Genomic DNA, 56,771 nt, shown 5'->3' with positions numbered 1-56,771 from the left:
GCGCGATTCACGATCGTCCGGGTAAGTTTGAGCTGGCGGACAAAGGGACTTTATTTCTGGATGAGATTGGCGAACTGTCGCTTTCGCTGCAGGCCAAACTGCTACGCGTGCTTCAGTACGGCGACCTGCAACGGGTCGGCGAGGATAAAGCGCTGACCGTTGATGTACGCATTATTGCTGCTACCAACATGGATATGCGTAAAGCGGTGACCGAGGGCCGATTCCGGGCGGACCTGTTCCACCGCTTAAGCGTGTTCCCGCTGTTTGTGCCGTCGCTGAATGAGCGCCGCGACGACATCGTGCTGCTGGCCGGTTACTTCTGTGAGCAGTGCCGGATGAAGTTCGGACTGATGAGCGTGGCCCTGAGTCCGGCGGCCAGCAGCCTGCTTGAAGCGGCGGACTGGCCAGGCAACGTTCGCGAGCTGGAGCATGCGATCTATCGGGCGGTGGTTATCGCTCAGGCCGAATCGCCGACCGGTGAAGTGATCCTGTTTCCCCAGCATTTCAGCTTCGAGAATCAGGCGCCGCCTGAGTTACGATTGAGCGAATCGGTTAATAGCCTGCCAATGATGAGCCTCAACGACGCCACCCGTAAATTCCAGCATGACTACATCCGTCACGTCTATGAAAGTAATGGCAAAGTCTGGGCCAGAGTGGCGCGCCAGCTGGAGCTTGATCCCGGTAACCTGCATCGTCTGGCCCGCAAGCTGGGCCTGAAATAGCGATAACGGCGGCTGAGGGAGTGCGGTTTTCCTACTCCGGTGCCTGCCAGCGCGCCTTGCCGGGACGGCGCGCTGTCACAGCCATAGCCGCTGCTGCTGCTGTTGTCGTTGCCACTTTTGCCGCGGTTGCAACACAGCCCCCCGCCTCGCCCTGAAAGATTTGCTCCGCATGCAACACGTTATCGCTGTTGCTGTTAAAGCAAAACGCGTCATCCGCCTTTGGCCGCAACCGTACAGATGATTTATCGCTGAATATCGCACCGATCAGACTGCCGGCTTTGTCGTAGCCGGCTTTATCTCTCCCGCTGAAGCGGCCTCTTTTTACAACCGCTCGGCCGGCTGACTCAGTGGTTATCCGCCGCTTCAGGTACCCGTGCAATCACTTTGATTTCAAAATCAAAGCCCGCCAGCCAGTTGACGCCGACCGCCGTCCAGTTCGGGTAAGGCGCCTGCCGCCATATTTCATTTTTAATCGCCAGCACCGTGGCGAACTGGTTTTCCGGATCGGTATGAAAGGTGGTGACGTCTATCAGATCATCCAGCGTACAGCCCGCTGCGGCCAGCGTGGCTTGCAGGTTACGAAACGCCAGTCGGACCTGCTCAGCCAGTTCAGGTTCAACCGAACCGTCGGCGCGACTGCCAACCTGTCCGGAAACAAACAGCAAATCACCGGATTTAATCGCCGCAGAATAGCCATGCTTTTCGTATAGCGCATGACGCCCTGCCGGGAAAATCACTTCACGCTGCATCATAAAATCGCCTTATTGTGGATTGACGTGACGGCGCATGAAAACCACGCCCCCGATTCAGATACGAACCGTATATGAATAAATCATGCATACGCCCCGTATGTCAATTAATATACGCAGCGTATCAACGAGGGAGGAAATATGGCTGCAGGTCGTCGTGCTGAAACCATGAAACAGAATCGCAGTAAACTGATCTTTGCTGGCCGCAAGGCCTTTGCCGAGCGGGGATTCGCCGAGGCATCAATGGATGACCTGACGGCCAGCGTCGGGCTTACCCGGGGCGCGCTGTACCACAATTTTGGCGATAAAAAAGGCTTACTGGCTGCGGTAGTGGCGCAGGTGGACAGCGAGATAGCGCTGCGTGCCAGAGACGTTGCCGCCGCCGCTGATACCGCATGGGAAAAGCTGATGCTGGAGGGGGCCGCGTACATTGAAATGGCGCTCGACCCGGAAGTGCAGCGTATCGTATTGCTTGATGGGCCGGCCTTTCTTGGCGATCCCACCCGCTGGCCCAGCCAGAATGCCTGCCTGGAAGCCACCCGCAGCGCCTTAGCGCAAATGGCGGCGAGCGGCACGCTCAGGCCGGTCGATGTGGAAGCTGCGGCACGCCTGCTCAACGGCAGCGCATTTAATGCTGCGCTCTGGGTGGCAGCCAGCGATAACCCCAGACAAACGCTGCCCAAAGCAATTGAGGCGTTCAGGCTGCTGGCAGGTGGATTGCTGTCGGCAGGTTAAGGCCGGTTCCGCAATAGACCGGCGACCTGAGCCGCCGGGTTTAACTGTTTTCCCGATGATCCGGCGGAGTGGATAGCGCCTCGCCAGCGTAACCGATCGATCCTTGCCGTTACACCACGGGCAAACCCAGGTTCTCGCGTAGCGTGGCAAACGGGTAATCGTCACGGAACAGCCCACGGCGGCGCAGTTCCGGGATCACCCGTTCGACAAACAGGTCGAGCTGTTCCGGCATGATGGCGGGCATGATGTTAAAGCCATCCGCGCCGCCCTGTTCCAGCCACAGCTGGAAATCATCAGCAATATCCTGCGCGGTACCGACAATCACCCGGTGCCCGCGTGAACCCGCCGCAATGGCTGCCAGCTCACGCAGCGTCAGGTTTTCACGTTTTGCCATTTCGGTCATCAGCTTAACGCGACTCTGATTCCCTTCACCCGGCGGCACCTCCGGCACCGGACCATCCAGCGGATACTGGCTGAGATCCATGCTGAATCGCAGCGAAAGCTGACGCAGCCCATTATCAATATCCACCAGCGTATTCAGCTCCTTCCACAGCGCCTGCGCCTCTTCGCGCGTGCGGCCGACAATCGGCATCACGCCAGGCATGATCACCACATGATCCGGATTACGTCCGGCAGCAACCACCTGCTCTTTCTGGCTGCGGTAGAAGGTTTGCGCTTCCTCAAGGCTGGCGGCGGCGGTGAAGATCACCTCTGCGGTCTCAGCCGCCAGCTTCTGACCATCGGCAGAGGAACCGGCCTCAATAATCACCGGACGCCCCTGCGGAGAACGGGTGATGTTAAGCGGGCCCTGTACCTGGAAATGCTCGCCCTGATGGTTGATCGGCTTGATTTTGTCATCGACAAAATATTCACCGGTCTGCTTGTTGGGCTGAACCGCGCCCTCTTCCCATCCTTGCCATAACTTGTTGGTGACCTCGAGGAACTCGCGCGCCCGGGCATAGCGTGCGGCGTGGTCGGGCATATCGCTGCGGCTGAAGTTACGGGCAACATCGTCTGAAAACGAGGTCACGACGTTCCAGGCTGCGCGCCCCCGGCTGATGTGATCCAGCGATGAGAAGCTGCGCGCCAGGGTAAAGGGATCGCTAAAGGTGGTAGAGGCGGTCGCCGCCAGGCCAATGCGACGGGTATTGACCGCCAGCGCGGAGAGCATCGTCAGCGGTTCCAGTCGGGCCATGGTCGACGGCAGTCGGTACATGCTGGTTGCCAGCGCATCGCCGACAAAAAACAGGTCGAACTTACCCGCTTCCGCTTTTTTGGCGAGGGTGATCAGCCAGTCGATGTCCGTGGGATCGCCGAGCTGCTGGGTCAGACGCCAGCCGCTGACGTGTTGTCCCACCGGCTGAACGAAAAGACCGAGTCGCAGGCGACGTGATGATGTTGGCTGTTGCATAAAAGATTCCTGGTCGGTAAAGGTGAAAAGTCGGGCCGCAGCCCGGCTTAAACAAGGTGGTCAGTCGCCAGCAGTGCCTGCTCCAGCGTCGCCGCGGTCAGGGTAAACGGCAGGCGTTCTGCACTGGCTTGGGGAAACTTAATCTGCTGCGCGAGAGTGTGCAGACGTGCAGCGCGATCGCCACTCAGGGCCGGCAGCGTTAGCGGCATCGCATATTGACGTAACAGTGCCAGCAGCCCGGCATCAGGCTCACCGTGATGTTCAATCAGCGACTGCACCAGCAGGCTGTACCCGACTTTCTCGCCGTGCAGCCAGTGGTGCAGCTCCGGCTGGTGGGTCAGTTGATTATGAATGGCATGGGCAACGCCCGGCGTAGGCAGCACGTCACGCACGCTGTTCGCCAGTCCGGCCAGCACGATACTGGCATCAATCACCCTGACCAGTGCCGGCGTGACCTGCTGCTGCTGGTTGGCTGCCACCGCCGCGTCACCCCACTGCTGAAAGGTCTCCAGCGCCCGCCGTGCGGTCATCACTTTAAGCTCCAGCGCCAGGTCGTCCGGGTTGTGACGCTGATACGGCTGGAATTCGTAATATTTTGCCAGCGCATCAACAATGCCCGCTTTCAGGTAACGCACGTCGCTGCGCGCGATCACTTCGCTGTCTACCAGCACCAGCTCGGGCATTTTCCCCAGCGGCTGACTGCGCAGATGCTCTCCCCGATCGCTGTAGATGATGGCAAGCGGCGACCAGGCGGCGCAGGTGGCGGCCAGGGTGGCGAAGTTAACCAGCGTGACGGCCGGGAGCTGGCTGGCTGCGGCTTTGGCGGCATCCAGTACCCGTCCACCGCCAATCGCCAGCAGCAGCTCAGCCCCCTGCTGTTCGGTATTGTGTTTTAAGTGGGCGATCGCCTGTTCAGTACATTCACCGGGTAAATACTCCAGCTGCCAGCTAATTCCGCTAGCCTCAAGACTCTGGCTTAATTCCGGATTAACCGCATGCCAGGCGTGCGGCGAGGTAAATATACGAATATGCGTGGCGTAAGGTTTAATAAATTCACCGGCACGGGCGCGTAGGCCAGCCTCATGCGCGTAGGCGCGCGGAGATTTAATCGCTAACACGTTTCTATCCTGTTTATAGGTAAGGCCGGTTACAGGTAACGCCGGTTTATAAGGGAGGCTATAACCGATAAAGTTAATTTATTACATGGAGTTAATGGCGTTTTGTTATAGCGGCATTTGTTTTTTTCATACTACGGCAACCACCGATTTAAGCAATCAAAAACCGGCCAATTCAATTTCACAAATAGGCATTAGGATAGTTATTTTTCAGATATAGCCACCGGGTTTTAACTGTTAATCTCATTTACCTTAAACGCTGACTTAATTATCCGCCCGCCGGGTGGCTATTCCGGGAAATATTATGCAACTCGACTTTCGTCAGGTGAGGGCAGATGAAATCACTCTCTATCTGGCGCTGATGCACGCCGCTTATGCGCCGGTAAAAGCACTCGGCATCCATTTCGATGCCGCCACGGCCGATCGGGATAAGGCGCTGCGCCATCTGCAAAGTCACGGAGTTTATGCGCTGTATGCCGACGGTGTAATGGTCTCCTCAGTGACCCTGCGTTATCCCTGGGGGCCGCTGCCCGGTCCGTTTGGCCTGCCGCACATCGGCTGGTTTGGCGCGCATCCGGACTATGCTGGCCAGCATTTCGGCCGGCAGATTCTCCATCGGCTGGAGCAGGAGATCCTGATTGGTCAGCTGCGCGCACCGGCCGTCTCTCTCGGTACCGCCCTCAGCCATCCGTGGCTGCAACAGCTCTACCTCAAGCGTGGCTTCCAGCCGATGCATACCACTGACCTCGGTAAAGGCCACATCACCCTCTATATGAAGAAAGTGCTGGATGAAGCGGCACACCATGCCTGGCTGAGCCGTCAGGTACCACCACAAGGGAACATCGCATGAGCACCTTAGATCAGGCGGCGCTGGGCGAACGGTTGATCGCGTTGCGCCATGAACTGCATCGTTTTCCGGAACTGTCGAACCAGGAATTTGAAACCACCGCCCGCTTGCGGCAGCAGCTGGAGCAGCATCAGATCCGCATCCTCGATCTACCGCTGAAAACCGGCCTGGTGGCGGAGATAGGATCGTCATCGGGACCGCTGGTGGTGCTGCGATCTGATATTGATGCGTTGCCGATTGAGGAGCAGTCCGGCGTCAGCTTTCGATCGGAACGTGCTGGAGTCATGCACGCCTGCGGCCATGATTTCCACTGCACCGCGGCGCTCGGTGCGGCAATCCTGTTAAAGCAGCAGGAAGCCAGCCTGTCCGGCCGGGTGCGCATTTTTTTCCAGCCGGCGGAAGAGACGGGCCAGGGCGCGCCAGCGGTGATCGCTACCGGTGCCCTCGCCGATGCGCGGGTGATTTTTGGTCTCCATAACGATCCCTCGCTGCCGGCGGGAGTGATCGGCAGTAAAGCGGGTCCGCTTACCGCCGCAGTAGATCGCTTTGATATCAGCATTACCGGCATCGGCAGTCATGCGGCCAAACCCCATCAGGGTAACGATCCGATTGTTATTGCGGCGCAGATTGTCGCCGCTGCCCAGACGCTGATCAGCCGTAACGCCCCGTCCGCCGATAACGCGGTGGTCTCGATTACGCAGATTCACAGTGGCAGCACCTGGAACGTCATTCCGGAAGGTGCCTGGCTGGAGGGGACGGTGCGATCGTTTTCGCAGCCTACCCGCGAACGGCTTGAGCAGCGCTTCCGTACCCTGGTGGCGGGCATCGGCGCGGCGTTTGATGCGCAAATCAGCTTTAACTGGCAGGCCGGACCGCCGTCCGTGGTGAATGATGCCTACTGGACAGAGGTTGCACTGCAGCAGGCCAGCGCCAGCGGATTTGAAGCCCGGGTGGTGGAAGCCAGCCCGATTGGCGAAGACTTTGCCTTTTACCAGCAACAGCTGCCCGGCGCTTTTATGATGATCGGTACCGGTGAACCCTATGCGCTGCATCATCCGGCATTTCGTATTAATGATGCCGTGCTGCTGCCCACCGCACGCTATCTGGCCGATCTGGCGCGGACAGCTCTCACACTGCCGGAGCCGTCCTGATGAGCGGGACCGCCGCGCTGGCTGAGCGCATCGTCCACAGTCAACCGGATGCGCGGGCACGCGACCACGCGCGACAAGGGATAGCCGATTTTCTGGCGGTGAGCTGGCCGGTGTTACAGGGTCAGGTGCCTGATAGCGGCTTACCGGCGCTGCGTACCGTCTACGGTGATGGCGGCATCCGTTCGCAGGCATTGCTGCTCGGCTACGCCGGTCATGCGCTCGATTATGATGATTTCCATGCCGATTTCCGCGGTCACCCCAGCGTGGTGATCCTGCCGGCGCTGTTTGCCTGGCTGTCAGGCCAGCCCGCCGCCAGCGTGGAACAGTTCTGTGATGCCTATGTGGTGGGGGTGGAAACGGCCGGCCGGCTGGGACTGGCGGCCAGCCAGCAGCACTATGCGCTGGGCTATCACAACACCGCGACGCTGGGCACCCTTGCCGCCGCCGCGGCGCTGGCTCGTTTCCTCGGCCTGTCCGCTGCCGCCACCGCCAGCCTGCTGGGGATCGCGGCTACCCAGGCCAGCGGTTTACGCGCTCAGTTTGGCTCGGCGGTAAAACCGCTGCATGCCGGCCTGGCGGCGGAACGTGCGGTGACCTCGGCCCAGCTGACGCTGGCTGGCATGACGGGCCGACCAGAAAATGTGATTGAGTCCTTTCTGGCCGCCAGCAGTGATGGCCAGGCGCAGCCGGAAAAGTTGACGCAGAACTGGGGTCAGCCCTGGCGTATCAGCGCCCCCGGGCTGGAGTTTAAGCCGTTCCCGACCTGCGCCGGTACCCACAGCGCGGCGGAAGCGGCGGGTCTGCTACGCCAGCAGTGGCTGTCCAGCGGCCAGCCGCTTGATGCACTGCTGCGCCAGATCGTGGCTATCACCGTCGCCTTTCCGCCCGGCGGTGACATTGCCGCCCCGGTCACGGTACCAGTCAACGGTATCGAAGCGCGCTTTAGCCTCGAATATGTGATTGCCGCGATGTTGATTTACGGCGATCTGCGGTTGTCAGATTTTGCCGAAGGCGATGTTAATCCGGAGATTATGCCGCTGGCCGCCCGCGTTCGCCGTATGCCGGATCCTTCTGCGCCGCCGGATGCCCTCAATCCGGCACAGCGCTTTCACCGCGTGACGCTGTCGCTGGCGGATGGCAGCACACGGCATCAGCAGCGCACGCGGCAGGAATCGCTGGCGGAGGGCGTTGATGTCGGGCGTAAACTGCGACTGGCACTGGGTGACAGCTCACCGGAACTGCTGGCGCACAGCGCGCTGCGCTCAACCGCCGATTTGCAGGCAGTGACAGACGCACTGCTGCAAAGTCTGCGGCCATAGCGGCTTAGTGTGGCGGAATAAAAGCCCGCACCGGCGGCCGTTCGCCCCTGAATTTCCGCACCTGCACCACCGTAATCTGTCCGCTGCAGCCCTGGGTCAGGGAGGAGGTGCCGATGTCCAGCGTCAACACGTTCGGATTACCGTGACGGCATAACGGGCGGGCGGCGGCAGGATCGACCGGATCGTACCAGGCACCGGTAGGCAACTGCAGCACGCCAGCCATGATGCTGTCGGTGACGCGGGCACTGGCAAGCACGTGGCCGCGATCGTTGTACAGCTCAATCAGATCGCCCTCGGCGATAGCCAGCCGGGCCGCATCCTGCGGATTGAGGCTGCACACTTCCCGTCCGTCGCGCTTACCGCTCAGGCTAAAGTCGCCAAAATCGAGCTGGCTATGCAGGCGCGTCGCTGGCTGGTTGGCAATCAACCAGAAGGGATGATCAGCCGTCGGCTTTTGCTGCGGCTCACGCCACACCGGATGACCCGGACAGTTTTGATAGTTAAAGCTGGCGATGGTGGCGGAGAAGATCTCAATTTTTCCGCTTGGTGTCGGCAGCGGTGCGGCATCAGGATCGGCACGAAACGCGTTGATCATCCGGCCACCATCCTTTAACTGCGGCAACGTCAGCACGCCCTGCTGCCAGAACGTGTCGAAATCCGGAATCGATACCTGATGGGCCGCCAGTTTTTGCTGTAGCTGATGGTAATGATGTTGCAGCCAGCCACGCGCATCACGCCCTTCGGTAAATGCCTCTTCCCTGCCGAGCCGCCGCGCCAGTTCACTGAAAATCGTGTAGTCATCGCGCGCTTCAGCATAGGGCGCAGCCACCGGCTGCATCGCGATTAAATGCCGATCGGTTGGCGCACCGCCGATATCTTCCCGCTCCAGCGTCATGGTGGCGGGCAACACAATATCGGCGTGGCGAGCGGTGGCGGTCCAGGCGCTCTCATGCACGATAAAAGTATCAAGCTGACAAAAAGCCTGACGCAGGCGCGCCAGATCCTGATGATGATGAAAAGGATTGCCGCCCGCCCAGTAAGCCAGACGGATATGGGGATAGCGCAGCTGACGGCCGTTGTAATCAAATCGGGTGCCCGGATTCAGCAGCATATCGGCAATCCGCGCCACCGGAATAAAGCGGTCGATGCCATTTTTACCCTGCGGTAAGGCCGGAAAGCTGACCAGATTATGGTGTTTGCCATAATGGCCCAGCGCGCCAAGCGCATAGGTGTAGCCGCCGCCGGGCAGGCCGGGTTGGCCGAGTGCCGCCGCCAGCACCAGGCCGAGCCACACCGGTTGTTCGCCGTGCTCGGCGCGCTGTAACGCATGCGCCACCGTCACCAGCACCCGTTTGCCGTGCAGCTGACGGGCGAACTGTCTGATAACGTCGTGGCTGACGCCACAGATGCTGGCCGCCCAGTGCGCATCGCGCACTACGCCATCCTCTTCACCGCGCAGATAAGCCACCATCTCTGGCCAGCCGACGCAATAACGGGCCAGAAACGCCTCATCGGTTAACGCCTCTTCGATCAGCACTGCCAGCAGACCGAGCATAAACGCCGCATCGGTGCCGGGTCGCAGTGCCAGCCACTCGCCCCGCGCGTCGTCCGGCAGATCGCTTTTCAGCGGACTGACCGAGATAAAGCGGGTTCCGCGCCGCGCCGCCTGCTGCATAAAATCACGTTCGGTATGCTCACTCAAACCGCCACTGGCGACCTGGGAATTTTTCAGCGCCAGTCCGCCAAAGGCCAGCACGATCTCGCTGTGGCTGGCGATCTCTTCCCAGCTCACGCCACGGCGGGCAATTTCGTTCATCTCACCGACGATGTGCGGCAGCAGCACCGAGGCCGCGCCGGAACTGTAACTGTTGACTGACCGGACATAACCGCCGAGCGTGGTGTTAAGAAAGCGATGCACCTGACTTTGTGCATGATGGAAGCGACCGGCGCTGGACCAGCCATATGAGCCGCCAAAAATTCCGGCCGGCCCCCAGGTCTGCCCGACCCGCGAGAGTTCCTGCGCCACCCGTTGCAGGGCGTCTTCCCAGTCGATGGCGATATAGTCATCGACCCCGCGACGCGAGTCGGGACCCGGCCCATTCTCCAGCCAGCCACGCCGCACCATCGGACGGGCAACCCGCGCCGGATGATTGAGTGCCTGCTGAAAGTTTTGCAATAAAGGACTGGGATGGGGATCGCCCTCGAACGGATCGATAATCAGGCGATCGCCTTCGCGCCGGGCATGAAAAGCCCCCCAATGCGCGCTGTGCATTACCGGTTTCTGCGTCATCACGTTTCCTGGCTTACGGGCAACAAAAAACGCTGCTTACAGCACCGTTGCAATAAAGTTTCTGACCCGTCCGTTGGCCGGATCGTCGAGCACCTGTTGTGTCGGACCCGCGGCGATAATTTTGCCGCTTTCCATAAACACAATGTTGTCCGCCACTTCGCGAGCAAAGCCAATTTCGTGGGTCACCACCACCATGGTGATCCCGGAGTGCGCCAGCTGCTTTATCACCTGGAGCACTTCGCCGACCAGCTCAGGATCGAGCGCGGACGTCGGCTCATCAAACAGCAGCACGCCGGGGTCCATCGCCAGCGCACGGGCAATCGCCACACGCTGCTGCTGACCGCCGGAAAGATTTTGCGGCCACTCCTGCTCGCGTCCGCCCAGACCCACCTGTTTCAGCAACGCCAGCGCTTTGCTGGTCGCCTGCTGGCGGTTCTGTTTTTTCACCCGCATCGGTGCATCAATGATGTTCTGCAAGACGGTGCGGTGCGGGAACAGATTGAACTGCTGGAACACCATGCCGATTTCAGCGCGCTGGCGGGCAATCGCCCGGCTGCTGAGTTCATGCAGCGCCTGGCCCTTTTGCTGATATCCCACCCTCTCTCCGCCAATGCGGATGGTGCCGCCATCGAGCTTTTCGAGGTGGTTGATACAGCGCAGCAGAGTCGATTTACCCGAACCGGACGGACCGAGGATAACGGTCACCGAGCCGGCGGGAATATCGAGGTTAACTTCATCGAGGATGGTCACGCCGGAGAAGCGCTTGGTGACCTTGCGCAGTGCGATCGCTTCAGCCATTACTGGTGCTCCTTGCGGTTTTCAAGCCAGAAAAGCGCGCCAGTGACGGCCATAAACGGCGCGTTTCACGGCGGGTGACGCCGCGGCCAAAATAACGTTCGACGTAATATTGTCCCACCGACAACACCGAGGTCATCAGCAGATACCACAGCGTCGCGACCAGCAGCAGCGGGATCACTTCATAGGTGCGCTGATAAATAATCTGCGCCGAGAACAGCACGTCCTGCAGTGAGATCACCGATACCACCGCGGTGGTTTTTAACTGGCCGATAATTTCATTACCGGCGGGCGGCAGAATGGCACGCATTGCCTGCGGTAACACGGTATAGCGGAAAATCTGCGCCGGGCGATAACCGAGGGCGCGTGCGGCTTCAACCTGCCCATTACCCACGCTCTGGATGCCGGCACGCACAATCTCTGCGGCATAAGCAGACTGATGCATCACCAGCGCGATCACCGCGGCGCTGAACGGGCTGACCAGCGCATTGGACTGGGCGCTCCAGATCTCGCCATAGCCGGGGATCGACAGCGCGATTTTGGGATAAAGGGCCGCGATGTTGTACCAGAGAAACAGCTGCACCAGCATCGGCACGCCGCGGAAAAACCAGGTATAGGCCCAGCTTACCGCGACCAGCACCGGGTTGGCGGAGAGGCGCATCAGCGCCAGCACCGTGCCGAAAGCAAACCCCAGCACCACCGAAATCGCCGTCAGTTGCAGCGTCATTAACACACCCTGCAGAATGGAGGGCGCGGTAAAGTTCGCCGCAATCACGTCCCACTCAAAGCGTGGATTGTTAATCATCGAGTTCGCCATCGCCACCACGCACAACAGCACGACCAGCGCACTCAGCCAGCGTCCATAGTAGCGTTTACCGACAATTCTCAGATCCTCGGTGTGGTCATCAGGCGCACTCATTTGAAAATGTCCTGATTACGTCTGGCTTCGGTCACCGCACCAAAGCCAATTCCCCAGTTATCGAGGATTTTCTGGTAGCTGCCATCTTTGATCAGTGAATTCAGCGCCGCCTGAACTGCCGGCTCCAGCGCAGAGTCTTTCGGGAAAGCCACCGAGACCGGCGCATCATTAACGCTGATCTCACCGCTCATGGTCAGCGGTTTAATCACCTTCACCTGCCACAGCAGCCCTTCATACGGCCCGAGGAACATTGGCACCCGACCGCTGACCACCGCCTGCACGCCGGACGGACGATCCGGGAAGACAGAAACCTTGATCGGCTGTTTGCCCGCCGCCTCACAGGCTTTGCTGGCCTCCTCCAGCCGGGTCACCTGAGTAGTGCCCGAACCGGCCCCCACCTCTTTGCCACACACGTCGCTGAGTGAGGTGAACGGGGCGATCGCCGCGTCTTTCTTTGAAATGATGCCGAGCCGGCTGGCATTGTAATAGCCGACAAAATCGATCTGTTTCAGGCGGGTTGGCGTGGCGTTGATATTTGACAGCGCCACGTCGTAACGGCCAGTTTTCAGGCCCGGAATGATATTGTCGAAGCCGCCGGTGTCGCGCCACTGTACTGCAATCCCCAGACGTTCACCGACGGCATTCATGATGTCGATTTCACGGCCAGCCAGCGTTTTATTATCGTCTTTATAGAAGGTGGTTGGCGGCGTGTTGGGATTGGTTCCGGCCACAATAAAGCCTCGCTGCGCAATATCGGCCGGTATCAGACTTTTCAACGCCGGATCGGCTTTCACATGCACTGAGCTGTCAGTCGGCACCGATTGTTCGGCAGCGACCGCGCTGTGCGCACTCAGCGCAAGGGCAATAAAGGTCATTCCGGTTATAAATTTCACTGGCATCTTTCTCCTGATATTTAAAAACTTTCCCGGAGGAAAAAAGTATTGAGGTGGCGATGTTTTGTTAACCTCAGAAAGCCAGATAAATCACGCGCTTTAAGGGTGTTATCATCCTCGTGATGGTGTGAACTCATTCTCAGTGAATATATGTAGCGATCACAAATGCTTAAAACAGGAATATTTTGCCGGAATATGGCAATAGTCATTTCGGTGGGCGTGAAACAAAGTATTCGTCCGCAAAGCTCGGACAGTGCTACAGCGGATTAAAAGCCAAAGGCGGCTTTTCCCGTTATGGCACGCCTTTTTCTTAACGCAGATTGAGCAACAGTTAATCAGATTTTGTCTCACCAGGCGGGCGTGAGCGCCTGTCGGTTAGTGAGGCGGATCGGCTGGACGTAGTTGCAGAAAAGGTACGGCCTGGGTTCACTTTATGGCCAGCGCGCAGGCAAGGTATGCCGTTAGCTGCCGCTGTCGATCCGGTGGTTAATGGTGTCGCTGCGGAAAGCGTAGCGTAAATCGGGTGATGCCGTGCGCGCTGCTCACCTCACAGCTCCCGTGGTGTAAGCGCATAATGCTGCGCACAATAGACAGCCCTAACCCGCTGCTGCCCTGATGCCGTGACGCCTCAGCACGCCAGAAACGATCAAAAACGCGCGTCTGCTGTTCGGCGCTCAGCGTCGGGCCGTGATTTTCCACCACCAGTTCGATAGCCGTCGGCTGGACCCTGCTGCAGACGCTCACCGGCGTGCCCGCATCGCCGTAGCGCAGCGCGTTGGCCATCAGGTTGGCCAGCGCGCGTTGCACTAACGGCGGATCGGCCCGCAGTTCGCCCTGCAGTTGCATCTCCAGCCGCATCGCCTTTTCCTCTGCCATATCGTCAAAATAGCTCTGCAGTTTGCCGCCAAGCTGCGCCAGATCGAGAAGTTGTTCATTCAGTGCCTGACTGGCATCTTCGGCTTTGGCAAGAAACAGCATGTTGTCGATCATCTTCGCCAGCCGTTCCAGCTCTTCATAATTAGATCCGAGCAACGTTTGGTAATCGCTCTGACTGCGCGTCTGGCTCAGCGCGACTTCGGTCTGGCCTAACAGCGTGCCGATCGGCGTGCGCAGTTCGTGCGCCATATCGGCAGAAACCTGACTCAACTGCTGATAACCGCTTTCGAGGCGGCTCAGCATCTGATTAAAGGCGGCCACCAGCGGCTGCAATTCAGCCTGAGACTGTTCGGGCATGCGGCGGGATAAATGACGCACATCGATCGCTTCTGCTTCTGCTGCAAGGCGGCGCAGCGGTGACAAACCGCGTCGCACCAGCCAGATGCTGATCGCCGCCACCAGCAACGCCGCCAGCGCAGTTGCCAGCAGGATCTGCTGACGATAATGGTTCAGGGTGTGTGTCCGGTCACGCATCAGGCGGCCGGTGACGATTTCTATCTGCCCGCTGCCATCCCGGGTTGGCGTCAGTGCCGCCGCCGAGATAAACGGCGTACCGTTGGCGCTGACCAGATGATGCACCGACGACAGCGTCAGCGGCTGGTCAGCGGCAACCGGCGTAATTGCCGGCAGAGGACGCTGGCCGGGATTCACTACAATCAGCGGCGGCTGGCCGGGGAAACGCAGCACCAGCAACGACTCGGTATTGCCGAGCATGTTGGCGAACAGGCGCGGTTTCTGCTGAATCAGCGTAATCGCATCTTCATCGCGCAGCAGGGTGCGGATCTGCTCGATACGCGTCAGCAGTGCGGCATCATCCCGCACGCCAATCTGCTGAGCCAGTGAGTGATAAAGCGCAAAACCACAGAGTGAAAAAATGGCGATCACCGTGACGCTGAGCATCAGCGACAGACGCAGCGCCAGGGAACGTCGCTTCATGTTTCTGCTTCGCAGCGGTAACCCACACCGTGGACCGTGTGGATCAGCGGCTGGGCAAACGGGCCATCAATTTTCTGCCGCAGACGTTTAACCGCCACATCGACCACGTTGGTGTCGCTATCAAAATTCATGTCCCAGACGCGTGAAGCGATTACGGTGCGGGTCAGCACTTCGCCAGGATGCAGCAGGAACAGATGCAGCAGATTGAACTCTTTGTTGGTGAGATCGATGCGCTGCCCGCCACGCTCGACGCGCCGTTTAAAAACGTCGAGCTGCAAATCAGCCAGCCTCAGAATATCCGGCAGCTTCTGCTGGCTGCCGCGCCGCAGTTGCGTACGGACGCGCGCCAGCAGTTCGGCAAACGAGAACGGTTTGACCAGGTAATCATCCGCGCCCAGCTCCAGCCCTTTGATGCGGTCTTCCAGCGTGCCTTTGGCGGTCAGGAAGATGACCGGTGTGTGGATCTGCTTATCCATCGCCGCCATCACCTGCCAGCCATCAAGGCCGGGCATCATCACGTCGAGTAAGATCAGATCATAATGATGCTCGCGGGCATAGAACAGGCCATCAACGCCATTTTCCGCCACGTCGACGATAAAGCCCGCTTCGGTCAATCCTTTGCGCATGTAATCACGAGCTTTGGCCTCATCTTCAATCACCAGAATTTTCATGCGCCTCTTCCTGCCGGTTGTTTTCAGGGCTGCGCCTGGTGCGCGGCTTGCTCGATCAATTTTACGACATCATCAGGATGGGACTGATACACCGAATGGCTGGCACCGGCAATTTCTACCGTATGGCTGTGGGCGCGTCGGGCATACATCCGCTCCAGATCGGGACTGATAATTTTGTCAGCTTTCGCCACCATGTACCAGCTGGGTCGGGTTTTCCACGCCGGATCGGCAATGTTAGCGGTGAACACCGCGGCGTTGGTTGGCATCTGCGCATGCGCTTCAAAGTCGGCCTGCGCGGCGGGCAGGTCGGCAGCGAAATCGCTGTGATAATACTGTGGCGCAATGGTCAGATAGCCATCGGCCGAGCGGGCAAACGGATGTGCGCTGTTGGGAAATTTTTTACCGTTGCTGGCCTCGGTTTCACCGTTATCCGGCGCATGGGCGGCAATGTAGACCAGCCCCGCCACTTTACTGTCGTTACCGGCTTCACTGATGATCGCCCCGCCGTAGCTGTGACCGACCAGGATCACCGGGCCATTCTGCTGATCGATAATCCGTCGCGTCGCCGTTACATCTTCTGCAAAGCTGGTCAGCGGCTGTTGTACCAGCGTCACCTGATATCCATCATGGGTCAGCCGGTCATAGACCGGACGCCAGCCCGCGCCGCCAACAAAAGCGCCGTGTACCAGCACAATATTTTTTACCGGCTGCGCCTGCGCCTCACCACCGACGATAGCCAGCAACATGCCCACGGCCAGAGTAATGCTGTTCAGTTTCATCTTCGTGCTCCTGATTAGAAAGGTTCGCCTACAGGATAGGAAACCCACTCTGACATCAGGGTGAGCGAGTTATGACAAAACAATGACAGCGGCTGGCGCGGGGCTTATTCGGGCCGCTTTCTGCAATAGTCTTTATGATCAATCCTGCTGCTTCAATACCCCGTGACCTTTGAACAACATCATTATATTCACAGGAAATTTGATGCTGAAACGTTATTGCAAAATTCATCTGCTATTCATTTCGTTCATAATGCAAAAATATAGCTTTAGCTGTCGTCAGATAAATTCTTTCATCGCACCATCGGAATTACGCCGCTGTTCTGCCTGAAACCGGCGTAATTGTGCCGTCGCTGAAATAACAGGATGGCATAGCGGAAATTTATGCGCGCCAGCTATTTCTGAATGCGTCAGGTCCACTTATTTCTGTGTTTTTTAATAATGAGTCCTGAACAATAGCGACACGAGCAAAATGAGGAAATTCTCAAAAAGATAAGATGACGCCTAAACGCGGGTGAAAAATGGAAAGAGTGCCGATTCGCTTACCCTTTAAATTAACCATTAAAATCAACAACATAAAAAACAATCCAGGCGGCATGAATTTCTCATTATTTGACACTCCTCAAAATTACCGAACAAAACCTTCAATTTCACTTAACTTAAACTTGTGAATTATCAAGAAATTGCTAACGTTAAAACAAATGTTAGCAATTATTGCTATTCCTTAACGCCCGATGCCTGCACCTGATGCCGGGCGCTGTAAGCACGTTATTAGTTTCGCTGTAGCGAATGCAGTTTTCATTCGTCTGATAATCCCGAGGAATCCATGAAATTAACACCTCTAGCCCGCAGTCTGGCCCTGGCCGGTTTACTCTCTACCGCTTCGCTTAGCGTATTTGCTGATGAGGCACAGAAGGACGCCGCACCTGCTACCAAACAGGCCAATGATGCCCTATATCAGCAACTCCCCTTCGATAATAAAAGTGATTTTGCCGATGCCCATAAAGGATTTATTGCCGCCCTGCCTGATGCCGTCATAAAAGGTGAGTCAGGTAATGTTATCTGGGACCCCAAACAGTACGCCTTTATCAAAGAGGGTGAAAAAGCACCGGATACGGTCAACCCGAGCCTGTGGCGTCAGTCTCAGTTGATTAACATCAGTGGTTTGTTTGAGGTTACCGACGGGATTTACCAGATACGCAACCTCGACCTCTCCAATATGACCATTATTGAGGGCAAAGAAGGCGTCACCGTGGTTGATCCGCTGGTTTCAGCTGAAACCGCCAAAGTTGGCATGGATCTTTATTTCAAAAATCGCGGTAAGAAACCGGTGGTGGCAGTGATCTATACCCACAGTCACGTTGACCACTATGGCGGCGTGCGTGGCGTTGTCGATGAAGCTGACGTCAAATCGGGCAAGGTGAAAATCTATGCACCGGCCGGCTTTATGGAATCTGCCGTTTCTGAAAATATCATGGCAGGCAACGTCATGAGCCGTCGCGCCAGCTACATGTACGGTAACCTGCTGAAAGCCGATGCGAAAGGCCAGGTCGGGGCAGGTCTCGGCACCACCACCTCAGCCGGTACGGTGACGCTGATCGCCCCGACCGATTACGTCACCAAAACCGGTGAGAAACGCGTCATCGATGGTCTGACCTACGATTTTATGATGGCCCCTGGTTCTGAAGCCCCGGCTGAGATGCTGTGGTTTATCGAAGAGAAAAAGGTCATCCAGACAGCCGAAGACGTCACCCATACCCTGCATAACACCTATTCGCTGCGCGGTGCCAAAATTCGTGAGCCGCTTCCCTGGTCCAAGTACATCAATGATGCGATTAACCGCTGGGGCGACAAGGCAGACATCCTGATGGCGCAGCACCACTGGCCAACCTGGGGCAATGACAATGTTAACAAGCTGCTAAAAAGTCAGCGCGATCTGTATCGTTACATTAACGACCAGACGCTGCGGATGGCCAACGAAGGCCTGACGCGTGATGAGATTGCCGCACAGTTCAAGCTTCCGCCGTCACTGGCCACCATGTGGGCTAACCGCGGTTACTACGGCTCGGTCAGCCACGACGTAAAAGCAACCTACGTGCTGTACCTCGGCTGGTTTGACGGCAACCCGGCAACGCTTGACGAACTGCCGCCGGAAGATGCCGCGAAGAAATACGTTGAGTACATGGGCGGTGCCGACAGCATTCTGCAGAAGGCCAAATCGGATTACGACAAAGGGGATTACCGCTGGGTCGCCCAGGTGGTCAGTAAGGTGGTATTTGCCGATCCGGATAATAAAGCCGCGCGTAACCTGGAAGCCGATGCGCTGGAGCAGTTGGGCTATCAGGCTGAATCTGGCCCGTGGCGTAACTTCTACCTGACCGGCGCGCAGGAACTGCGTAACGGCGTGAAACAGCTGCCGACGCCGAATACCGCCAGTCCGGACACGGTCCGTGCCATGACGCCGGAAATGTTCTTCGATTACCTGGCGCTGCACATTAACGGTGAAAAAGCCGCCAATGCCAAAGCGGTGCTGAATGTGGACTTTGGCGGCGACGGCGGCAAGTACAAGCTGGAGCTGGAAAATGGCGTGCTTAACCACACGGCAAATTCGTCAGCACAGAATGCGGATGCAACCCTGACGCTTTCCCGCGAAACCCTGAATAAAGTGATCCTGAAAGAGGAGACGCTGAAACAGGCACAGGATAAAGGCGAAGTGAAAATCACCGGCAACGCCGACAAGGTTAACGAGCTGCTGGGCTACATGGATAAGTTCGACTTCTGGTTCAACATGGTCACGCCGTAAAAACTCAGCCGGTAGCGTAATGCTACCGGCTTTGTATTTAGCGAGTGACGTTCCGGGATGATTTTCAATGAAAACTGCAAAGATGAGCGCCGCGTGCCTGCTTTTTTCTTCGCTTGCTGGCAACGCGTACTCAGCCGATCCGCCGGCAGACGCCGCCCAGGCTAATAACCCGCTGGCAAACATGACTGCATTTAACATGCAGAATTATTACATCGGTGACGTCAGCGAAAGTGACAAAGACGCCAACCAGTTCTGGTTCCGCTACGCACAGCCTTTCTCGCTGGGCGAAAGCAAGTGGCTGCTGCGCGCCTCGCTGCCGATCAATACCTACCCTTCTCCGCCCACCGGCGGACATCAGACCGGGCTGGGCGACCTGAACCTGTTTACCGCTTATCTGATCGATACCGGCAATCCGGCCGTCAGCTTTGGTTTTGGCCCGCAGATCACCGCGCCCACCGCGACCGAAAATTCACTCGGCAGCGAGAAATGGTCCGCCGGGCTGGTCAACGTGCTGTTTGATGCCAGCTCACCGAAAATTCAGTATGGCTATCTGGCCTCCTGGCAGCACAGCTTTGCCGGTGAGAGTGACCGCAGCGACGTTAACCTCGGCGCTTTCCAGCCGTTCGTTTTTTATCAGCTGGGCGGCGGCACCTATCTGCGTGCCGCGCCTATCTGGAATTATAACTTCCAGAACGACAGCTATGGCGTGCCGCTGGGACTGGGGGTCGGACAGGTCATCAAACAGGGTAAAACGGTTTATAACTTTTTTGTTGAGCCGCAGGCATCGGTCGCCGACGACGGGCCGGGACAGCCTCGCTGGCAGATTTTTGCCGGCCTTAACCTGCAGTTCCTTAACTGATAGCCGGGGAAACCCCGGCATTTTTACCGGCGCAGAAAGCAGAATATTTCGCGCCAGCGGCCGGATGCTTTCAGCAAATCTGGCAAATTTTACCGTTTAGCGGAGCCCGAAAATGAACCTTGCCACAGCCGCTATTGGCTCACTGTTACTGTTATCAGCGCTGCCGGCGGCATCATCGCCGTATCAGAATCTGGAATACGCGCTAAAGGAACAGAAGATTATTGCTGACCTGCGGACACACTGCGCCCTGGGGAAAAATATCCCGGATGAAAAAATCCGCTCAGCATTTCTCAGTAATGAAAACAGCCATCAGCTGATCCTTACTGCAGCCGACGCGCTCTCTGCGGGTAACCAGCAGGTTTACGCAGAATCTGTAGAACAGATCAGGTGTCCTGACATCAGATAAGCCGGCCACAGTCATCATCTTCCGGAGACGCTATGCGGCGAATCACAGGATTGTTTGCACTGCTTTTAGTTTCCGCTTCATCACAGGCCAGCGGGCTGTACCTTTATGAAATTGCCACGGAAGACACCGGTCTGGCCGGAGCTGGCCAGGCCGCCCGGGCACAGGATGCCTCCACGCTGGTCACTAACCCGGCGGGCCTGACACGTCTGCCGGATCAGATGCTGACGGGTGGTCTGCAGGCACTCTACGGTGACACGCCTTACACCCTTGATGACAATTCTGCGCTCAGTGGAGAGAGTCCCGGCAATACTATCGGCTGGTTTCCTGGCGCCAGCGTCTTCTATCATCAACGCCTGAATGAAGCTGTTTCGGCTGGCATCGGCCTGTACGGCAATTACGGGCTGGGGCTGGACTTTGGCGACTGGGCGGGCGAGCGCTTAATCAAAAAGAGTACGCTGGTTGGCCTGACGCTGAGCCCGGCCGTGGCCTGGCAGATAAACGACCGTCTTTCATGGGGGGCGGGCGTCGGGATTAACTATGGTTTTTTATCACTTACCCGGAATGTGGACGGGCAGGATGAAAAAGCGAGCGATCATGACTGGGCACTGAACTTCCGCACCGGATTGCTGTTTGACCTGACCGAGGCAACCCGCATCGGCCTTGCTTATACCAGCAAGACCGAATACCACTTCAATATTGATGCCACGGCACGGTTCCCTCAGCTCGGTAACACCGAATTTACTCTCCCTCTCTCATCACAGATTAATACACCCGCGCAGCTGATGCTGAGCGTGGTGCACGACCTGAATAACCGCTGGTCGGTCATGGGCGATCTGGGCTGGCAGGACTGGAGTGTGTACGGCGGTAATCAGATTTATGTTGCCGGACAGCAGGTTGAGCGCACCAGCCGGCTGCGGGACACCTGGCACACGGCTCTGGGGCTGCAGTTCCGGCCGGATGAACGCTGGCGTCTGAATGCCGGTATCGCCTATGACAGCAGCTTTTATAAAAACCAGGATGACACTGCCATGACGATGCCTTCCGGCGACGCATGGCGGTTTGGCACCGGAGCACAGTACCAGCTGACGCCTTCCAGCAGCGTCGGCGCAGCGTTTGAGTATCTGAACATGTCTTCGTCCGCCGTTTCCTCGCCGCTGCTGCGGGGAGAATACCGCGATCCGGATCTGTACTTCTTTAGCATGAATTACAGTCACACCTTCTGATAACGCCTTCCCGGGAGGGCAGATGAAAAGAATGGGATGCAGAACTGCCGTCGTGATGCTTTTTGCTCTGACTGGCAACGCCTGCGCAGCGTCTGTGAGCGAGTCGCGCGACAAGCTGGATGACGATCCAACAAAGGTAACAACCAAGGCAGGGGTTTCATGGTCAGATACCTACGACATGGACGACAGCAATCTCTCGTTTTCCGGCTCGGTGGCGCTGGATAAGGCGAAGAAGCTGAATGCGCGGGTCAACAGCGATGCCAGTGAATGGCGGATTGGCGGTTCCTGGCTGTTTCCGGTGGGGATTATCAACTTTAACTTTGGCAAAAACGAGTACACCAACGGTGCAACCCAGACCAACTATTCTGTCGGCACCTTCGTTCCTCTCAGCTATTTCGGCATAGAACCGGCAGGCTTCCAGATCTTCCCGATGGCTGGCTATACCTATAACACCGGGGAGATAACCGGCTGCAGTACCGGTAATCCGGCTGACTGCAAAGCGCCTCAGTTCGCCGACGCGATTCCCTCAGAGTATGGTTTCAGCACCATCACCACCTCCGGCAGCAGCGGCTATCTGGGCGCGTTCACGCTGCGGCCCCTGACGCCGGACATCACGATACTCGGCTTTGCGGCAGGATCGTATGGCTCGAAAAATGATGAGGGTGAGAATTACCGTGGGTACTTCGGTGGGCTGGGGATGGGATACCGGTTTGACGCCCACAGTTCCGTTAATCTGCTGACTTTTGTTATGGACAACAATACCTATCTGGACGATCCGGACTCGCGCTTTCTGGTCTCTTATACCTGGCAGTTTGAGTAGCTGATGAAGAGTGGCTGCCAGGCTGAAGCTCAGCCCGGCCGGCAATGAAACCGTTGCGGAGGCGAAATGTTCAAACCTTTGGTGTATTTAGCCTGCTGGCTGATATTTTTCACCTCGCAGGGGGCAACCGGCGCGGAACCGCGGCAGGCGCCATCGCCGCAGGAGCAGGCACGCACCCTGTACCTGCTCAATCAGCCGGTGGTGATGTTACAGGCAACATTTGGCCTCACCACTCCCGAAGAGCGGGTACAGCGGATCGTGACGCTGCTGCGAACGCTCAATGATGATGACCTGACGCAGCCGGTAGAAACGCATAACGTGACGCGCTACCGGCAGCCGGCTGTGCTTTTTTCAATTAACGGCAAACCCTTTATGCTGCTGGCGCAGGGCGATCTGGATGAAGGCGATGACCTGTCACTCGCGCAGGCGGCGGAACGCATCCGGCTGCGGCTGGATGCCCTGCGCCTCTCACTGGGAGAACAGTACTCTTCCGGTTATCTTCTGCTTTCTGCGGTGAAGAGCCTGGCGGGCGCGATGCTGCTGGCGTTGTTTATGCTGTTTGCCATCCGCTCCTATGGCTGGCTGAAGCGGCGCTATGCCGCCCGACGCACCCAGCGGAAAAGCATTATCCCCGGCGCACTGCGCGCCTTCCTCGGTCCGATTGAGGTACGGCTGTATGCCACGCTGCTGACCGCGGCTTTCTTCGTGGCCTTTTACCTTTGGGTGAGCTGGGTATTGCGGCTGTTTCCCTGGACAAGGATCTGGGGCATGGAGCTGGGCGGGTATGCAACAGGCCTGCTGCAGCGTCTGGGGCTGGCAATATTTTCTGCGCTGCCAGGCCTGCTGATTGTCGTCATCATCGTCCTGATTACGGCGCTGGTGACGCGCTTAATCAGGCTGGTACTAAGGCGGGTTGAGACCGGACAGTTACGTCTGCCGGGCCTGCATCCGGACACGGTGGGGGTGACACGTAAACTGATCGGCGTGGTCATCTGGTTATTCGCGCTGTCAGCGGCGTATCCCTTCCTGCCGGGCGCCAATTCGCTGGCCTTCAAAGGGATCAGCGTGTTCTTCGGCCTGATGCTGACGCTGGGCTCGGCTGGCGTGATGAACCATGCCATGAGCGGGCTGGTGCTGACCTACTCGCGGGCACTGCGCAAAGGGGAAGTGATCAGGATTGCCGATCATGAGGGCGTGGTCAGTGAAGTGGGCATGCTGGCCACCAAAATTCTGACCCGCGAGAATTATGAAGTCACGGTGCCCAATGCGGTGGTGGTCAGCGGCAGGATAGTCAATCTGAGCGCCACGCTAAAAGGCGAAGGGGTCAATATGACCACCAGCGTCACCATTGGCTACGACACGCCGTGGCGACAGGTTGAGGCGATGCTGGAACTGGCTGCCAGCCGCACCGCCGGTATTAATCACGACATCGCGCCGCTGGTGCGCCAGCTGGCACTTCAGGACTGGTATGTGGCGTATGAGCTTCAGGTCCGGCTCCGACCGGGAGAGTCGCTGGCCGGCGTCAGGAGTCTGCTCCACGGCCATATACAGGATGTGTTCAGTGAATTTGGCGTACAGATTATGTCACCGAATTTTATCAGCCAGCCTGAGCAACCGGTTACCGTGACAACCTCGGACTGGTTTGCGCCGCCGGCGCATAAAGATATCACGAACCCTTCACCACCAGGTTAAGTCGGGTTTACGTTAGCCACCGGTTACGGCCCTGCTGTTTTGCCCGATAAAGCGCCTCATCCGCTCTGGCAATCACACTGGCTACGCTATCCCGACTGGCTGACAGCGCGATGCCCATGCTGACGGTAACCGTTTCGCTCACTGCTGAGGCAGTATGTGGCAGTGCCGCTTCACCCAGGCCTGCCTGAATACGATCAGCAACCCGCGCAGCTTCATCCACAGAGGCTGCGGGCAGCACAACCACAAACTCTTCGCCCCCGTAACGCGCCACCAGATCCGCTGGCGTCCGAACGGATGATTTCAAAACATCGGCCACTTGCGCCAGGCATGCATCTCCCGCCTGATGACCGTAGTGATCGTTATAACGTTTGAAATAGTCCACATCGAGCATGATCAGCGCAAACGGCACGGCCTGGCGCAGAGCATCATCAAGAAAGCGTTCCATCAGCCGTCGGTTCGCGGTGCCGGTCAGTGCATCCTGATGCGCCATAACATCGAGCCGGGCAATCAGCATCCGGTTCTCCTGATAACGTAACCAGGCTTCATCAAACCAGCGCTGCAGGATAACGCGACCATAAATAAGAATGGCGGTGAGCGTTAGCCAGACCAGTAAAAAGCGGATATTCAGCCGCTGGTTAAGCAGCACGCTGGCTAACAGCGCGGTCAGCCATACAGGGACGATAAAAAGTAATAAGGCGGGAGGATGATAATACAGCGCGGCCAGCGCGGTGAGCATGAGAATGACGCTGAGCGGCCAGGCAAAAGGCAGCTGCCACCAGACAATAAAGCAGTAGCTACAATAACTCCACATCGCACCGAGAATCAGCAATAACACCGCGCTTAACGCTATTAAGCGCGCAGGTCGACGGTAAACGATAAGAAGTAACAGCAGCGACAGCGCGATAATCGCACCCGCAGTGAGATCTATTAACGGCAATATGTCAGCGTGCGCGCCGATCGACCGGTCAAAGTCACGAATAAGAACATGGCGAAACAAAATGATCAGAGCAAAGCTGACATTCACAAAGGCAAACCACGGAATGCTCACCGATAGCGCCTGTCTGACCATATCCTGATGGTCCTGCCACACTCTGGCTGTATTTACGCTGCGGCGCCTGTTACCCGAATTCTGCACCATCCCTGATAGCCTCAAAAATAATGAATTATTACTTTCCAGTGTAATTCACAGCTGGCCCGGCGGCGGAAAATGTCCGGGCTGGCGGGCTACGCCTTATCAAGGGAGGGAGGATGTCGGATACCGACAGCACTCAGCGGAGGTTCAGCATGCGTTTTTCCACAGTGACGGGTAATACCGGGTTAAGCATCGGTAAGCAGGCTGTTAGTTCTCCTGCCCTGGCCGCGCCTCACTTTATCGGCAATGCATAACGGTTATGCCTTCATCATTGCCTGAGGCCATCCCGTGGTTTTAGAGCCTGGTCAGCCAGCGACTGAAGTCTGACTGGAATCAGTCGCGGCTGACCAGGGTTAATTCAAACAGCCCGGTGATAGCGGTTGAAGGATGTTATTTCTGGCTTTGTTGCTGATTATCTGCTTCTTTTTGTTTTTTCTTAGCCATGTGATGGCCGACAGCGCAGCCGGCAGCAGCACCTGCAACACCGTGATGCGCAACATGGCCAGCGACACCTCCAACAGCAGCGCCTTTCAGGCATCCCTTCGCCTCAGCCTGCATGCTCATGCTGAAAAGCAGGCCAGCGGCCATGATGCCAAACGTTAACTTCTTCATATTTTTTTCTCCATGTAATGACTGGCGTGTTCCAGCTACTTACCAGCATAGCCAGTTAAAACCAGACGCCTTGCCAGAATGGATAAAACTAAAACCTGGTTACCCATCGTTACATTTAACCCTGACCCACCGGGATAATCAGGCGCTTTGCGGGTGATCACATCAGGCAGTTTCCCTGCCCGGTAAACACGTCACGTGGCTGAAGGCACCGCGCCCTCCCCTGCCGGCTTTTCTGAGGATCGCACCTCAGTCCAGGACGCTCTGATCATTCAGCGTTGCCCCCATAACGTGACTAATAATGATCTGCAATTTTGTTTTTAAATCGCATGCCCGTTCTTCAGGTCTTAGTGCCCCTGAACGGTCAATCCTACCAGCCGGATAGAACTCGCCTCGCAGGCTGCGGCCAATGAAACCAAACCGCAGGGACCACGGTGTATTGCTACCACAGCCGCGTTTGGTCGGTATGTTCTGGCCACCCTTATGCCCGCTATCAAAGCATCCTTCCCCGATATAGATATCGAACTGAGCGCTACCGATCGCAACGTCGATCATCGGCTGGAAGGCGTCGACGTCAGTATCCGCATTGAGGCGCAGCTGAATGATCAACTGATCGCCAGGAAAATCGCGTCATTGCCGTTTATATTCTGCGCAGCTCCCGCTTACCTTGACCGTGCGGGCACGCCTCAGACACCCGCAGAACTTAGCCAGCACGCCTGCCTGGTTTTCCGCTATCCAACCGACAGACGGTTTCTGCCATGGACTTTTATGGTCAACGGGCAACCTGTCAATGCGAAACCCAACCCCAGCTTCATCAGGGATGATCTTGATATTATTGAAAAAATAGCAGTGAACGGCGGAGGCATTGCTCGTCTGGCAAGCTTCGTTGCTCAGCCGTTGATAGACAGCGGCCAGCTAAGACCGTGGTACCGGGCAGGGCACAATGGCGAGAGCAGCGTTGAGTCGCTGCCGATGAATATCTATGCCTGCGTTACTGAACGTTCGGCACTTAATGCGAAAGTTCGGGCATTTATTGAGTTTTTAGAAGGTACAATTTGAGACAAGGCCGCTTTAACGGGCAAAAGGTAGCGTAAAAATTGCCTGGTGATGGCTTTTCTACCGGTCTCACCCTGCGCATTGCGGCTCTTACCGACTGCCAGATTGCCAGAGACTTATCACTCAGGTCTGGCACGGCAATTATGTCCGGATCACACTCATCAGCCGCACGGCCTGCGAACGGATCTCTTCCCTTTTCATCCGTGAATAGATTTACCGGCTGCAGGTCATGCGCACGGCACTTTGGCTCCCCGCTATCATTCATCCGGGTACTGGTGAAAAGACGATTTGATCGCCCTCACGCTTCACCTTAAGTTCTGCGCCCAGCGCTGCCCGGAATTAGCGTGAACATTAATCTCCTTAAGCCTCGTTTTTTCCTGAATGGTGAGCCACCAGCTGCCTGCACAGCTGGCGCTTTTTGTTTGTTACTGTTTCCCCTGTCCGCTATGAGCGAAATAGGAATTTTCGAAGGCATACTTATATTGAGATGTATTAAGTGATGCAGATCAGTTCTGCACAATAAATTTCTCCCTGACAATGAATAACATCATTCAAGGTTTATTCTTACCACGACTTTACCCGGATAATCATGCTCACCAGCGGCTACTCTCATCACAAGATCAGCGAAATCATCAAACTCAATAACAGTGGAAACCAGACTCTCTAATGGAAATTGCTGTGGATAGGTGGCATGAAGGCGAAAACTTTCTTCATAATCTTCCTTGTAACAACCATATGCGCCGCAAATCCGTAAAGCTTGCCCCTGATATTCGGTTTCCCGAATGAGCTCTTTTCTGCGGATAACATCTATATCAACCCCGGTGGTCAGGAATTTATCACCTTCACGTGTTCCTCCGTAGATCAACACAGTACCATTACTGGCAGTCAGATCAGCGGCCATTTCCAGTATATCTTGTGAGACAATAGTCGATACAACCATGACAATATCAAATTCGCCTGCATGATCCTTTGCGTTATCTAGTGCAAAAATTTCATCTTCACACAGCAGTTGTTTTTCATGCGCGAAATCACGTCTCATTTTACCCCGGTTAAAAATGGCAACTGACGCACCTAAATGTTTCGCATACATTGCAAACATGGTCCCGGAACAACCGGCCCCTATTATACCGACCTTTTTCCCCTGCAGATCTGTGGCTTCAGTGAGCGTTAACAATTTCTGAGTTGCATGAACGATGCATGCCATGGGCTCTGGCATCCAGATGTGATGGATAATATCTTGCTGAGGAACTCTGATGACGGCCTGGTCCAGTTGCTCTGCAGAGCCATTAATAAACACGTATTCCGCAAAACCTGTGGTTCGGTCTGGTGTAATGTTGGGATTGAAAGTCACCAATTCACCTTCCTGAAATCCGCTACTCGTGCCGCCAAATACTACTGTTCCTACCAACTCATGACCAAAAAGAGGCCCCCTGTCTGAGGGAACGTCCCGTGAACCTATGATTTCTTTGACGTCTGCACGGCAAATACCCATATAGTCCGGCCGTATAACGACACTATTTTCATTGAGGGTATGTCGTGGAAATTTTTTAGTGGCGTTTCTGACAATGCCATTCGCGAGTTCAGCTGTTTTATACGTCGTAGGTAAATAAGACATGTTCATTCCTGAAAGCAAAATTCAATAAGATTGTTGCCTCTCTAACGTTAACCACGGGTAGAAAGGCAAACATTATTTTTATTTACCGGTTACGATTCAAGCGCCGGCGTAAGAGATTGACGACTGAGACGCCATGCAAACAAAGTGATAACCAGACTAATTGCCGCAAGCAGGGCTGCGGCCAGGGGGACTGCGCGAATACCGAAACCAAAATCAAGTACAGTGCCACCCATCCAGGCACCTAATCCGTTACCAAGATTAAAGGCTGAGACATTTACTGACAGCGCGAGCGTCGGAGCTGCAACTGCCAGTGACTGAATGCGCGCCTGCAGGGAAGGAATAATTGAAAATCCAATTGCGCCGAACAGGAAAAGAGTGATCGCTGAAAGCACCGGCACCACGCTGGTCATCCAGAAAATAACCAGCACAATGACCAGGCTGCTCAGTACTGTCGTCACACCGCGCATCACGTGTTTATCCGCCAGTCTGCCGCCCGCGAAGTTACCCATGATCGCACCGATACCGAAGACGACTAAAAGCGCGGACACGGCAGAAGGTGAGAAATGGCTGATGTCCATTAACAGTGGCACAACGTAGGTCGAAGCTGTAAATACGGCCCCTTGTGCCAGCACCGTTGTAATCACCGCAAAGATAAACGTCGGATTGCCCAGCGAGCTCAATTCACGACGCATTGCCCCGGGTTTAGACTGTTCAGCCTGCGGTAATTTTGCTGGCATAAATACTGCAATCAATGCCATTGAAATCATGGCAACAATCACGATAGCCACAAAAGTCGCACGCCAGCCAAGGTTTTGGCCAATGAACGTACCCAATGGCCCGCCTAACGCGTTTGCAAGATTAAAGCCAAGCGCAATTTTTGCCATGGCTGAGCCCTGTTTACCGGGGGGAGATAGCGTAGCGGCGAGGCTGAAGGCAACAGCCACAAATGTCCCGTGGCTTACTGACGTGAGAATGCGCGCCGCCATCAGCATTTCATAATCAGATGCCAGTACCGCCCATACATTGCCAATGATAAATGGCACCATTAAGCCCACAACCAGTGTCTTACGAGGAACACGGGAAGTGAGGAGTGTAACAAACGGGCCAATTATCGTTACGCCTAATGCGTATCCCGTTACCAGCAGGCCGGCATCTGGGAGAGTAACCGCCAGATCTGATGACACCACAGGTAACAGCCCTGAAATAATAATTTCCGCTGTTCCCAGACAAAAGACTCCTAACATCAGCGCAAATAGCGTGATAGGCATAAATAAACTCCTCGAAAATTTTTATGTCGAAACCCAATTATTAACCTGACAGTAACGACATTATTAAAATGCAGAAAAAAAACCTCATTTAAATGAGAATCAGCCAAATAACATTTACAATTAAGAAAATTCGCTGACGTTCAATCTCTCAACGGAATCACCCATCATACTTCTGCATCAACTCAGAACTCCCGCACCTGTTTTGGGTAACCGAGGGTCTTATCGCGTATTTTTTCAACCAACAGATATCACTTTTAAGACGTGAAATAACGCCATCCCGATAGTCATTTTCCAGGACTAACGTACTGACGAAACTTTCTTTGTTATTGAGCGAGTTAATAACGTCAAGAATAATCTGGTCGCTGCACGTTAGTGGCGAATTTTCATCCATAACTTTAATGTGTATTTGCGGAGCAATTAAATTTGCAGCCACTTTTACTACACCCAGAGGAGATTGCCCTACTTTTAAAGGGTTACCTGTATCAAGAACCACGCGAAAGTTGGCTGAATTAACCATTCGGATAAGTTTCAGCAAATTGTCAGGGTTAAGCACATTTTCTGTTGCCAGTAAAAGTCCTCGTTGCAGTGCCTGGCTACACGCCCAGTGTAATACCTCTGCCGTTCTGACTAATTCAGTCTGATTAGTGATCTCACTGCGGCGAAAACTGGGAAAAAACACCAGCCCTGCTCCCAACGTATCAGCGGTATCAATAGCTCTGGAGATAATATTTCTTACCTCCCGCGACGCAGAACTGGCTGGCTCAGCACACAGACCAATATCATTAAGTACATTTGCCGACACAGCCAGTAAATGAACCTGGGTTTCAGTAAGTGCTTCACTTATGGCTTTCAATGTTTGCGGATTGTCCAGCCATGGCGACCTGCCCGGTCCGCCCAGGTCCAGCTGAATCCCTTCAACGCCAACCTCAGCAGCGAGGTAAATGGCATCCCGGCCACTCACAGGCAGTCGCCAGTCTGCTAAACCAATGTTCATCGGCGTCACAGCCTGCTCCGATCGCTCTGTGATGCTGGTTTCGTTTCCTGGACAGGCTGCCAGTGGCCATTGGCCTGAACCATTAAGCTTGCACCATTGATGAACTGATTCTGATTTGTGATCAGCTCCACCGCGATTCGGTCAAAACTCTCCGGTCGCATGTAACCTGAGTAATCGAAATCAGATGGACGGCGACGGCGAATGCCCGCAGAATCAACCATTCCTGCTGGAAGCGCAGAAATAAAGCGGACCTTTGCTGGATCTTCTTCCTGGCTCAGCGAGTCAATCAGTGAAGCGCAAGCCGCTTTCGTTGCGGCGTAACCTGAACGCCCGGGCCCACCGTTATATACCACCTCAGAAGAGACATTCAGAAACAGACCCGGCAACGATTGACGTAGCGAAGGTAACGTTGCCTGCAGCGTCAACCATAGCCCGTTTAAATTGACCTCAAGTTGCTGGCGCCATTCGGTTAACGCGGTCTCTGAAAATAAAGAGCAACGATCACCATAGTACACAGCCGCATAACACACGGCCTGCAAAGGACCGGTGGCAGCCTCGGCCAGCGCTGCTTGTACAGCCTGATGGTCCATAAGATCTACTGACATCCAGCGAATTTTCCCCTGGTTTGATGGCGGATTCCGACTGAGAACTGTGACTTCCAGACCGGCCCTGGACCAGGCTTCTGCTATCGCTCTGCCAATCCCGGTTGAACCTCCAACCACTAGCGCCTGACGACCCGTTATAGACATAATTTAATTGCTCCTTCTTATTAAGTTTCCGTGCTGAATTGCACCGCAAGTTTTATTAACCTGCGACCATCGAATTGTCGCTCCGTTGATGATGCAAGGTGCGTCATCACATCAGCGGCCTTTTCCAGAGAAAGAGTATGCGTAATGAGAGAACTGTAGCGTTCAGGCTGTTTCATTAGTTCCTCTGCAGCGCTTCTCAAATGACGGTTAGCTACGCCACGCTGACCAACTAGCTGGACGGTTTTGGCATGATTGGTTTGATGTGTCTGAACCACACCGGGCATGGGCTTACCGCCACAATTCGCTGCTCTGATTTGACTTAAGAGGACACCAGGTAACAAAGGCGTAGCAGCATCTGCTGGTAACCCCCCCAGTAAATTTATCCTGACTTCTCCACGAATGTAGCGGAGTGCAGTTTCGAGACACGCCAGAGTCGCATTACGTGGCGTAGCGATCAGCACCGCAACACGTGCACCTTCCGAAAGTGAAGAGAGTAATGCCGTACCTGCTGCATTATTCAAAACGCATTGTGCAGCACCCGCTTCATAACGCCTGCTCCATGCCATGCCTTGTTCAGTATGGTGCAGATGCTGGATGCGAATTCCAGCCACCAGTTTGTCAGGCGCAGCCCGAACTGCCAGATGGCCTATTACACCATCACCAAATACCACCAGCGTGTCTGGGTTGTGGTCTGACAATAATTCAAAGGCATAATGTACCGCCGCAAGCGGTTCCAGCAGGGTCGCCGTCGCGGAATGGTGAACGGTGCTCAGCGGCATAACCAAGCCATCGCGTACTGCGATCGCAGGAATCAGTACATTTTCCTGGAGCAGGCCTTCGACATTGTGACCCAACAGAAATGCAGGATCGCTGCGATGCGTTGGATTGATGCAAACCAGCGTTCCAGGTGCCAGATTGGCCGGGACATCTTTGCCTACCTCAGTCACACGTGCGATACCTTCATGCCCGAGGATCAGGCTAGGATCATCACGAAGTCCGCGTAACATCTGGATATCTGTTCCGCATAAACCTGCGTATATAGGGCTGACTGTAAGTTCATAACCCTCTGGTTTGCGGGTTGACCTGTCCATCACCACGACTTTACCGTCATGGCGAACTAACGCTCTGTGCCACTGACTCATTGCCAGGCTCCAAAGGTAGCGGCAACCCCCGCGCCAGCAAGACAGTCTGCTGGCGCTACCACAATACGTGTTGCTATCCAGTCAAAATCCAGATGGCTGGTCAGGTACAAACCCGCAGTGCGCAAATGTTCTAGAATCGCAGATCTGTAGTGTTCACCCAGCGAAACTGCAACGCCTCCGGTGATGACAATTTTATCTAAATCCGGGTCAAGACAGAGTGCAGTGCGAAGAACATCAGCAACAGGTAATGTCACCGCCCTGAGCAGCGCTTTCGCTACCGGGTCATTTGTATGCAGTGCCTTGATGAAGGCCTGTTCAAAATTGTTACCTTCTTCAATTGTTCGCCCAAGCATCGAACCAGCCCATTGCTGCGGTTGCCGAACTTTAAAGAGATCCGCCATTCTTGCTATACCGCGCCCCGACGAAAACGAAGAGAGGTGATTTAATTCACCGCAGTCGCACAGCAAATGCACCGCCTCGCCATCCAGGTTCGTGGTTGCCGGAAGATGACCGATTTCTCCTTGCAGGCCACAGGAGTCAAAAGGAATATGCCTTGTCGTTCTGTCTATAGTGCGCGCAGCAATCCCGGTGCTAATTGTCACCAACATGACTTTGCGGTCCTGAGCACACAGTGGCGTGGTAATAACGTGCAGCAAGGCGGCTGTGACATCATTAACGACATGCCATTTGACATCAGGCCGCAGGCGAATCAACTCGCTTTGAAGATCAAAGGGTACGTTGTGCGCTCCCCAAAGCGGCGCTGAGGCATAAACCGTTGCATTTCGATGATTCATCGCCGCCCCAAAAGAAATGCCCACTGTTTTATCCTGATCGCAGGCAGGAATTTCAGTTATTGTTTTCACCAGCCGCTGTTGCAATTGTTGAACTGACATATCAGGGTGCTGATGAAAGCTCGGTGTGGTTATGGATTTGCGAGTACCCACACCTTTATCCGCTGACCACTTAGCCCATCGCATGTGAGTCCCGCCAATATCGATCACAGTGGCTGTTTGGGTCATGCTGCTACTTCCCCGCTTAATAACTTTTCGCGACTTTCGAGGAACGCCAGCGCAACAGCAAGCTCATCGCGTGTGATGTCATTGACAAAAGCGACGTTGCCGATACCGTCAGAAAGCGGAATACGCTGTAATCCATCACGATGTTTGATCGTGTCAACGAGGGCTTCTTCCAACAGGGCGAGATTAAAAACAGGATTTGAAATTGGCAGCCCGCTTTTTTGTATCAGCGATATGGCACGTTCTGTCTCTTCTGCCGTCAGCAGTCCGCGCCCATGAGCAAGCGCAACGCACAGCGCCATATCAACGGCAACCGCTTCGCCGTGCAGCAGCACCGGATTAGCGAGAAGTTCCAGCGACGGGCTGAAGGTATGCCCGAAATCTACGCAACGGGCTAATTCTGCTTCCCAGAGATTTGGTTCAAGTTCTGCCAGCATGCCAGCAATTGAGCGCGTGATAATTTCCTTCATTGCGCAATCTTCTGAGGAAAAAGCTTCCGGAGTCAGATGCAGTGACATCATTTCAAGCAATTCAAACAGAGGCTTATCTTTAATAAGCGCCATTTTAATAATTTCCGCAACACCATTAGAAATATGACGTTGGTTGAGACTTTTAAGAAACGACGGATCGATTAAAGCTGACGTCGGGGCAAAATAGGTTCCCAGACGATTTTTATGATCTCCATGATTGATACCAGTTTTAATGCCTATACCTGCATCAATCTGACCCATTAACGTGGTTGGAATGCGAAGGTAGGGTATACCGCGACGATAAAGACTAGAGGCAAATCCCACGACATCAAGTAAGACACCCCCACCGATACCGATGACAACCTCACCGCGACGCAATAAACCGGCGTCTGCCATCGCCTCAGCTACCAGAATAGTTGATTCGACATTTTTGTTAATCTCATCTCCTGAGATAACTTTCCAACGGATGTCAAAATTCCAATGTGAGAAGTAAGCTTTGAATTTTTCGCCATAGATTTCATCAACTTTTTTATCTATAATAACCAGACGTTTGATGCTTGCCTTTAAGTTTTTATCGACATGCTTTGCACAGGCCCGCGCTAAAGATGGATTTTTAAGATTTAATATATCTCTGACAATTGAAACCTGATACTCCACTTCCTGTGTCGCATGCATATGCCATGTTAAATCAGTACTTTTGGCTAGCGGTGCGCGCCGAAAACTTAAAGTATTAGATAGCTGTTGATTTTCGTTCATATTATTCCTTTTGATTTTAGCCAACTATTATTTGCACAACGAGCGATAACATCACTTCGCATTATTAGATTGCTGTCCTACACTTTTCGCTTCCGTGTATAGGCTATTTTTTAACTCGGGGTGTGATATCAATTAACACCACAATGACTTTACATTAACTTACGTTCTGGAATAACCTACCTGCAGTTCCGGACTATGCTGCCAGATTTGGCCGCAATCCAACTTGAGGTACAAAAAATGATCGATTCACTTTCCGCGATTTCGGTGTTCGTGAAGGTGGCGCAAGTGGGGAGCTTTGTATCAGCGGGCCGTGCGCTGGGATTGAGCGCTTCAGCTGTAGGCAAACGGGTGACCAGCCTGGAGAGCAGCGTGGGAGCACAGCTCCTTCAACGCAATACCCGTAGAATTTCTTTGACCTATGAAGGTGAGTGTTTTTTGAACCATGCATTGCGCATTCTTGAGGAAGTCGATCAGATACAAAATGCCATGCTGGTTTCAACCGAGAGCGCCGTCGGAAGATTAAAAATCAGCGTAGCCCCCATCCCGAATCTGTTTAGTGAAAGATTTAATGCTTTTCTTGAAGAACACAGAGAGATAGACGTCGAGTTTGATTTCTCCGACAGGTTTGTCGATCTGGTCGGTGAAAATTTCGACGCAGCCTTACGTGTCGGAAATGATCCTGATGGAAATTTACGCTCTTACTACATTGGTGATATTCAAAGCGTCCTTGTTGCCTCTCCGGATTATCTTTCCATGCATGGTCAGCCAGAAAGTGCAGAAGAACTCATCACTCATACTTTAATTCACTATCGGTCAAGAAATACTGGCATGATTCAAACATGGCCATTACCTGGAATAAAATCTTTACATCTTCCTCAATCGATTATTTGTAACGATATTGAGACTCGCATTAAGCTGGCGCTTAATGGTAATGGCATAGCATATTTACCTTACGTTTCAATAAAAGAACATCTGGAGTCAGGCTCCCTTTGTACGCTGCTGGAGGATAAAATCAGTGATACCAGCACACCGATTTATGTTGTCTGGCCATATGCCCACAGGTATTCGTTACGGCAAAGGTTATTAATTGACTATCTTAAACGATTCAAAATTTGAGCAGGACAAATCTCAAGGGGTTTAACAGACATCTTATTATGATAGTTCAATATCGCAATGCATATCTGGCACCCTTCTGGATAATTAACACACCATTATCATAATGCATAGTAATAATATATTTTTTATTTCCTGTTTTGCGAGGTAATTTTATTTGTTTTTCTTCTTAGAGAAAATCCATATAAATATTTTCACATATTTGATGCATTACTGTTTATGGCGTAAACCAATTTAGATCTCCATGCAAACGCCCTGAATGAAACCGGATGACCTGCCCCTCGTTGATTAATACGGTCTGATATTAAAAAGGTCCGCTACTGGCACAGAGCGGACTGCCCGGGCGCAAGGTCCACTATGAGCAAAAAATGGACCTGAAGGCGCATTAGTACACAAAAGACGGTTACAGCGAAGCTGGAGATAATGGGTTTTTACGAACAGAAAATTTTAGTCAGGTCGAAAAGAGACTGTCGTGAAAACCTTATACCCCCTTTTTATCCTGCATCTTCTTCAACATTGTATTTTCGTTGCTCAATATCCCACGGAAGCGCAGGTTGTTTGCGAACAAGTTTTGTTTTTCCTTTTGAGAAGAAATAAGTTCTGAGTTCTAAAAAATGGCGGCTTTTTTTCGGTTGAGGTTCATAAGTGATAAGAAAAAAAATTAAAGGCCTGCTAGCTTCACTCCATATTCTGGTTGCTTTTTCAATAACAATATTGATGTTTTCATGCTGACAATACGAGATGAACGTGGCGAAATAGCACTTGTCGTTTTTTTCAAGCAGTTTGTCTAATTCGTTAACACTGTCTCTATCTGCCTGATTATACTCCCACTCAACATAGGTTAAAATTTGATTATCTGGGTATCGTAAAACCGCATCGGTACGCCCGCACTGTTCAAAAAACGTTCTCGCGCCCATCAACTTTGCACACTCTCGCATGACCAGGCCAACATGAATGGTCCAGTTAGATCGGTTGATATATTCACCTTTGAACACAGGAAAATCTTGATACCACACACAATTAAACAGACAGATGAAATCGCGCTCTACTCGCTTCAACGCAAGCCTCTTTTTCAATAAATGATTTGTAAACTGATAAGTAATATCTGATATCGGCTATTCATAACTACACTTTAGGATTTTAATGTCCGGGTCCTGATTTATGTGCTCTTTAGCTGTCAAATCGAATTTATTTCACTCTTATTACTTATTCAGAGTTGATCAACCTGCCACGAAGTGAATCAAGTCCGCTTATGGCACAGAGCGGATGTCCGGCATGAGCTTTCCAGACTAGCAGATAACATCAGCCTAAGAATCAAGCACAATACTGGCAGTATCCTGTCCTTGTTGCACCACCCTTTTTCGGCAACTGATCATTGTTATGTCTTAATTGTTGATTGATACCAATCGGTGGCTTACAAGCCTGACCAGTCAGCGACGACAGTTTTTGCTGACAGCTATGCTGTATGGCCTTCATATCACCCTATAGCAATGTTTCGTTAAGTGTTTTGTTTTAAGGGATTTAGTGGACTTCAGAAGAGGATAACAGGAGAGAAAATCGGCCCCTACAGGATTGAATAGTAAATCATATGTGCATGTTATTTAGTTATTTTTCCTTGTTATGTAATTACACATACCCCCAAATGTTTTTGTGACCTCAAAGTCATTAGCTCTTCCAGTGGCGATAAAATCGCATGGCTTGTCGATGCCATCCGACACAAACTGAACCGTCCAGAGAATAACCCTAATGCTCGCTTAATGTCATTGGTGGAGCGGATGGAAGTAGCTGCCGCTGCTCTTATCGTCGGTAAGCAGGGTGTACCGGGTTCGCCATATGACGAACAGGAGGTGATCCGCATCATTGCTGAGACTATCAATCAGGGCTTTGACAATGCTCGCATCATCGCAGAGCGGCTTAACGATGCAGGCTATCAGACGAAAGCTGGTAAGGCGTGGACTAAAGATATATAGCGCATGGAAACGTCAGGCAGACCATAAAGCTAAAGTCGATGCGGCCATGCCCGGAAATGAGTAACCTGAACGGGTAGGCTTGTTGATGTTGCATGGATGAAAAATGAAAAGACGCTTTTGGCTAGTTCCAGGTATTGTGTTTGTTACTGTGTTTTTTGGAATGAAAGCTTTATTGGGAGGTGGGTGTTCAGATGGCTGGCAGTCACCTTCAATTGGTATACAGGGAGCTTGCTCACACCATGGCGGCGTAGGAAGCGGAGGGGGAATATCGCTTATTTGTGCCTTAGCCTTGGCTGGCTATAGCTTTTACAGATTAGACAAAGAGGAAGCCGAGAAAAACCGCAGGAACTATCAATTATCAAAGCAGAATGAATGGCTTAGGCTTGATCTAACCTCAGCACCATTCAATCCACAGGAACACTATTCAATTACGGGAAATGCCCTTTCATATACCTACATAAGGCGCATTGGTTCTGAGCCTGAATCTTTAACGGTTACCATTAGCGATGCGGATTCAAGCAAAATAGAGAAGTTAGCCCTCACTTTAGCTTCACAGAGCCATGCCACGTCTATGCTGGTTCTCGATGGTCTTGATGTTTCCCTAACCATGAATATCGGTAAGTTAACAACCTTCCAGGTACACCAGATTTCAGATATTGGTTCTTTGGGGAACGCAGCTGTCTTTCTGATTGAGACGCTCGATAAGCATTTACACTCTAACGCTTAATATTTCTTCTTTCAGCTGGCTTATGCAATTTGAACCCAGACCCGGTAACTCTTTTACGGTGTCTGTAGTGGCACACTGAACATGCTGCTGGGATCGGCCCAGGCCGCGACCTCATTGGGCGTGAAAATTTATGAATCTTCGCCCGTAGTGGAGGTGGAGTACGGCAAACAGGTACGTGTCCGCACGGCGATGGGTAGCGTACGCGCCGCTAAACTGCTCTGGGCGTGCGATAGCTTCCTCAATAATCTTGAATTGGAAATTCATAACAAAACGCTGGTGACGTACTCTGATCAGATTGCTACCGAGCAGCTTTCAGATGAGCTGGTGGAACGCCTTAGCCCTATCCGCGACGCATTCAGCGATATTCGTCACGTAATCAATTATTACCGTCTGACCCGCGAAAACCGCCTGCTGTTTGGCAGTGCCACACGCTTCGTTGAGTACACGCCGCGCGATTTTTCAGCCTGGAATAGCACGTTAATGGTGGAGATTTTCCCTTATCTTCGCGACGTAAAGATCGATTTCGCCTGGGGCGGTCCGATGGCGTGCAGCGCCAACCTGTTCCCACAAATCGGCACCCTGAATCAGCATAACAATGTGTTCTATGTGCAGGGCTACTCCGGTTTTGGTGTTACGCCGTCGCATATCGTTTGCAAAGTGCTTGCGGAGGGCATTAACGGTGGTTCTGCACGCTATGACCTGATGAGCAAAATTCCGCACGCCCGTATTCACGGCCGCGACAGCATGCGTCTGATGCTGGTGACGCCCGACAAGTTATTACATCAAACCGCTGGCTACTGGAAAGGCCGTAGCTAACCGACTGGAGAAAAAATGAAATCGATAAAGTTAAGCGATCCCATTCCTGACCTGTATCCGATTGGCAGCGTCACCCTGCCTGGTGCCACACCGATAGAGGGCGATCCGCAGGTGGCGGGCCTGATGATTTATGGCGAACCGCAGGATGCCTTCTCCTGTGGCCTGTTCTCGTCAACGCAAGGCAGTTTCAGCATGACCTATCCATTCACTGAACAGCCACTGTGCTTGAGGGAGAAGTAGAGCTAACGGTCGAAGCCACCAGAGAAAGCACGCGCTACCAGAAAGGCGATATCTGCGCTGCAAGAAATGGGCGGCTGGGAAAGCATTGAAATGGTACAGCGATATGCGCACCTTGCACCTAATCACTTAACGGAGCATGCACGGCAAATTGATGCCATTTTTGGCAGTCGTGTCCCAAATCTGTCCCATGTGGAAAATCTGGTAGTCGGAGGGAAGGGGTAAGTCGATGATTTTATTTGGCACGCCCTACAGGATTCGAACCTGTGACCTACGGCTTAGAAGGCCGGTGCTCTATCCAGCTGAGCTAAGGGCGCATGGAGATGGCACGGATTATACGTCGGGAAGCGGGTACGTCAACGTTTTTGCCGTTCCTCCGCAGCGAAGTGCTGCGGTAATGACCAATTGGCGTCAGTGACGCCTGCGCCATTCGCTGAGCGACACGAGTTTACTGTTGTCGGTAAATTCTCCTTCCAGCTCAATCGCTTGTGATGTGAAACGCGCATTGTATTGCTCACGAAGTGCATGTAGCGCCGGGATGTCCGGCTCCAGCTGGCGCAGAAAGCCCAGCGCGAGCAGCAGCTGCTGGCGGCTAATAAGCGGTGGAAAACCGGCACGACTGAGAATCGCATGCCAGCGCTGGCTGTTCTCCTCGCTGCCGTCAACAATCATCACCTGCCAGATCAGCAGTACCGCTGCGCCATTATGCAGATGCGTTTCATTATCGTTGCTGAGATAGTCGGTAAACTCTTTCGCCGCCTCTTTCCCCATCATAGAGAGCATTGATTCCACCTGTACCGGTGGCAGCTGCAGCCGTTTGCTGAGCCGCTGAGCGGCGTGACGTGAGCCAGCGGTGAGCAGCTGAAATCCAGCGACAAACACCACCGCCAGAGTAACAAGCATTATCCAAATCATTACATCGTCCCCTGATTGTCCTGCAGATATCATACGCATGCAGGCCGGCACTCGTCGCGACGAAAAAGCCGGAAAGCGCGTACGCGTCTGAAACTGTAACTGACAGCGCGCCACGCTTCTGACAAAATAGCCCCCTTCCCCCGATTCAACACAACACAGTGGATTTCCTCTCTGATGGCAGCAAAAATTATTGACGGTAAAACGATTGCGCAGCAGGTGCGCCTTGAGGTTGCGGAAAAAGTGAAGCAGCGTCTGGCAGCCGGCAAACGTGCGCCAGGTCTGGCCGTGGTTCTGGTAGGTGAAAACCCGGCATCGCAGATTTATGTGACCAGCAAACGCCGCGCCTGTGAAGAGGTCGGTTTCCTCTCCCGCTCCTACGATCTGCCCGCCACCACGCGCGAAGCTGAGCTGCTGGAGCTGATCGACCAGCTCAATCAGGATAACGACATTGATGGCATTCTGGTGCAGTTACCGCTGCCAGCTGGCATCGACAACGTCAAAGTGCTGGAGCGCATCACGCCGGATAAAGATGTCGATGGCTTCCACCCGTATAACGTCGGTCGCCTGTGCCAGCGTGCGCCTAAACTGCGCCCCTGCACCCCGCGCGGCATCGTGACGCTGCTGGAGCGCTACAATATCGATACCTACGGCCTGAATGCGGTGGTGGTTGGCGCGTCCAACATCGTCGGTCGTCCAATGAGTATGGAACTGCTGCTGGCGGGCTGCACCACCACTGTCACCCACCGTTTCACCAAAGATCTGCGCCATCACGTTGAACATGCCGATCTGCTGGTGGTGGCGGTCGGTAAACCGGGCTTTATTCCGGGCGACTGGATTAAACCAGGCGCTATCGTGATTGATGTGGGCATTAACCGGCTGGAAAGCGGCAAAGTGGTTGGCGACGTTGACTTTGATTCCGCATCACAGCGCGCGGCCTATATCACGCCGGTGCCGGGCGGTGTCGGACCGATGACGGTCGCAACCCTGATTCAAAACACGCTGCAGGCGTGTGAAGAGTTTCACGATGGAGAGGTAGAATAAATGGCAACTTTTTCGCTGGGAAAATTCCCGCACGTCGATCTGTGCGATCTGCTGAAACTGGAAGGCTGGGTTCAGAGTGGCGCACAGGCTAAAGTCGTGATTGCCGAGGGTGAAGTGAAGGTCGATGGCGCGGTTGAGACCCGTAAACGCTGCAAAATTGTTGCCGGTCAGACGGTGGAATTTTCCGGCTTCCGCATTACTGTGGTCGCGTAAACCTCCGGCGTCCCTGCGGGGACGCTGTTACTCCGTTACCTCCCCCACCACCCGCGTCTCTCCTTCCCGCTGTTCAAGCGCAATATGATTCACCGCCGTATGCTGCGCGATCAGTGCTGCAAGCCGGGGCGAATGGCTGGTGATCCAGAGCTGGCTGAACTGGCTGGCTTCTGCGATTAAGCGTGCCAGCGCCGGCAGCAGATCTTCATGCAGGCTGTTCTCCGGTTCATTTAGCGCCATAAAAGCCGGTGGACGTGGACTGAGCAGCGCCACCACCAGACAGAGAAACCGCAGCGTACCATCAGAAAACTCAGCGCTTTCCAGCGGGCGCAGAATGCCACGTCGCGACATCAGCATCTGAAAGCGGCCATTCTGCACCTCTACCTCAAACTGACTGTCGGGAAAAGCCTGCGCCATCACCTCATACAGTAGTTCCGTCTGGCCGCGTTCAACGATCGTCGCCCACGCCGCCGCCAGATTACTGCCGTCATGTGCCAGCACCGGGGCGCGGACCCCAATCTGCGGTGCACGAATCGGCGAGCCCGGCCAGACGGCGAACTCATGGTAGAAGCGCCACTGGCGCAGCCGTTCACGCAACTGGGAAAGTTCAGGATAACGATGGGGTTCGCCGAGCTGACCAAACAGCGACTCTTCCGGATGCAGCACCGCCGGATAGGCGACGCGTTCGCCCTCAACGTTGTGCAGAAAGGCGGTCTGATTTTCACGCTGCAGGATGCACGAGGAAGGGCGGCGCTGTTGTCCGCTCAGCCACAGCCGCTCCTGCTTGACCAGCGGATCGAGATTAAACAAGCTGGTGACCAGCGGTTCGGGAAAACCGATCTCCAGTTGATAATCGATATCCTCCATCACCACCGCCAGCATCAGTCGCTTCGGATCATGACGGCGATCGCCACGCCGTAAGCCACCCGCCCACATCGCTTTCTGGATGCCGCCTTCTTCGGCCAGCGCCAGCGCCAGACGACCGCTGGCTGCCTCATGCAGCAGCCGGACCGCTTTATACAGGTTGGATTTGCCGCAGCCATTAGGGCCGCTTACCACATTGAGCTGCTGCAGCGGCAATGTCAGATCACGAATCGATCGAAAGCCGCGTATCTGAATCTGTTCAATCGCCATAATAAAAAAGGGCGATTGCTCGCCCTCCCCGGTTTATTTGCGGCGCCAGCTGGACCCCTGCGGCCCATCTTCAACAATCACGCCCAGCGCGTTCAGCTTGTCGCGGGCGATATCCGCCTGCGCCCAGTCTTTGGCGGCACGCGCATCGGCACGTGCTTTCACCCAGTGTTCAATCTCAGCGACTTCTTCATCATTCACCTGAGCGCCGCTTTGCAGGAACTGCTCAGGATCCTGCTGCAGGATGCCCAGTACGTTGGCGATCTCGCGCAGCTTCGATGCCAGACCGTTCGCTGAATCACGGTCTTCGCTTTTCAGGCGATTAACTTCGCGCGCCATATCGAACAGCACCGAATAGGCTTCCGGGGTATTGAAATCATCATCCATTGCGGTGCGGAAACGGGCTTCAAACGCTTCGCCGCCGCGGGCAGGCACGCTGCTGTCAGTGTGACGCAGCGCGGTATACAGTCGCTCCAGCGCCGCACGCGCCTGATTCAGGTTATCTTCGCCATAGTTCAGCTGGCTGCGATAGTGACCGGACATCAGGAAGTAACGCACGGTCTCAGCGTCATAATGTTGCAGCACGTCACGCACGGTGAAAAAGTTGCCCAGCGATTTTGACATCTTCTCGCGGTCGACCATCACCATGCCGGAGTGCATCCAGTAGTTAACGTATGGACCGTCATGCGCACAGGTCGACTGGGCGATCTCGTTTTCATGGTGCGGGAACATCAGGTCTGAGCCACCGCCGTGAATATCAAAATGAGTACCCAACTGCCGGCAGTTCATCGCCGAACACTCAATGTGCCAGCCAGGACGTCCATTGCCCCACGGTGATGACCAGGCTGGCTCGTCCGCTTTGGACATCTTCCACAGCACGAAATCCATCGGGTTACGCTTCACGTCGGCCACTTCAACCCGCGCGCCCGCCTGCAGCTGCTCCAGGTCCTGACGTGACAACGCGCCATAATCGGCATCGCTCATCACATCAAACATTACGTCGCTATTGTCCGCCACATAAGCGTGACCGCGAGCGATCAGGGTTTCCACCAGCTCGATGATCTCGGCGATGTGGCGCGTGGCGCGCGGCTCCTGATCGGGCGGCAGAATGCCCAGCGCAGCGAAATCGTTGTGCATTTCACCAATCATCCGGTTGGTCAGGGTTTCGATGCTCTCGCCGTTTTCATTGGCACGCTTGATAATTTTATCGTCGATGTCGGTGATGTTACGCACGTAGTCCAGCTGGTAGCCAAGGTAACGCAGGTAGCGTGCCACCACGTCAAACGCCACGAACGTCCGCCCATGACCAATGTGACAGAGGTCATACACCGTGATGCCGCAAACATACATCCCGATTTTACCGGCATGAATGGGTTTGAATTCCTCTTTCTGTCGACTCAGGGTGTTATAAATCTTAAGCATTGAACGGTTCCGTATTGGCGTGTGGTTGACACTTTTAAGTATCCAGACATTGTGCCGTATTTTTATCGCTCGCGCGACGCAAAGCAAGCCAACTGCGCCGCGCTGCTGACGCGTCATCAGAAATTATGATATAAGAACGGTCGACAAAAAGAGGCACGCCGACCGATGACGCGGCCTCAGCAACTGACGACAACCTTTACAGGACGACAAAAATGGTAACTTTCCAGACGAACCATGGCGATATCGTAATCAAAACCTTCGATGATAAAGCGCCGGCAACCGTAAAGAACTTCCTGGATTACTGCCGTGAAGGTTTCTACGACAACACCATTTTCCACCGGGTGATCAACGGCTTTATGATTCAGGGCGGCGGCTTTGAGCCGGGCATGAAGCAGAAAGCCACCAAAGATGAAATCCAGAACGAAGCCAACAATGGTCTGAAAAACACCAAAGGTACGCTGGCAATGGCACGTACCTCTGCACCGCACTCTGCGACCGCACAGTTTTTCATCAACGTGGCTGACAACGACTTCCTGAACTTCCGTGACGAAAGCGTACAAGGCTGGGGTTACTGTGTGTTCGCTGAAGTGGTTGAAGGCATGGACGTGGTCGAGAAGATCAAAGGCGTTTCAACTGGCCGCAGTGGTATGCACCAGGATGTGCCAAAAGATGACGTTATCATCCAGAAAGTCACTGTCAGCGAGTAATGTCGCGCACCCTGTTTATCGCAGATCTCCATCTGTGTCAGGAAGAACCGGCGATCACCGCCGGTTTTCTGCATTTTTTACAGCGCGAAGCGCCACACTGCGACGCGCTCTATATTCTGGGCGATCTGTTTGAAGCCTGGATTGGCGACGACGATCCCAATCCGCTGCATCAGCAGGTCGCCAGCGCCCTGCGCGCCCTCTCCGTTCCGGTCTACTTTATTCACGGCAACCGCGATTTCCTGATTGGCCAGCGCTTCGCCCGCGCCAGCGGCATGACGCTGCTGCCTGAAGAACAGGTGCTGACGCTCTACGGCCACCGTCTGCTGATTATGCACGGCGATACGCTCTGCACCGACGACGCCGGCTATCTGCGCTTTCGTGCCAAAGTCCATAACCCGTGGATCCAGCGACTGTTTCTGGCGTTACCGCTGCGGCTGCGCAAACGCATCGCCGCACGGATGCGCGCCGACAGCAAACAAGCCAATCAGCATAAGTCCCTGACCATCATGGATGTGAACAGCGACGCGGTGACCGCTACAATGCTGCGCCAGCAGGTGCGCTTGCTGATCCACGGTCATACTCACCGTCCGGCCATTCATCAGCTGACGCTGCAGGGTGAAACTGCGCAACGGGCGGTGCTCGGGGCCTGGCACAGTCGGGGATCGATGATTCAGCTCGACGCCAGCGGGATTCAGCTGATCGATTTTGACTTTTAATCGTCGGGTAAATCGACGCGTTTAGCCCGACGCAACCGTTTTCCTTACTCTCTTCTCATGCTATTCTCTGTGCCCTTCAAAACCTGTCCGCCCGGCCAGGTCTGTTTGTTCATTCACAGGAGTTGACCGCATGTCATCCAACGCCGCCCCGGCCTGCATCGCGATTGTTATGGGTTCCAAAAGTGACTGGTCCACCATGCAGTTCACTGCTGAAATCCTTACCAGCCTCGACCTGCCCTTCCATGTTGAAGTGGTCTCTGCACACCGTACGCCGGATAAACTGTTCAGCTTCGCCGAAACCGCCGCTGACCAGGGTTTTCAGGTGATTATTGCTGGCGCGGGTGGCGCAGCACATCTGCCAGGTATGCTGGCGGCTAAAACCCTGCTGCCGGTACTGGGCGTGCCGGTTCAGAGCGCGGCGCTGAGCGGCGTCGATAGCCTCTATTCGATTGTGCAGATGCCGCGCGGCATTCCGGTCGGTACGCTGGCGATTGGTAAAGCCGGTGCCGCCAATGCCGGGCTGCTGGCTGCGCAGATTCTGGCGATTCATGACGACGCGCTGCGTTCACGACTGGCGAACTGGCGTCAGAGCCAGACCGATGAGGTACTGAATCATCCTGATCCACGGGAGGAAGCATGAAGCCGGTTTGCGTCCTCGGTAACGGTCAGTTAGGCCGTATGCTGCGCCAGGCGGGTGAACCGCTGGGGATCGCGGTTTATCCGGTAGGTCTGGATGCCGATCCGGCTGCCCTGCCAATGGCCGACAGCGTGATCACCGCCGAAATTGAGCGCTGGCCGGAAACCGCGCTGACCCGCGAACTGGCGAGTCATCCGGCGTTTGTGAACCGCGATATATTTCCACGGCTGGCCGATCGCCTGACCCAGAAAAAACTGCTGGATCAGCTCCATCTCGCCACTGCGCCGTGGCAGTTGCTGGCCGACAAAGGCGAATGGCCGTCGGTGTTTGCCTCGCTCGGCGAACTGGCGATTGTGAAGCGCCGCACCGGCGGTTATGACGGTCGTGGCCAGTGGCGTCTGCGCGCGAATGAAACCGATGCGCTGCCGCAAGAATGCTATGGCGAATGCATCGTTGAACAGGGCATTAATTTTTCCGGCGAAGTGTCGCTGGTCGGCGCGCGCGGCCATGATGGCAGCACGGTGTTCTATCCGCTGACGCACAATCTGCATCAGGACGGCATTCTGCGCACCAGCGTGGCGCTGCCCCAGGCAGATCAGGCGCAGCAGCAGCAGGCGGAAGCGATGCTGAGCGCCATCATGCAGGAACTGAACTACGTCGGCGTGATGGCGATGGAGTGTTTTGTCACGCCGGACGGATTGTTGATCAACGAGCTGGCCCCGCGGGTGCACAACAGCGGCCACTGGACGCAGAATGGTGCTTCCATCAGCCAGTTCGAACTGCATCTGCGGGCGATTCTGGCGCTGCCCCTGCCGCAGCCGGTGGTGTTTGCCCCGTCGGCGATGGTCAATCTGATTGGCACCGCCGTCAACGTTGACTGGTTGCAGCAGCCGCTGGTGCACCTGCACTGGTATGACAAAGAGGTGCGCCCGGGCCGCAAGGTCGGGCATCTTAATCTGACCGACAGTGATACACAGCGGCTCAGGACTGCCCTTAACGCGCTGGTGCCTCAGCTGCCGGAAGAGTACGCCAGCGGCATCGCCTGGGCAGTTGAAAAACTGTAATCCTCCGTACCAAAACCTGCTGATGGCATTGTCAGGCGGCTGAGAAGCTCAACGCGAGGGGAGCATACGCCGGGAGCACAGCATAGCGGGCCAGGGACAAAATGCCGGGAGCGTTTTTGAACAACGCAAAGCGTTGGCCCGGCTACGGGCGCACCTCAGGGATGAGGTGCATAATCGCCCGCGCTGAGCCTGCCAGGAATGGCGTCTTTGCGGAGGGCGTATGCTCCCCGAGCTAACACCTTATCGTCGCGCGCCGTGAGCGCTAATGCTGACCTGGTGTGCGTTCTGGATGATGAGCGGATGCAGGCTGAATAGCGCCCTGCACCCAACCCTCCCCTTATGCCGCATCAAACTTCCTGAACAGCGCTTTGCCCTTCAGTAACCGCACCCCGAGCCAGCCACCGCACAGCGACAACAACAGCGCGCCGGATAACGGCAGCGCCAGCCATAAGGTCCAGTCAGGCTGCCACGGAAAATCAAAAATTTTACGCTGCAATCCCCACAGTGCGGCTTCCGCGCCCATCGCGGCGGCCACCCCGGAAACCACGCCGAGCAGGGCAAACTCGCACCATAAGGTGGTGCGCAGCAGCCGTTTACTGGCACCCAGCGTCCGGTAAACCACCAGCTCCTGACGACGCTGACGCATGCCCACCTGAATCTGCGCCAGCAACAGCAGCACACCGCAGGCGGTGACCAGGATCACCATTACCTCCAGCGCCTGGCTGACCTGCGTCAGCACCTGGCCGATTTGCCGCATGATGCTGCCGATATCCAGTAAACTCAGCGTCGGAAAACTGCGGTTCAGCGCCGCCAGCAGCGCCGGATCGGCCTCCATTCGGAAGCTGGTGAGCCAGGTCTGCGGCTGACTATCCAGCGCGCCCGGCGGGAAGATGAAGAAAAAGTTCGGCTTCAGGCTCTCCCAGTCCACTTTACGCAGGCTGGTGATTCTGGCGCTGAACTTTTGCGTATCGCCATCAAAGGTCAGGGTGTCACCGAGCTTCACCCCTAAGCGGGTAGCCAGCTCCGCCTCCATCGAGACTTCGCCCGCTTTGGGCGGCCAGCTTCCGGCGACCAGCGGATTGTGGTCCGGCCGCTCCGCCAGCGCGGTCAGGTTAAGTTCACGGTTCAGGGCGTTATCCAGCGTCGGATCGGCCGGTTTACCGTTGAGTTCGCTGAGCCGCACCCGCGCAATCGGGTAGAAAGTTTCGGGCTTGATTTGATGAGACTGCAGGAAGTTGCGCACCTGCGGCACCTGATCGGCGGTCATATTCAGCAGGAAAAAGTTCGGGCTGTCGGCCGGTAACTGCTGCTGCCAGCGATCGAGCAGATCGCCGCGCATCACCAGCAGCAGAGCCAGCAGCATAAACGACAGCGAAAAAGCAGAGAGCTGACTCAGCGTGATGCCCGGCTGGCGCAGCAGACGGTTGATCGCCAGCCGGAATGCCAGGTTGCGCACCACCAGCCGACGCAGCAGCAGTAGCGTGCCCCAGCCCAGCAGCGCCAGCAATCCGGCCAGCACCACCACGCCCGCCAGCAGCGCCCACAGCATTTTACTGCCGCCCACCAGCAGCGCTAACAGCCCTACCACCACGGCCGCCATCAGCGGAATATAGAATTTCAGCGGCCAGAGGTTAGCCACCGCATCACGCCGCAGCACGCGCAACGGCTGAGTCGCCAGCAGCAGACGATAAGGCCGCAGTCCCACCAGCAGCGAGATAATAAACAGCGATCCGACCGCCCAGACCCACGGCCAGAAACTGGCAGCTGGCAGGCTGGCTGGTAGCACCGGTTTGAGCATTGCCATCAGCGCTGCTTCCACCCCCTGCCCGACCAGGCTGCCGGCAATCGCCGCCAGCAGCAGCACCGCCAGCCACTGGCCGATGATCAACTTCTGCAACGCACCGTGGGTCGCTCCCAGCGTCTTCAGCACCGCCACCAGATCGTAACGGCTGCGGCAGTAGTGGCTCATGGCAACGGCCACCGCGGCAATCGCCAGCATCAGCGTCAGCAGCGCGGAGAGCAGCAGGAACTGCTGTGCGCGCTGCATCGAACGTCCCAGCGCATCCTCTGAGTTTTCAATGCTGATCCAGCGCTGGTCAGCCTTGAGCTGCGGTTCGATCCAGCGGTCATAGCGTGCCAGCTGCTCCGGATTACCGGAAAACTTATAGCGCCAGCTGATGCGGCTACCAGGCTGAATCGCACCGGTGCTGGCCGCATCAGCCAGGTTGATCAGCAGTCGCGGCGCCATTTCAAACGGATTAAAACCGCCATCCGGCTCCTGAATCACTTCGCCAGTAATCCGCAGCCGGGTATCACCGACCTCAAGCAGATCGCCGACCTTAAGATTGAGCAGCGCCATCAGCCGCGGTGCCGCCAGTGCGGTGCCTGCCTGCGGCTTCAGGCCTGCCGGCTCGGTCTGCAGGTTGCCAAACATTGGATAGCGGTCGTCTACTGCTTTCACCGACGCCAGCTGCGGCGACTGTTCGGCAAAGGTCATGGTCATGAAGGACAGCTGGCGGCTGACGGTGAGTCCGGTTGCCCGTGCCTTATCCAGCCACGCCGCCGGAACGGCATCACTGCTGCGCAGCGTCCGGTCGCCCGCCATGAAATCACGGCTCTGCTGGCTGAGGCCTTTCTCCATCCGATCGCTGATCGACCCCAGCGCCAGCACGCAGGCCACCGCCAGCGTCAACGCCAGCCAGACAATTAACAGCGAGGGCGAGCGCCACTCGCGCCAGAACCAGCGCCAGATCATTGCTCCTCCCACAATTTACCGTCACGCAGCCGCAGGCGACGATCGCAGCGCGCGGCCAGCTGCTCATCGTGGGTGACCAGAATCAGGGTGGTGGCAAAATCGCGGTTCAGCGAGAACAACAGGTCGGCAATCCGATCGCCGGTTTTGCGGTCAAGATTACCGGTCGGCTCATCGGCAAACAGCAGGCCTGGACGGCCACTGAAGGCGCGCGCCAGCGCCACCCGCTGCTGTTCGCCGCCGGAAAGCTGCGCCGGCAGATGATGCAGGCGTTCACCCAGTCCCAGCAGGGTCAGCAGCTCCCGCGCCTGCTCACGGCTCTGGCGATCGCTGTCGCCACGCAGCAGAGACGGCAGCTGTACGTTCTCCAGCGCATTCAGGGTCGGCACCAGCATAAACGACTGAAACACAAAGCCCACCTGACGGGCGCGTAACGCCGCACGCTGCTCCTCATTCATCTGGTGCAGCGGCTGGCCCAGCAGATGGACTTCACCGCTGCTGCCATCATCCAGCCCGGCCAGAATCCCCAACAGGGTTGACTTACCGGAGCCCGATTCGCCAATCAGCGCCAGCGTCTCGGCTGGTTTGACAACTAGCTCAACTCCGGTAAGGATGGTTAACTGATGCTCTCCCTGACCGACGGACTTAGTAAGATGATGAACTTCAACAATGTTTTCCGCTGGCATTATCCCTTCCTGTTATTGATTCTTTTGCTGGTGTCGCGTTTTTCCGCCGCGGATACCCTGATGGTGCTGGGTGACAGCCTCAGCGCGGGATACCGCATGTCCGCCACCGCGGCCTGGCCGAGCCTGCTGAATAAGCAGTGGCAGCAGCAGCCCAGAGTGATCAACGCCAGCATCAGCGGTGATACCGCCGCCCAAGGCCTGGCGCGTTTGCCCGCGCTATTAAAGCAGCATCAGCCGCAATGGGTGTTAATCGAATTGGGCGGTAACGACGGTCTGCGTGGTTTCCCGCCCGCCGATATCGCACAAAATCTGCGTAAAGTGATCGATGATGTTAAAGCCGCCAATGCGAAACCGCTGCTGATGCAGATTCGGCTGCCGGCCAATTACGGACGCCGCTACACCGAAGCGTTCAGCGGTATCTATCCCGACTTAGCGCAACAGTACAACATCCCACTGGTGCCCTTTTTTATGGAGCAGGTCTACCTGAAACCGGAGTGGATGCAGCAGGACGGCATTCATCCTAATCCTGATGCCCAACCCTTTATCGCCGGATTGATGGCAAAAGAACTGGCTCCCTTAGTTAAGCAGCAGTAACGCGAACAGGCGCGCAAATAGGGTAAAGAAATGCAAAAAACCATCCTGATTACAGGTTGTTCCAGCGGTATCGGCCTGGTGGCGGCGCACGATCTTCAGGCGCGCGGCTACCGGGTGATCGCCGCCTGCCGCAAAGCGGATGATGTGGCGCGCATGGAGACGCTGGGTTTTATCGGACTTCAGCTGGATCTCGACGATCCGCAGAGCGTCGATAACGCGGCCGATAAGGTCATCGCGCTCAGCGATAACTGTCTGGCAGGCCTGTTTAACAATGCCGGTTTTGGTCTTTATGGACCGTTACGCACCCTCTCCCGCCAGCAGCTGGAGCAGCAGTTTTCCAGTAACTTTTTCGGCGTTCATCAGCTGACGCTGCGGCTGATCCCCGCGCTGGCGGCCAGTGGTGATGGTCGTATTATTAATACCAGTTCGGTACTCGGGCTGATCTCTACCCCTGGCCGGGGCGCTTACGCCGCCAGTAAATATGCGCTGGAAGCCTGGAGCGATGCGCTGCGGCTGGAGCTGCGCGCCAGTAACATCCGCGTCAGCCTGATCGAACCGGGACCGATTCACACCCGTTTCACCGATAATGTGACGCAGGGTGAGCAGGATAAGCCGGTGCGTAATCCGGGCATTGCCGCACGCTTTACGCTGCCGCCAGAGGCTATTCTGCCTAAACTTCGTCATGCACTCGAGAGCAAACATCCGCGTTTACGCTATCCGGTGACGCTGGTCGCACATGCCATGAGCCTGTTGAAACGCCTGCTGCCGGGCTGGATGCTGGATCGCATTTTGCGCAGCCATTGAGCGTGCGGCCTGATTAGAACTTGAAGCGCGGCCAGTTGGCCCCATATTCTTTAAACACTTTTTGCAAAGAGACTTATCCATGTCACCACATGCTTCGATAATCGACATCAACGAATCTAACCTGCAGCAGACGCTTGAGCAGTCGATGCAGCTGCCGGTGCTGTTTTACTTCTGGTCTGAGCGCAGCCAGCATTGTCAGGAGCTGACACCGGTGCTGGAGCGGCTGGCGCAGGAGTATGCCGGTCAGTTTATTCTCGCAAAACTGGATTGCGATAAAGAGCAAATGGTGGCATCACAGTTTGGTCTGCGTTCTATTCCTACGGTCTATCTGTTCCAGAACGGTCAGCCGGTCGATGGCTTCCAGGGACCGCAACCGGAAGAGGCGATCCGCGCCCTGCTGGAAAAAGTTCTGCCGCGTGAAGAAGAGCTGAAAGCGCAGCAGGCGATGGCGCTGATGGAAGAAGGCAAACCGCTGGATGCGCTGCCGCTGTTAAAAGAGGCCTGGCAGCTGAGCAATCAATCGAGTGAGATTGGTTTTCTGCTGGCTGAAGTGCTGATCACCCTGAGCCGCAGCGATGAAGCAGAAGCAGTGCTCAAAGCGGTGCCGTTACAGGATCAGGATACCCGTTATCAGAGCCTGATGGCGCAAATCGATCTGCTGAAACAGGCGGCCGATACCCCGGAGATCCAGCAGCTGCAATCCCAGCTGGAGGCCGATCCATCGAACGCCGGGCTGGCTGCTAAACTGTCGTTACAGCTGCATCAGGTCGGCCGTAACGAAGAGGCGCTGGAACTGCTGTTCAGCTTCCTCAAAACCGATCTTAACGCCGCCGATGGTCAGGCACGTAAAATGCTGCAGGAGATTCTGGCGGCGCTGGGCACCGGCGATGCACTCGCTGCACGTTATCGTCGCCAGCTCTACTCGCTGCTCTACTAACGGCGGGACCACGGGCCGAAGCGACTCGGCCCGTTCATCTGACAACGCGGAGGTTGTATGATAACTGTAATTCCTGCCCTGATCGTGCTGGCGCTGGTGGCTGTCTGGGCCACCGTCAAGATTGTGCCCCAGGGTTTTCAATGGACGGTTGAACGTTTTGGCCGTTATACCCGCACGCTGCAACCCGGGTTAAGCCTGGTAGTGCCGTTCATGGATCGTATCGGTCGTAAGATCAACATGATGGAACAGGTACTGGATATTCCCTCGCAGGAGATCATCTCCAAAGATAACGCCAACGTTACCATTGATGCGGTCTGCTTTATTCAGGTCGTTGACCCGGCGCGCGCCGCCTATGAAGTCAGCAATCTTGAGCAGGCTATTCTGAACCTCACCATGACCAATATGCGCACCGTGCTCGGCAGCATGGAGCTGGACGAAATGTTGTCGCAGCGCGACAGCATTAATACCCGGCTGCTGCATATCGTCGATGAAGCCACCAATCCGTGGGGCGTGAAAATCACCCGTATCGAGATCCGCGATGTGCGTCCGCCGCAGGAGCTGGTCGGCGCGATGAATGCGCAGATGAAAGCGGAACGTACCAAGCGCGCCGACATTCTGACGGCGGAAGGGGTACGACAGGCGGCGATCCTGCGCGCCGAAGGGGATAAACAGTCGCAGATCCTTAAAGCCGAAGGGGAACGGACCTCGGCCTTTTTGCAGGCCGAAGCGCGGGAACGTCAGGCGGAAGCGGAAGCCAATGCCACCAAAATGGTGTCTGAAGCGATTGCCGCCGGTGATATCAATGCCATCAACTACTTTGTGGCGCAGAAATATACCGACGCACTGCAAAAAATTGGCGAAGCCAATAACAGCAAAGTAGTGATGATGCCGCTGGAGGCGAGCAGCTTACTCGGCTCGATTGCCGGCATCGGTGAACTGCTGAAAGAATCCCGCACCGAGTCGAAACGCTGATGCTGGTCGATATCATTGCCCATCCGCACTGGTTCTGGCTGACGCTCGGCGGCCTGCTGCTGGCGGCGGAAATGCTGGGCACCAGCGGTTATCTGCTGTGGAGCGGCCTGGCTGCGGTGATGGTGGGCATTATCGAATGGTTTATCCCGTTCAGCTGGACCGCTCAGGGCACAATGTTTGCCATTCTGACGCTGGTCTGCGTCTTTTTCTGGTATCGCTGGATGCGCTACCGTGAAGCGCGCCAGCTTCCGAACTCGCTCAATCAGCGCGGCAGCCAGATGATTGGCCTGCAGTTAACCCTGGATAGCGCGCTGCAGAACCGCACCGGGCACGTGCGAATTGGTGACAGCAGCTGGCGGGTTCAGGCTGAACAGGATCTGCCAGCGGGAACGCCGGTCGAAGTGGTGGCGGTCGAAGGCATCACCCTGCGTATTCAGCCGCGCTTACCGCCCGGCTGAGAACAGCATCCCGCCAGATTGTTGATGATTGGGCATTCTGCGCTGTCGTCGCCCGGACAGGCTTCGGCCAGCGCCAGTAAACGTGCGCGCATCGCGTGCAGCTCCTCAATATGCGCCGCAATCTCGTCGGCTTTCTGCAGGGTACGCGCCTTAACGTCGGCACTGTGACGCGCCGGATTATTAAACAGCGCCACCAGTTCACGACACTCATCCAGCGTAAAACCAACCTGACGCGCCTGGCGTAACAGATTGAGTTCGTCCAGATGACGCACGCTGTAGCTGCGATAGCCATTTTCACTGCGCAGCGGAGGCGTCACCACCCCCTTCTCTTCATAAAAACGAATTGCCTTGCTGGTGAGACCGGTCTTTTTCGCCACATCGCTGATGTTCATTTTGCTCCCCTTGACCTTCCCCTTGATGGAAGGTTTATGCTTAATCATGAATCGAAACTGACCACCCGGTCAAATCTGATCACCCAAGGAGTTCATCATGTCACATACCATTTCTCTGGCCCTGGACGGTCTGTCCTGCGGCCATTGCGTCAAACGGGTAAAAGAAGCGCTGGAACAGCGGGACGATGTTGAGCAGGCCGAAGTCACGCAGCAGGAAGCGCGGGTTTCCGGTGCGGCCGATGCGGCCGACCTGATCGCGACCGTCGAACAGGCTGGTTATCACGCCACGCTGAAAACGGCTGACAGCTTCCCAAAGCCTGAGCCGTTGACAGCATCGGAGCCGCCGCCGGAGGCGCTGACAACGGAATCGCTTTCCCGTCCGGCAGAAAAAACCGTTCCTGCTCACATGCTGCTGATTGAGGGCATGACCTGTGCCAGCTGCGTAAGCCGGGTAGAAAAAGCGTTGCAGCAGGTGGCTGGCGTCAGTCAGGCCCGGGTTAACCTGGGCGAACGCAGCGCGCTGGTGCTGGGCGAAGCCGATCCGCAGCAGCTGATCGCGGCGGTGGATGCCGCCGGTTATGGCGCGCAGGTGGTCGATGATGAGCAGGAGCGGCGTGAAAAACAGCAGCAGAGCGCCCGCAGCGCAATGCGCCGTTTTAGCTGGCAGGCAGCAGTGGCCTTAGCCTTTGGCGTGCCGCTGATGATCTGGGGCATGCTGGGCGACAACATGATGCTGACCGCCAGCAACCACAGCCTGTGGCTGACGCTGGGGGCCATTACACTGCTGGTGATGGTGCTTACCGGCGGACATTTTTATCGCAGCGCCTGGCGCAGTGCGCGCAACGGCAGTGCCACCATGGATACGCTGGTGGCGCTGGGTACCGCCGCGGCCTGGATCTACTCGTTCAGCGTGGTGCTGTGGCCCGACTTTTTCCCGTCGCAGGCGCGGCATCTCTATTTTGAAGCCAGCGTGATGATCCTCGGGTTGATCAACCTCGGACATGCGCTGGAGCAGCGGGCGCGTCAGCGATCGTCAAAAGCGCTGGAACGCCTGCTCGATCTGACTCCGGCGCAGGCGCGACTGGCCGATGAACAGGGCGATAGCTTAATTCCCCTTAGCGCGGTGCAGCCGGGCATGATGCTGCGTCTGGTGACCGGCGATCGGGTGCCGGTCGATGGGGAGATTACCGCTGGTGAGGCGTGGTTTGATGAGGCGATGCTGACCGGTGAAGCGGTGCCGCAAAGCAAAGGCCCGGGTGAGGCGGTGTTTGCCGGTACGCTGGTGCAGGATGGCTCGGTGCAGTTTGAAGCCCGTGCAACCGGCAGCCACACTACCCTGTCACGCATAATCCGGCTGGTACGCCAGGCCCAGAGCAGCAAACCTGACGTCGGCCGCTTAGCCGATCGCATTTCAGCGGTGTTCGTGCCGGTGGTGGTGGCGATTGCGCTGATCAGCGGCGGCATCTGGTACCTGTTCGGGCCACAACCGCAAATCGCCTATATGCTGGTGATCGCCACCACCGTGCTGATTATTGCCTGTCCCTGCGCATTAGGACTGGCGACCCCGATGTCGATTATCGCTGGCGTGGGTC

At 55.4% G+C, this 56,771-nt stretch carries 51 protein-coding genes, 1 tRNA gene and 5 pseudogenes (2 of these 57 only partly in view); 30 read left to right on the top strand and 27 right to left on the bottom strand.

Annotated features, from left to right (window positions below; all coding sequences use genetic code 11):
• Positions 1–722: the 3' portion of a nitric oxide reductase transcriptional regulator NorR gene (gene norR, locus AC6I8I_RS05000; protein WP_497828389.1), read on the top strand. It extends 799 nt beyond the left edge of the window; only the last 722 of its 1,521 coding nucleotides appear in the window; the start codon falls outside the window, past its left edge; its stop codon occupies positions 720–722.
• 344 nt (positions 723–1,066) lie between these two features.
• Here the strand turns inward: norR and AC6I8I_RS04995 are convergent, their stop codons facing one another.
• Positions 1,067–1,474, bottom strand: a complete 408-nt coding sequence (locus AC6I8I_RS04995) for a RidA family protein (RefSeq protein ID WP_031377985.1) — start codon at positions 1,472–1,474, stop codon at positions 1,067–1,069.
• 138 nt (positions 1,475–1,612) lie between these two features.
• On the opposite strand from AC6I8I_RS04995, the gene AC6I8I_RS04990 reads away from it, so the two are divergent.
• A complete protein-coding gene (locus AC6I8I_RS04990) occupies positions 1,613–2,206 on the top strand; it encodes a TetR/AcrR family transcriptional regulator (RefSeq protein WP_312053579.1) in 594 nt (197 codons plus the stop codon).
• A gap of 109 nt (positions 2,207–2,315) precedes the next feature.
• On the opposite strand, the gene AC6I8I_RS04985 is transcribed toward AC6I8I_RS04990, so the two are convergent.
• Both AC6I8I_RS04985 and AC6I8I_RS04980 read right to left on the bottom strand, forming a co-directional pair.
• Positions 2,316–3,617: an LLM class flavin-dependent oxidoreductase gene (locus AC6I8I_RS04985; RefSeq protein WP_089561164.1), complete on the bottom strand. Its 1,302-nt coding sequence runs from the start codon at positions 3,615–3,617 to the stop codon at positions 2,316–2,318.
• A gap of 47 nt (positions 3,618–3,664) precedes the next feature.
• Positions 3,665–4,735 carry an iron-containing alcohol dehydrogenase family protein gene (locus AC6I8I_RS04980; protein ID WP_316552067.1) on the bottom strand — a complete coding sequence of 357 codons (1,071 nt, stop codon included), beginning with the start codon at positions 4,733–4,735 and terminating at the stop codon, positions 3,665–3,667.
• A gap of 301 nt (positions 4,736–5,036) precedes the next feature.
• On the opposite strand from AC6I8I_RS04980, the gene AC6I8I_RS04975 reads away from it, so the two are divergent.
• Genes AC6I8I_RS04975 through AC6I8I_RS04965 form a run of 3 tightly spaced genes read left to right on the top strand, consistent with a single transcriptional unit; the run spans position 5,037 to position 8,049 of the window.
• Positions 5,037–5,582 (top strand): GNAT family N-acetyltransferase, encoded by a 546-nt coding sequence (locus AC6I8I_RS04975; RefSeq protein ID WP_031377989.1) that lies wholly within the window; start codon positions 5,037–5,039, stop codon positions 5,580–5,582.
• The gene (locus AC6I8I_RS04970; protein ID WP_312053574.1) at positions 5,579–6,730 is read left to right on the top strand and encodes an amidohydrolase; all 1,152 of its coding nucleotides are present in this window, start codon (positions 5,579–5,581) and stop codon (positions 6,728–6,730) included. The genes AC6I8I_RS04975 and AC6I8I_RS04970 overlap by 4 nt, the downstream gene beginning before the upstream one ends.
• A complete protein-coding gene (locus AC6I8I_RS04965) occupies positions 6,730–8,049 on the top strand; it encodes an MmgE/PrpD family protein (RefSeq protein WP_497828388.1) in 1,320 nt (439 codons plus the stop codon). Before AC6I8I_RS04970 ends, AC6I8I_RS04965 begins: the two co-directional genes overlap by 1 nt.
• A 4-nt stretch (positions 8,050–8,053) precedes the next feature.
• Here AC6I8I_RS04965 and AC6I8I_RS04960 read toward each other — a convergent pair whose 3' ends face one another.
• From AC6I8I_RS04960 to AC6I8I_RS04930, 7 genes are all read right to left on the bottom strand, one after another.
• Positions 8,054–10,339 (bottom strand): molybdopterin-dependent oxidoreductase, encoded by a 2,286-nt coding sequence (locus tag AC6I8I_RS04960; RefSeq protein ID WP_497828387.1) that lies wholly within the window; start codon positions 10,337–10,339, stop codon positions 8,054–8,056.
• Between the two features lie 36 nt (positions 10,340–10,375).
• Positions 10,376–11,137: an amino acid ABC transporter ATP-binding protein gene (locus AC6I8I_RS04955; protein WP_497828386.1), complete on the bottom strand. Its 762-nt coding sequence runs from the start codon at positions 11,135–11,137 to the stop codon at positions 10,376–10,378.
• The gene (locus AC6I8I_RS04950) at positions 11,130–12,053 is read right to left on the bottom strand and encodes an amino acid ABC transporter permease (RefSeq protein WP_094106331.1); all 924 of its coding nucleotides are present in this window, start codon (positions 12,051–12,053) and stop codon (positions 11,130–11,132) included. Before AC6I8I_RS04950 ends, AC6I8I_RS04955 begins: the two co-directional genes overlap by 8 nt.
• Positions 12,050–12,952 carry an ABC transporter substrate-binding protein gene (locus AC6I8I_RS04945; protein ID WP_497828385.1) on the bottom strand — a complete coding sequence of 301 codons (903 nt, stop codon included), beginning with the start codon at positions 12,950–12,952 and terminating at the stop codon, positions 12,050–12,052. The genes AC6I8I_RS04950 and AC6I8I_RS04945 overlap by 4 nt, the downstream gene beginning before the upstream one ends.
• A 480-nt stretch (positions 12,953–13,432) precedes the next feature.
• Positions 13,433–14,818 carry a heavy metal sensor histidine kinase gene (locus AC6I8I_RS04940; RefSeq protein ID WP_497828384.1) on the bottom strand — a complete coding sequence of 462 codons (1,386 nt, stop codon included), beginning with the start codon at positions 14,816–14,818 and terminating at the stop codon, positions 13,433–13,435.
• Positions 14,815–15,489, bottom strand: a complete 675-nt coding sequence (locus AC6I8I_RS04935) for a heavy metal response regulator transcription factor (RefSeq protein WP_497819731.1) — start codon at positions 15,487–15,489, stop codon at positions 14,815–14,817. Before AC6I8I_RS04935 ends, AC6I8I_RS04940 begins: the two co-directional genes overlap by 4 nt.
• A 23-nt stretch (positions 15,490–15,512) precedes the next feature.
• On the bottom strand, positions 15,513–16,268 hold the full coding sequence (locus tag AC6I8I_RS04930) for an alpha/beta hydrolase (RefSeq protein ID WP_497819730.1): 756 nt from the start codon (positions 16,266–16,268) through the stop codon (positions 15,513–15,515).
• Positions 16,269–17,091: 823 nt separating this feature from the next.
• On the opposite strand from AC6I8I_RS04930, the gene AC6I8I_RS04925 reads away from it, so the two are divergent.
• From AC6I8I_RS04925 to AC6I8I_RS04900, 6 genes are all read left to right on the top strand, one after another.
• Positions 17,092–19,068 (top strand): alkyl/aryl-sulfatase, encoded by a 1,977-nt coding sequence (locus AC6I8I_RS04925; RefSeq protein WP_497819729.1) that lies wholly within the window; start codon positions 17,092–17,094, stop codon positions 19,066–19,068.
• A gap of 67 nt (positions 19,069–19,135) precedes the next feature.
• Complete coding sequence (locus AC6I8I_RS04920; RefSeq protein WP_497828383.1) at positions 19,136–19,927, top strand: hypothetical protein; 792 nt, start codon at positions 19,136–19,138, stop codon at positions 19,925–19,927.
• Positions 19,928–20,039: 112 nt separating this feature from the next.
• Positions 20,040–20,333, top strand: a complete 294-nt coding sequence (locus AC6I8I_RS04915; RefSeq protein ID WP_497828382.1) for a YicS family protein — start codon at positions 20,040–20,042, stop codon at positions 20,331–20,333.
• Positions 20,334–20,365: 32 nt separating this feature from the next.
• Positions 20,366–21,556 (top strand): OmpP1/FadL family transporter, encoded by a 1,191-nt coding sequence (locus AC6I8I_RS04910; protein ID WP_497828381.1) that lies wholly within the window; start codon positions 20,366–20,368, stop codon positions 21,554–21,556.
• Between the two features lie 94 nt (positions 21,557–21,650).
• Positions 21,651–22,376 (top strand): hypothetical protein, encoded by a 726-nt coding sequence (locus AC6I8I_RS04905; protein WP_497828380.1) that lies wholly within the window; start codon positions 21,651–21,653, stop codon positions 22,374–22,376.
• 66 nt (positions 22,377–22,442) lie between these two features.
• Positions 22,443–24,068 (top strand): mechanosensitive ion channel family protein, encoded by a 1,626-nt coding sequence (locus tag AC6I8I_RS04900; protein WP_497828379.1) that lies wholly within the window; start codon positions 22,443–22,445, stop codon positions 24,066–24,068.
• A 7-nt stretch (positions 24,069–24,075) separates the two neighbouring features.
• Here the strand turns inward: AC6I8I_RS04900 and AC6I8I_RS04895 are convergent, their stop codons facing one another.
• Together AC6I8I_RS04895 and AC6I8I_RS04890 are read right to left on the bottom strand one after the other, a co-directional pair.
• A complete protein-coding gene (locus AC6I8I_RS04895; protein WP_497828378.1) occupies positions 24,076–25,206 on the bottom strand; it encodes a GGDEF domain-containing protein in 1,131 nt (376 codons plus the stop codon).
• 384 nt (positions 25,207–25,590) lie between these two features.
• Positions 25,591–25,812 (bottom strand): hypothetical protein, encoded by a 222-nt coding sequence (locus AC6I8I_RS04890; RefSeq protein ID WP_497828377.1) that lies wholly within the window; start codon positions 25,810–25,812, stop codon positions 25,591–25,593.
• Between the two features lie 378 nt (positions 25,813–26,190).
• Here AC6I8I_RS04890 and AC6I8I_RS04885 point away from each other — a divergent pair.
• Positions 26,191–26,868: pseudogene (locus tag AC6I8I_RS04885) on the top strand (substrate binding domain-containing protein); the annotation flags it as partial.
• 544 nt (positions 26,869–27,412) lie between these two features.
• Here AC6I8I_RS04885 and AC6I8I_RS04880 read toward each other — a convergent pair.
• From AC6I8I_RS04880 to AC6I8I_RS04850, 7 genes are all read right to left on the bottom strand, one after another.
• On the bottom strand, positions 27,413–28,480 hold the full coding sequence (locus tag AC6I8I_RS04880) for an alcohol dehydrogenase catalytic domain-containing protein (protein ID WP_497828376.1): 1,068 nt from the start codon (positions 28,478–28,480) through the stop codon (positions 27,413–27,415).
• Positions 28,481–28,569: 89 nt separating this feature from the next.
• Positions 28,570–29,748: an MFS transporter gene (locus tag AC6I8I_RS04875; RefSeq protein WP_497828375.1), complete on the bottom strand. Its 1,179-nt coding sequence runs from the start codon at positions 29,746–29,748 to the stop codon at positions 28,570–28,572.
• A gap of 157 nt (positions 29,749–29,905) precedes the next feature.
• Positions 29,906–30,742 (bottom strand): sugar phosphate isomerase/epimerase family protein, encoded by an 837-nt coding sequence (locus AC6I8I_RS04870; RefSeq protein ID WP_312053532.1) that lies wholly within the window; start codon positions 30,740–30,742, stop codon positions 29,906–29,908.
• A gap of 5 nt (positions 30,743–30,747) precedes the next feature.
• Positions 30,748–31,491 carry an SDR family NAD(P)-dependent oxidoreductase gene (locus AC6I8I_RS04865; protein WP_497828374.1) on the bottom strand — a complete coding sequence of 248 codons (744 nt, stop codon included), beginning with the start codon at positions 31,489–31,491 and terminating at the stop codon, positions 30,748–30,750.
• A gap of 20 nt (positions 31,492–31,511) precedes the next feature.
• Positions 31,512–32,633 (bottom strand): alcohol dehydrogenase catalytic domain-containing protein, encoded by a 1,122-nt coding sequence (locus AC6I8I_RS04860; RefSeq protein ID WP_497828373.1) that lies wholly within the window; start codon positions 32,631–32,633, stop codon positions 31,512–31,514.
• Positions 32,630–33,652, bottom strand: a complete 1,023-nt coding sequence (locus AC6I8I_RS04855) for an ROK family protein (RefSeq protein ID WP_312053528.1) — start codon at positions 33,650–33,652, stop codon at positions 32,630–32,632. Before AC6I8I_RS04855 ends, AC6I8I_RS04860 begins: the two co-directional genes overlap by 4 nt.
• Complete coding sequence (locus AC6I8I_RS04850; RefSeq protein ID WP_497828372.1) at positions 33,649–34,875, bottom strand: sedoheptulose 7-phosphate cyclase; 1,227 nt, start codon at positions 34,873–34,875, stop codon at positions 33,649–33,651. Before AC6I8I_RS04850 ends, AC6I8I_RS04855 begins: the two co-directional genes overlap by 4 nt.
• 237 nt (positions 34,876–35,112) lie before the next feature.
• On the opposite strand from AC6I8I_RS04850, the gene AC6I8I_RS04845 reads away from it, so the two are divergent.
• The gene (locus tag AC6I8I_RS04845) at positions 35,113–35,991 is read left to right on the top strand and encodes a LysR family transcriptional regulator (RefSeq protein ID WP_312053525.1); all 879 of its coding nucleotides are present in this window, start codon (positions 35,113–35,115) and stop codon (positions 35,989–35,991) included.
• 491 nt (positions 35,992–36,482) lie between these two features.
• Here the strand turns inward: AC6I8I_RS04845 and AC6I8I_RS04840 are convergent, their stop codons facing one another.
• Positions 36,483–37,046 (bottom strand): hypothetical protein, encoded by a 564-nt coding sequence (locus AC6I8I_RS04840; protein ID WP_497828371.1) that lies wholly within the window; start codon positions 37,044–37,046, stop codon positions 36,483–36,485.
• Positions 37,047–37,595: 549 nt separating this feature from the next.
• On the opposite strand from AC6I8I_RS04840, the pseudogene AC6I8I_RS04835 reads away from it, so the two are divergent.
• The 5 genes and pseudogenes from AC6I8I_RS04835 to AC6I8I_RS04815 all read left to right on the top strand — a co-directional run.
• Positions 37,596–38,022: pseudogene (locus tag AC6I8I_RS04835) on the top strand (hypothetical protein).
• A 39-nt stretch (positions 38,023–38,061) separates the two neighbouring features.
• Positions 38,062–38,685, top strand: coding sequence for a hypothetical protein (locus AC6I8I_RS04830; RefSeq protein ID WP_312053522.1), 624 nt, complete (start codon positions 38,062–38,064; stop codon positions 38,683–38,685).
• Positions 38,686–38,757: 72 nt separating this feature from the next.
• Positions 38,758–39,501, top strand: a pseudogene (locus AC6I8I_RS04825) (NAD(P)/FAD-dependent oxidoreductase); the annotation flags it as partial.
• 15 nt (positions 39,502–39,516) lie between these two features.
• Positions 39,517–39,812 (top strand): annotated as a pseudogene (locus tag AC6I8I_RS04820) (cupin domain-containing protein); the annotation flags it as partial.
• Positions 39,790–39,963 (top strand): annotated as a pseudogene (locus AC6I8I_RS04815) (integrase); the annotation flags it as partial. The pseudogenes AC6I8I_RS04820 and AC6I8I_RS04815, both read left to right, overlap by 23 nt.
• A 15-nt stretch (positions 39,964–39,978) precedes the next feature.
• On the opposite strand, the gene AC6I8I_RS04810 reads toward AC6I8I_RS04815, so the two are convergent.
• Positions 39,979–40,055, bottom strand: a tRNA-Arg gene (locus AC6I8I_RS04810).
• Positions 40,056–40,149: 94 nt separating this feature from the next.
• Positions 40,150–40,653, bottom strand: coding sequence for a DUF1198 family protein (locus tag AC6I8I_RS04805; protein WP_312053488.1), 504 nt, complete (start codon positions 40,651–40,653; stop codon positions 40,150–40,152).
• Positions 40,654–40,827: 174 nt separating this feature from the next.
• Between AC6I8I_RS04805 and folD the strand changes: the two genes are divergently transcribed.
• Together folD and ybcJ are read left to right on the top strand one after the other, a co-directional pair.
• Positions 40,828–41,694 (top strand): bifunctional methylenetetrahydrofolate dehydrogenase/methenyltetrahydrofolate cyclohydrolase FolD, encoded by an 867-nt coding sequence (gene folD / locus AC6I8I_RS04800; RefSeq protein WP_312053487.1) that lies wholly within the window; start codon positions 40,828–40,830, stop codon positions 41,692–41,694.
• A complete protein-coding gene (ybcJ, locus tag AC6I8I_RS04795) occupies positions 41,695–41,907 on the top strand; it encodes a ribosome-associated protein YbcJ (protein ID WP_031376075.1) in 213 nt (70 codons plus the stop codon). It begins immediately after the preceding gene.
• A gap of 27 nt (positions 41,908–41,934) precedes the next feature.
• Here ybcJ and AC6I8I_RS04790 read toward each other — a convergent pair whose 3' ends face one another.
• Together AC6I8I_RS04790 and cysS are read right to left on the bottom strand one after the other, a co-directional pair.
• A complete protein-coding gene (locus tag AC6I8I_RS04790) occupies positions 41,935–43,041 on the bottom strand; it encodes an AAA family ATPase (protein WP_069727970.1) in 1,107 nt (368 codons plus the stop codon).
• Between the two features lie 33 nt (positions 43,042–43,074).
• Entirely contained in the window at positions 43,075–44,460 is a 1,386-nt protein-coding gene (cysS, locus tag AC6I8I_RS04785; protein ID WP_497828370.1) for a cysteine--tRNA ligase, read from the bottom strand.
• 212 nt (positions 44,461–44,672) lie between these two features.
• Here cysS and ppiB point away from each other — a divergent pair, with 212 nt between their 5' ends.
• The 4 genes from ppiB (at position 44,673) to purK (ending at position 47,584) form a co-directional block, all read left to right on the top strand.
• Positions 44,673–45,167, top strand: coding sequence for a peptidylprolyl isomerase B (gene ppiB, locus AC6I8I_RS04780; protein ID WP_031376072.1), 495 nt, complete (start codon positions 44,673–44,675; stop codon positions 45,165–45,167).
• Complete coding sequence (gene lpxH / locus AC6I8I_RS04775; RefSeq protein WP_497828369.1) at positions 45,167–45,883, top strand: UDP-2,3-diacylglucosamine diphosphatase; 717 nt, start codon at positions 45,167–45,169, stop codon at positions 45,881–45,883. The genes ppiB and lpxH overlap by 1 nt, the downstream gene beginning before the upstream one ends.
• Positions 45,884–46,013: 130 nt before the next feature.
• Positions 46,014–46,523, top strand: a complete 510-nt coding sequence (gene purE / locus AC6I8I_RS04770) for a 5-(carboxyamino)imidazole ribonucleotide mutase (RefSeq protein WP_312053481.1) — start codon at positions 46,014–46,016, stop codon at positions 46,521–46,523.
• Complete coding sequence (gene purK, locus AC6I8I_RS04765; protein ID WP_312053479.1) at positions 46,520–47,584, top strand: 5-(carboxyamino)imidazole ribonucleotide synthase; 1,065 nt, start codon at positions 46,520–46,522, stop codon at positions 47,582–47,584. Before purE ends, purK begins: the two co-directional genes overlap by 4 nt.
• Before the next feature lie 337 nt (positions 47,585–47,921).
• Here the strand turns inward: purK and ybbP are convergent, their stop codons facing one another.
• Together ybbP and ybbA are read right to left on the bottom strand one after the other, a co-directional pair.
• Positions 47,922–50,339, bottom strand: coding sequence for a putative ABC transporter permease subunit YbbP (gene ybbP, locus AC6I8I_RS04760; protein WP_497828368.1), 2,418 nt, complete (start codon positions 50,337–50,339; stop codon positions 47,922–47,924).
• Complete coding sequence (ybbA, locus tag AC6I8I_RS04755) at positions 50,336–51,022, bottom strand: putative ABC transporter ATP-binding protein YbbA (protein WP_159223788.1); 687 nt, start codon at positions 51,020–51,022, stop codon at positions 50,336–50,338. The genes ybbP and ybbA overlap by 4 nt, the downstream gene beginning before the upstream one ends.
• On the opposite strand from ybbA, the gene tesA reads away from it, so the two are divergent.
• The 5 genes from tesA (at position 50,990) to AC6I8I_RS04730 (ending at position 54,787) form a co-directional block, all read left to right on the top strand.
• Positions 50,990–51,616, top strand: a complete 627-nt coding sequence (gene tesA / locus AC6I8I_RS04750) for a multifunctional acyl-CoA thioesterase I/protease I/lysophospholipase L1 (protein WP_312053475.1) — start codon at positions 50,990–50,992, stop codon at positions 51,614–51,616. The two genes, ybbA and tesA, sit on opposite strands and share 33 nt — an antisense overlap.
• 30 nt (positions 51,617–51,646) lie before the next feature.
• A complete protein-coding gene (locus AC6I8I_RS04745) occupies positions 51,647–52,420 on the top strand; it encodes an SDR family oxidoreductase (protein ID WP_497828367.1) in 774 nt (257 codons plus the stop codon).
• A 79-nt stretch (positions 52,421–52,499) separates the two neighbouring features.
• Positions 52,500–53,357, top strand: a complete 858-nt coding sequence (locus AC6I8I_RS04740) for a tetratricopeptide repeat protein (RefSeq protein WP_312053472.1) — start codon at positions 52,500–52,502, stop codon at positions 53,355–53,357.
• Positions 53,358–53,414: 57 nt separating this feature from the next.
• The gene (locus tag AC6I8I_RS04735) at positions 53,415–54,329 is read left to right on the top strand and encodes an SPFH domain-containing protein (protein WP_312053470.1); all 915 of its coding nucleotides are present in this window, start codon (positions 53,415–53,417) and stop codon (positions 54,327–54,329) included.
• Positions 54,329–54,787 carry an NfeD family protein gene (locus AC6I8I_RS04730; RefSeq protein ID WP_312053469.1) on the top strand — a complete coding sequence of 153 codons (459 nt, stop codon included), beginning with the start codon at positions 54,329–54,331 and terminating at the stop codon, positions 54,785–54,787. The genes AC6I8I_RS04735 and AC6I8I_RS04730 overlap by 1 nt, the downstream gene beginning before the upstream one ends.
• Here the strand turns inward: AC6I8I_RS04730 and cueR are convergent.
• Positions 54,763–55,179, bottom strand: coding sequence for a Cu(I)-responsive transcriptional regulator (gene cueR / locus AC6I8I_RS04725; RefSeq protein WP_031376061.1), 417 nt, complete (start codon positions 55,177–55,179; stop codon positions 54,763–54,765). The genes AC6I8I_RS04730 and cueR overlap by 25 nt on opposite strands.
• A gap of 97 nt (positions 55,180–55,276) precedes the next feature.
• Here cueR and copA point away from each other — a divergent pair, with 97 nt between their 5' ends.
• Positions 55,277–56,771: the 5' portion of a copper-exporting P-type ATPase CopA gene (gene copA / locus AC6I8I_RS04720; protein ID WP_312758245.1), read on the top strand. It continues 1,022 nt past the right edge of the window; the window shows 1,495 of its 2,517 coding nt (coding positions 1–1,495); it begins with the start codon at positions 55,277–55,279; the stop codon falls past the right edge of the window.

It is taken from the genome of Pantoea sp. X-Soil-YNGN-775 (assembly GCF_059730575.1).
The sequence above is the reverse complement of the archived record's forward strand: the minus strand, read 5'-3'. Positions and strand labels throughout refer to the sequence as shown.

What these genes read in the sequence shown, in the direction of transcription:
- AC6I8I_RS04995 (WP_031377985.1), bottom strand. Translation starts at nt 1,474, where the DNA reads ATGATGCAGCGTGAAGTGATTTTCCCGGCAGGGCGTCATGCGCTATAC.
- AC6I8I_RS04990 (WP_312053579.1), top strand. Translation starts at nt 1,613, where the DNA reads ATGGCTGCAGGTCGTCGTGCTGAAACCATGAAACAGAATCGCAGTAAA.
- AC6I8I_RS04985 (WP_089561164.1), bottom strand. Translation starts at nt 3,617, where the DNA reads ATGCAACAGCCAACATCATCACGTCGCCTGCGACTCGGTCTTTTCGTT.
- AC6I8I_RS04975 (WP_031377989.1), top strand. Translation starts at nt 5,037, where the DNA reads ATGCAACTCGACTTTCGTCAGGTGAGGGCAGATGAAATCACTCTCTAT.
- AC6I8I_RS04970 (WP_312053574.1), top strand. Translation starts at nt 5,579, where the DNA reads ATGAGCACCTTAGATCAGGCGGCGCTGGGCGAACGGTTGATCGCGTTG.
- AC6I8I_RS04965 (WP_497828388.1), top strand. Translation starts at nt 6,730, where the DNA reads ATGAGCGGGACCGCCGCGCTGGCTGAGCGCATCGTCCACAGTCAACCG.
- AC6I8I_RS04960 (WP_497828387.1), bottom strand. Translation starts at nt 10,339, where the DNA reads ATGACGCAGAAACCGGTAATGCACAGCGCGCATTGGGGGGCTTTTCAT.
- AC6I8I_RS04955 (WP_497828386.1), bottom strand. Translation starts at nt 11,137, where the DNA reads ATGGCTGAAGCGATCGCACTGCGCAAGGTCACCAAGCGCTTCTCCGGC.
- AC6I8I_RS04950 (WP_094106331.1), bottom strand. Translation starts at nt 12,053, where the DNA reads ATGAGTGCGCCTGATGACCACACCGAGGATCTGAGAATTGTCGGTAAA.
- AC6I8I_RS04945 (WP_497828385.1), bottom strand. Translation starts at nt 12,952, where the DNA reads ATGCCAGTGAAATTTATAACCGGAATGACCTTTATTGCCCTTGCGCTG.
- AC6I8I_RS04940 (WP_497828384.1), bottom strand. Translation starts at nt 14,818, where the DNA reads ATGAAGCGACGTTCCCTGGCGCTGCGTCTGTCGCTGATGCTCAGCGTC.
- AC6I8I_RS04935 (WP_497819731.1), bottom strand. Translation starts at nt 15,489, where the DNA reads ATGAAAATTCTGGTGATTGAAGATGAGGCCAAAGCTCGTGATTACATG.
- AC6I8I_RS04930 (WP_497819730.1), bottom strand. Translation starts at nt 16,268, where the DNA reads ATGAAACTGAACAGCATTACTCTGGCCGTGGGCATGTTGCTGGCTATC.
- AC6I8I_RS04925 (WP_497819729.1), top strand. Translation starts at nt 17,092, where the DNA reads ATGAAATTAACACCTCTAGCCCGCAGTCTGGCCCTGGCCGGTTTACTC.
- AC6I8I_RS04920 (WP_497828383.1), top strand. Translation starts at nt 19,136, where the DNA reads ATGAAAACTGCAAAGATGAGCGCCGCGTGCCTGCTTTTTTCTTCGCTT.
- AC6I8I_RS04915 (WP_497828382.1), top strand. Translation starts at nt 20,040, where the DNA reads ATGAACCTTGCCACAGCCGCTATTGGCTCACTGTTACTGTTATCAGCG.
- AC6I8I_RS04910 (WP_497828381.1), top strand. Translation starts at nt 20,366, where the DNA reads ATGCGGCGAATCACAGGATTGTTTGCACTGCTTTTAGTTTCCGCTTCA.
- AC6I8I_RS04900 (WP_497828379.1), top strand. Translation starts at nt 22,443, where the DNA reads ATGTTCAAACCTTTGGTGTATTTAGCCTGCTGGCTGATATTTTTCACC.
- AC6I8I_RS04895 (WP_497828378.1), bottom strand. Translation starts at nt 25,206, where the DNA reads ATGGTGCAGAATTCGGGTAACAGGCGCCGCAGCGTAAATACAGCCAGA.
- AC6I8I_RS04890 (WP_497828377.1), bottom strand. Translation starts at nt 25,812, where the DNA reads ATGAAGAAGTTAACGTTTGGCATCATGGCCGCTGGCCTGCTTTTCAGC.
- AC6I8I_RS04880 (WP_497828376.1), bottom strand. Translation starts at nt 28,480, where the DNA reads ATGTCTTATTTACCTACGACGTATAAAACAGCTGAACTCGCGAATGGC.
- AC6I8I_RS04875 (WP_497828375.1), bottom strand. Translation starts at nt 29,748, where the DNA reads ATGCCTATCACGCTATTTGCGCTGATGTTAGGAGTCTTTTGTCTGGGA.
- AC6I8I_RS04870 (WP_312053532.1), bottom strand. Translation starts at nt 30,742, where the DNA reads ATGAACATTGGTTTAGCAGACTGGCGACTGCCTGTGAGTGGCCGGGAT.
- AC6I8I_RS04865 (WP_497828374.1), bottom strand. Translation starts at nt 31,491, where the DNA reads ATGTCTATAACGGGTCGTCAGGCGCTAGTGGTTGGAGGTTCAACCGGG.
- AC6I8I_RS04860 (WP_497828373.1), bottom strand. Translation starts at nt 32,633, where the DNA reads ATGAGTCAGTGGCACAGAGCGTTAGTTCGCCATGACGGTAAAGTCGTG.
- AC6I8I_RS04855 (WP_312053528.1), bottom strand. Translation starts at nt 33,652, where the DNA reads ATGACCCAAACAGCCACTGTGATCGATATTGGCGGGACTCACATGCGA.
- AC6I8I_RS04850 (WP_497828372.1), bottom strand. Translation starts at nt 34,875, where the DNA reads ATGAACGAAAATCAACAGCTATCTAATACTTTAAGTTTTCGGCGCGCA.
- AC6I8I_RS04845 (WP_312053525.1), top strand. Translation starts at nt 35,113, where the DNA reads ATGATCGATTCACTTTCCGCGATTTCGGTGTTCGTGAAGGTGGCGCAA.
- AC6I8I_RS04830 (WP_312053522.1), top strand. Translation starts at nt 38,062, where the DNA reads ATGAAAAGACGCTTTTGGCTAGTTCCAGGTATTGTGTTTGTTACTGTG.
- AC6I8I_RS04805 (WP_312053488.1), bottom strand. Translation starts at nt 40,653, where the DNA reads ATGATTTGGATAATGCTTGTTACTCTGGCGGTGGTGTTTGTCGCTGGA.
- folD (WP_312053487.1), top strand. Translation starts at nt 40,828, where the DNA reads ATGGCAGCAAAAATTATTGACGGTAAAACGATTGCGCAGCAGGTGCGC.
- ybcJ (WP_031376075.1), top strand. Translation starts at nt 41,695, where the DNA reads ATGGCAACTTTTTCGCTGGGAAAATTCCCGCACGTCGATCTGTGCGAT.
- AC6I8I_RS04790 (WP_069727970.1), bottom strand. Translation starts at nt 43,041, where the DNA reads ATGGCGATTGAACAGATTCAGATACGCGGCTTTCGATCGATTCGTGAT.
- cysS (WP_497828370.1), bottom strand. Translation starts at nt 44,460, where the DNA reads ATGCTTAAGATTTATAACACCCTGAGTCGACAGAAAGAGGAATTCAAA.
- ppiB (WP_031376072.1), top strand. Translation starts at nt 44,673, where the DNA reads ATGGTAACTTTCCAGACGAACCATGGCGATATCGTAATCAAAACCTTC.
- lpxH (WP_497828369.1), top strand. Translation starts at nt 45,167, where the DNA reads ATGTCGCGCACCCTGTTTATCGCAGATCTCCATCTGTGTCAGGAAGAA.
- purE (WP_312053481.1), top strand. Translation starts at nt 46,014, where the DNA reads ATGTCATCCAACGCCGCCCCGGCCTGCATCGCGATTGTTATGGGTTCC.
- purK (WP_312053479.1), top strand. Translation starts at nt 46,520, where the DNA reads ATGAAGCCGGTTTGCGTCCTCGGTAACGGTCAGTTAGGCCGTATGCTG.
- ybbP (WP_497828368.1), bottom strand. Translation starts at nt 50,339, where the DNA reads ATGATCTGGCGCTGGTTCTGGCGCGAGTGGCGCTCGCCCTCGCTGTTA.
- tesA (WP_312053475.1), top strand. Translation starts at nt 50,990, where the DNA reads ATGATGAACTTCAACAATGTTTTCCGCTGGCATTATCCCTTCCTGTTA.
- ybbA (WP_159223788.1), bottom strand. Translation starts at nt 51,022, where the DNA reads ATGCCAGCGGAAAACATTGTTGAAGTTCATCATCTTACTAAGTCCGTC.
- AC6I8I_RS04745 (WP_497828367.1), top strand. Translation starts at nt 51,647, where the DNA reads ATGCAAAAAACCATCCTGATTACAGGTTGTTCCAGCGGTATCGGCCTG.
- AC6I8I_RS04740 (WP_312053472.1), top strand. Translation starts at nt 52,500, where the DNA reads ATGTCACCACATGCTTCGATAATCGACATCAACGAATCTAACCTGCAG.
- AC6I8I_RS04735 (WP_312053470.1), top strand. Translation starts at nt 53,415, where the DNA reads ATGATAACTGTAATTCCTGCCCTGATCGTGCTGGCGCTGGTGGCTGTC.
- AC6I8I_RS04730 (WP_312053469.1), top strand. Translation starts at nt 54,329, where the DNA reads ATGCTGGTCGATATCATTGCCCATCCGCACTGGTTCTGGCTGACGCTC.
- cueR (WP_031376061.1), bottom strand. Translation starts at nt 55,179, where the DNA reads ATGAACATCAGCGATGTGGCGAAAAAGACCGGTCTCACCAGCAAGGCA.